This window comes from Frankia torreyi (assembly GCF_000948395.1).
GTDB lineage: Bacteria > Actinomycetota > Actinomycetes > Frankiales > Frankiaceae > Frankia > Frankia torreyi.
The window spans coordinates 1-40742 of sequence record NZ_JYFN01000062.1 but is presented as its reverse complement, the minus strand read 5'-3'; the positions used below and the strand labels follow the sequence as shown (position 1 = coordinate 40742).

Annotated in this window: 43 protein-coding genes, 2 tRNA genes and 4 pseudogenes; 42 read left to right on the top strand and 7 right to left on the bottom strand. The window is 69.8% G+C overall.

Going from position 1 to position 40742, the window contains the following annotated elements; translation table 11 throughout:
* Positions 1-387 precede the first annotated feature (387 nt).
* The 5 genes and pseudogenes from FF36_RS40155 to FF36_RS39065 form a co-directional block, all read left to right on the top strand.
* A pseudogene (locus FF36_RS40155) lies at positions 388-447 on the top strand (hypothetical protein); the annotation flags it as partial.
* 1 nt (position 448) lies between these two features.
* Positions 449-1227 (top strand): IS5 family transposase (locus FF36_RS26120; protein ID WP_242422869.1); only part of this gene is annotated, 779 nt, incomplete at its 5' end.
* Between the two features lie 620 nt (positions 1228-1847).
* Entirely contained in the window at positions 1848-2669 is an 822-nt protein-coding gene (locus tag FF36_RS26115; RefSeq protein WP_044887838.1) for a hypothetical protein, read from the top strand.
* 2325 nt (positions 2670-4994) lie between these two features.
* Positions 4995-5372, top strand: a complete 378-nt coding sequence (locus FF36_RS26110; RefSeq protein WP_044887837.1) for a hypothetical protein — start codon at positions 4995-4997, stop codon at positions 5370-5372.
* Positions 5369-6721 (top strand): annotated as a pseudogene (locus tag FF36_RS39065) (recombinase family protein); the annotation flags it as partial. The gene FF36_RS26110 and the pseudogene FF36_RS39065, both read left to right, overlap by 4 nt.
* A gap of 572 nt (positions 6722-7293) precedes the next feature.
* Here FF36_RS39065 and FF36_RS26095 read toward each other — a convergent pair.
* Both FF36_RS26095 and FF36_RS26090 read right to left on the bottom strand, forming a co-directional pair.
* Positions 7294-7366: transfer RNA gene (locus FF36_RS26095), tRNA-Arg, on the bottom strand.
* A gap of 150 nt (positions 7367-7516) precedes the next feature.
* Entirely contained in the window at positions 7517-7741 is a 225-nt protein-coding gene (locus FF36_RS26090; protein WP_044887834.1) for a DUF3039 domain-containing protein, read from the bottom strand.
* 201 nt (positions 7742-7942) lie between these two features.
* Between FF36_RS26090 and FF36_RS26085 the strand changes: the two genes are divergently transcribed.
* Positions 7943-8632 carry a metal-dependent transcriptional regulator gene (locus tag FF36_RS26085; RefSeq protein WP_044887833.1) on the top strand — a complete coding sequence of 230 codons (690 nt, stop codon included), beginning with the start codon at positions 7943-7945 and terminating at the stop codon, positions 8630-8632.
* A 59-nt stretch (positions 8633-8691) separates the two neighbouring features.
* On the opposite strand, the gene FF36_RS26080 is transcribed toward FF36_RS26085, so the two are convergent.
* A complete protein-coding gene (locus tag FF36_RS26080) occupies positions 8692-9786 on the bottom strand; it encodes a C40 family peptidase (protein WP_242419645.1) in 1095 nt (364 codons plus the stop codon).
* Between the two features lie 592 nt (positions 9787-10378).
* Between FF36_RS26080 and FF36_RS26075 the strand changes: the two genes are divergently transcribed.
* The 5 genes from FF36_RS26075 (at position 10379) to FF36_RS39055 (ending at position 16035) form a co-directional block, all read left to right on the top strand.
* Positions 10379-11665 carry an ammonium transporter gene (locus FF36_RS26075; RefSeq protein WP_044887831.1) on the top strand — a complete coding sequence of 429 codons (1287 nt, stop codon included), beginning with the start codon at positions 10379-10381 and terminating at the stop codon, positions 11663-11665.
* Positions 11662-12003 carry a P-II family nitrogen regulator gene (locus FF36_RS26070; RefSeq protein WP_044887830.1) on the top strand — a complete coding sequence of 114 codons (342 nt, stop codon included), beginning with the start codon at positions 11662-11664 and terminating at the stop codon, positions 12001-12003. Before FF36_RS26075 ends, FF36_RS26070 begins: the two co-directional genes overlap by 4 nt.
* Positions 12004-12244: 241 nt before the next feature.
* Positions 12245-14635 carry a [protein-PII] uridylyltransferase gene (locus FF36_RS26065; protein ID WP_044887829.1) on the top strand — a complete coding sequence of 797 codons (2391 nt, stop codon included), beginning with the start codon at positions 12245-12247 and terminating at the stop codon, positions 14633-14635.
* Between the two features lie 75 nt (positions 14636-14710).
* Positions 14711-14801 (top strand) — tRNA-Ser (locus FF36_RS26060).
* A 595-nt stretch (positions 14802-15396) separates the two neighbouring features.
* Entirely contained in the window at positions 15397-16035 is a 639-nt protein-coding gene (locus tag FF36_RS39055) for a hypothetical protein (RefSeq protein WP_242419646.1), read from the top strand.
* Here the strand turns inward: FF36_RS39055 and FF36_RS39050 are convergent.
* Positions 16033-16251: pseudogene (locus tag FF36_RS39050) on the bottom strand (tyrosine-type recombinase/integrase); the annotation flags it as partial. The gene FF36_RS39055 and the pseudogene FF36_RS39050 overlap by 3 nt on opposite strands.
* Before the next feature lie 118 nt (positions 16252-16369).
* A complete protein-coding gene (locus FF36_RS26050) occupies positions 16370-17056 on the bottom strand; it encodes a hypothetical protein (protein WP_044887827.1) in 687 nt (228 codons plus the stop codon).
* A 125-nt stretch (positions 17057-17181) separates the two neighbouring features.
* On the opposite strand from FF36_RS26050, the gene FF36_RS26045 reads away from it, so the two are divergent.
* From FF36_RS26045 to FF36_RS25965, 18 genes are all read left to right on the top strand, one after another.
* Positions 17182-17388, top strand: a complete 207-nt coding sequence (locus FF36_RS26045; protein WP_044887826.1) for a helix-turn-helix transcriptional regulator — start codon at positions 17182-17184, stop codon at positions 17386-17388.
* A 23-nt stretch (positions 17389-17411) separates the two neighbouring features.
* A partial coding sequence (locus FF36_RS26040) for a hypothetical protein (protein WP_242422868.1) occupies positions 17412-17612 on the top strand: 201 nt, incomplete at its 5' end.
* A gap of 90 nt (positions 17613-17702) precedes the next feature.
* Positions 17703-17933, top strand: coding sequence for a hypothetical protein (locus FF36_RS35105; protein ID WP_128423394.1), 231 nt, complete (start codon positions 17703-17705; stop codon positions 17931-17933).
* Positions 17930-18160, top strand: coding sequence for a hypothetical protein (locus FF36_RS35610; RefSeq protein ID WP_044887825.1), 231 nt, complete (start codon positions 17930-17932; stop codon positions 18158-18160). The genes FF36_RS35105 and FF36_RS35610 overlap by 4 nt, the downstream gene beginning before the upstream one ends.
* Positions 18157-19419: a bifunctional DNA primase/polymerase gene (locus FF36_RS26030; protein WP_157871739.1), complete on the top strand. Its 1263-nt coding sequence runs from the start codon at positions 18157-18159 to the stop codon at positions 19417-19419. The genes FF36_RS35610 and FF36_RS26030 overlap by 4 nt, the downstream gene beginning before the upstream one ends.
* Positions 19416-21476 carry a DUF927 domain-containing protein gene (locus FF36_RS26025; protein WP_044887824.1) on the top strand — a complete coding sequence of 687 codons (2061 nt, stop codon included), beginning with the start codon at positions 19416-19418 and terminating at the stop codon, positions 21474-21476. Before FF36_RS26030 ends, FF36_RS26025 begins: the two co-directional genes overlap by 4 nt.
* 401 nt (positions 21477-21877) lie before the next feature.
* On the top strand, positions 21878-22297 hold the full coding sequence (locus tag FF36_RS34520) for a DUF6009 family protein (protein ID WP_199865503.1): 420 nt from the start codon (positions 21878-21880) through the stop codon (positions 22295-22297).
* A complete protein-coding gene (locus FF36_RS26015; protein WP_044887823.1) occupies positions 22294-22497 on the top strand; it encodes a hypothetical protein in 204 nt (67 codons plus the stop codon). Before FF36_RS34520 ends, FF36_RS26015 begins: the two co-directional genes overlap by 4 nt.
* Before the next feature lie 80 nt (positions 22498-22577).
* Positions 22578-22949, top strand: a complete 372-nt coding sequence (locus FF36_RS26010) for a hypothetical protein (protein ID WP_044887822.1) — start codon at positions 22578-22580, stop codon at positions 22947-22949.
* A gap of 76 nt (positions 22950-23025) precedes the next feature.
* Positions 23026-23637 carry a hypothetical protein gene (locus FF36_RS35605; protein ID WP_044887821.1) on the top strand — a complete coding sequence of 204 codons (612 nt, stop codon included), beginning with the start codon at positions 23026-23028 and terminating at the stop codon, positions 23635-23637.
* A 50-nt stretch (positions 23638-23687) separates the two neighbouring features.
* Positions 23688-24278 carry a hypothetical protein gene (locus FF36_RS26000; protein ID WP_128423393.1) on the top strand — a complete coding sequence of 197 codons (591 nt, stop codon included), beginning with the start codon at positions 23688-23690 and terminating at the stop codon, positions 24276-24278.
* A gap of 57 nt (positions 24279-24335) precedes the next feature.
* Positions 24336-24713, top strand: coding sequence for a hypothetical protein (locus FF36_RS25995; protein WP_044887819.1), 378 nt, complete (start codon positions 24336-24338; stop codon positions 24711-24713).
* A gap of 64 nt (positions 24714-24777) precedes the next feature.
* Positions 24778-25176: a hypothetical protein gene (locus FF36_RS25990; RefSeq protein WP_044887818.1), complete on the top strand. Its 399-nt coding sequence runs from the start codon at positions 24778-24780 to the stop codon at positions 25174-25176.
* A 148-nt stretch (positions 25177-25324) separates the two neighbouring features.
* A complete protein-coding gene (locus FF36_RS25985) occupies positions 25325-25996 on the top strand; it encodes a hypothetical protein (protein ID WP_206778481.1) in 672 nt (223 codons plus the stop codon).
* 11 nt (positions 25997-26007) lie between these two features.
* Positions 26008-26217 (top strand): MerR family transcriptional regulator, encoded by a 210-nt coding sequence (locus FF36_RS25980; RefSeq protein WP_044887816.1) that lies wholly within the window; start codon positions 26008-26010, stop codon positions 26215-26217.
* A gap of 192 nt (positions 26218-26409) precedes the next feature.
* Complete coding sequence (locus FF36_RS25975) at positions 26410-27015, top strand: recombinase family protein (protein WP_044887815.1); 606 nt, start codon at positions 26410-26412, stop codon at positions 27013-27015.
* A 254-nt stretch (positions 27016-27269) separates the two neighbouring features.
* The gene (locus FF36_RS25970; RefSeq protein ID WP_044887814.1) at positions 27270-27749 is read left to right on the top strand and encodes a hypothetical protein; all 480 of its coding nucleotides are present in this window, start codon (positions 27270-27272) and stop codon (positions 27747-27749) included.
* A gap of 3 nt (positions 27750-27752) precedes the next feature.
* Positions 27753-31901, top strand: coding sequence for a phage tail tape measure protein (locus FF36_RS25965; RefSeq protein WP_044887813.1), 4149 nt, complete (start codon positions 27753-27755; stop codon positions 31899-31901).
* A 12-nt stretch (positions 31902-31913) separates the two neighbouring features.
* Here the strand turns inward: FF36_RS25965 and FF36_RS25960 are convergent, their stop codons facing one another.
* Positions 31914-32147: a helix-turn-helix transcriptional regulator gene (locus tag FF36_RS25960; protein ID WP_052681444.1), complete on the bottom strand. Its 234-nt coding sequence runs from the start codon at positions 32145-32147 to the stop codon at positions 31914-31916.
* Between the two features lie 169 nt (positions 32148-32316).
* Here FF36_RS25960 and FF36_RS25955 point away from each other — a divergent pair, with 169 nt between their 5' ends.
* Positions 32317-32637: a hypothetical protein gene (locus FF36_RS25955; protein ID WP_044887812.1), complete on the top strand. Its 321-nt coding sequence runs from the start codon at positions 32317-32319 to the stop codon at positions 32635-32637.
* Positions 32638-32718: 81 nt separating this feature from the next.
* Here the strand turns inward: FF36_RS25955 and FF36_RS25950 are convergent, their stop codons facing one another.
* Positions 32719-33483, bottom strand: a complete 765-nt coding sequence (locus tag FF36_RS25950; protein WP_044887811.1) for a GntR family transcriptional regulator — start codon at positions 33481-33483, stop codon at positions 32719-32721.
* 154 nt (positions 33484-33637) lie between these two features.
* Between FF36_RS25950 and FF36_RS25945 the strand changes: the two genes are divergently transcribed.
* The 12 genes and pseudogenes from FF36_RS25945 to FF36_RS25890 all read left to right on the top strand — a co-directional run.
* Positions 33638-33853: a helix-turn-helix domain-containing protein gene (locus FF36_RS25945; RefSeq protein ID WP_044887810.1), complete on the top strand. Its 216-nt coding sequence runs from the start codon at positions 33638-33640 to the stop codon at positions 33851-33853.
* 93 nt (positions 33854-33946) lie between these two features.
* Positions 33947-34300, top strand: coding sequence for a hypothetical protein (locus tag FF36_RS25940; protein WP_044887809.1), 354 nt, complete (start codon positions 33947-33949; stop codon positions 34298-34300).
* Positions 34297-34866, top strand: coding sequence for a hypothetical protein (locus FF36_RS25935; RefSeq protein ID WP_044887808.1), 570 nt, complete (start codon positions 34297-34299; stop codon positions 34864-34866). Before FF36_RS25940 ends, FF36_RS25935 begins: the two co-directional genes overlap by 4 nt.
* Complete coding sequence (locus tag FF36_RS25930) at positions 34863-35054, top strand: hypothetical protein (protein WP_044887807.1); 192 nt, start codon at positions 34863-34865, stop codon at positions 35052-35054. The genes FF36_RS25935 and FF36_RS25930 overlap by 4 nt, the downstream gene beginning before the upstream one ends.
* On the top strand, positions 35051-35383 hold the full coding sequence (locus FF36_RS25925) for a hypothetical protein (protein ID WP_044887806.1): 333 nt from the start codon (positions 35051-35053) through the stop codon (positions 35381-35383). The genes FF36_RS25930 and FF36_RS25925 overlap by 4 nt, the downstream gene beginning before the upstream one ends.
* A gap of 237 nt (positions 35384-35620) precedes the next feature.
* Positions 35621-36133, top strand: a complete 513-nt coding sequence (locus FF36_RS25920; protein WP_044887805.1) for a Pycsar system effector family protein — start codon at positions 35621-35623, stop codon at positions 36131-36133.
* Complete coding sequence (locus tag FF36_RS36160) at positions 36130-37212, top strand: hypothetical protein (RefSeq protein WP_044887804.1); 1083 nt, start codon at positions 36130-36132, stop codon at positions 37210-37212. The genes FF36_RS25920 and FF36_RS36160 overlap by 4 nt, the downstream gene beginning before the upstream one ends.
* On the top strand, positions 37209-37463 hold the full coding sequence (locus tag FF36_RS25910) for a hypothetical protein (RefSeq protein ID WP_044887803.1): 255 nt from the start codon (positions 37209-37211) through the stop codon (positions 37461-37463). Before FF36_RS36160 ends, FF36_RS25910 begins: the two co-directional genes overlap by 4 nt.
* A complete protein-coding gene (locus tag FF36_RS25905; protein ID WP_044887802.1) occupies positions 37460-39592 on the top strand; it encodes a P-loop NTPase family protein in 2133 nt (710 codons plus the stop codon). The genes FF36_RS25910 and FF36_RS25905 overlap by 4 nt, the downstream gene beginning before the upstream one ends.
* 175 nt (positions 39593-39767) lie before the next feature.
* Positions 39768-39974, top strand: coding sequence for a hypothetical protein (locus FF36_RS25900; protein ID WP_044887801.1), 207 nt, complete (start codon positions 39768-39770; stop codon positions 39972-39974).
* Positions 39974-40177, top strand: a complete 204-nt coding sequence (locus tag FF36_RS25895; RefSeq protein ID WP_044887800.1) for a hypothetical protein — start codon at positions 39974-39976, stop codon at positions 40175-40177. The genes FF36_RS25900 and FF36_RS25895 overlap by 1 nt, the downstream gene beginning before the upstream one ends.
* Before the next feature lie 303 nt (positions 40178-40480).
* Positions 40481-40742, top strand: a pseudogene (locus FF36_RS25890) (helix-turn-helix domain-containing protein); the annotation flags it as partial.

The window sequence follows — 40742 nt, the reverse complement described above, 5'->3', positions numbered from 1 at the left end:
GGGACTCGAACCGGGGCAGCAACGGTTCCACCAGCTCCCACAGATCATCCGGGACCAGCCGCTGAGCGAGGCTGTTCTCCATCACATCCATGATCGGGTATATACCCGGCGCAGCCCCACACGAGACAACCTCTTAGAGGATGTTTGGTTCTGTTCCGGGGTTTCCCGCCGTTTCATACCCCGGCTGGCAGCCACACTCCGTCATGATTTCAGGAAATCTGCGTCGAGTGTACTCCACTCTACCCGATAAGACAGCTATGAGGGCGTCGCGTTCGCGATAGAAGATCCTGTGTTATCCCGCAGTCTCCTGTTCCGTGGCCTTCGCCGGTGACACTTCGGGCGTGGATTCCGAGGATAGCCATCGGCAGGATGCGGTACGCCGCAGACATGACCAAGCAGCGGCACTACCCCAGCGACCTGTCCGACGCCCGGTGGCGGCTGGTCGAANCCACGCTGACCGCCTGGCGCGCCGAACGCCATAAGAAAGGCCTGACCATCGGCCGCCCCCCGGCGCACGATCTACGCAGCATCCTCAATGCCATCCTGTACGTCGACCGGACTGGTATCCCCTGGCGCTACCTCCCACACGACTACCCGCCCTGGGAGACCGTCTACGGCTACTTCGCTCACTGGCACGACGACGGCGTCCTCGACCAGCTCGCCACCCTGACCCGCCAGCATGCCCGCACCGCCGCGGGCCACGATCCCGAACCCACCGCCTGCGTGATCGACTCCCAGAGCGTCAAGACCGCCCCCACCGTTCCGGCTGCCACGCAGGGCACCGACGCCGGCAAGAAGATCGTAGGACGGAAACGGACCATTATCGTCGACACCCTCGGGCTGCTGCTCACCGTGCTGGTCACCGCCGCCAGTGTGCCCGACGGGCCCGCCTGCCTGCCTTTGCTGACCACTGTCGCCACCGCTCACCCGACCATCCGCAAAGGCTGGGCCGACAGCGCCTACCGCACCACCGTCATCGACCACGCCGCCCGGCTGGGCATCGATATCGAAACCGTCCGCCGCGACCCCGCAACCAAGGGATTCTTTCCTCTTCCCCGCCGTTGGATTGTGGAGCGGACCTTCGGCTGGCTCATGTCCTACCGCCGCCTCGCCCGCGACTACGAGACCCGACCCACCCGTTCCGAAGCCATGATCCACCTTGCGATGATCGATCTCATGGCCCGACGCGCCACCGGCGAATCAACCCCAACCTGGCGAGAAGCATGAATCCGAATCAANCGAAACCTGCGGGATTGAACGCCCACTTAGGGAACCTGTCTCCCGCTGCTCGTGCAGTGATCAGCCTCAGTGGCCGCTGCCCATCATGAACCGACCCCTACAGGCATACCCCCTGCCCATCGGTGGACCCGTCGGCTAGCCATTTCGGTACCCCATTTGAGGTGCTACCCCACCCGGGTGCGCTGGTGCAGGTCACCGGCCTGCTGGCACTACCCAAAAACAGCCCGACTGAGTCCCCCGCGAAGTCGGGGAGATAATCGGGACGGGGAATGGCGGGCCTCGCTGGAAGTTTGACTGAACGGCGCCGGATCAGTGCTGCATTCTTCGGGAATTTAATGGTGTTTTCTTAGGGTTACTTGTGGGGGTTTGGCTTTTGTCTTTCTTTCTTCTGCACCGGCGGCAGGGTTTTCTTTGGCTTTCCCGTCACTGTCACCACTCTCCGAGAAATGGCCTCCGACCTGCGGAAACACAGCTGGAAAGGATCGCCAGAAAGGCAGAATTCGGCGCCCGGAAGTATTGATTTCCGGGCGCGCGGGAGGGACTATTAGATATCGGCGCGTTGCGCCCGGCGCGCGGCGCTAAATCCCTCTCTCGCATGGAGCCTTTTCATGTCGCATGCCTTCATTTCCCCTGTCTTTTCGCGGGACATTCCTTCGACCGTGGCCGGTGAGGCGGTCACGGCGGAGGACATGGCGCGGGTGACCGAAGCGGACTGGTCCGCGATCGTCGAGTCCGCACGCCGGTACTGCTGGAAACTCGACGCGTCCCGGTCGCGCAAGCGTGCCGACGGTTCGGCCACGATCGCGCGCGACGGGTACGGGAGCTACGGCCACGACGACGTGTCGGACGACGTCGCCCAGGACGCGGTACTGATCTACGCCCGGCGGCTCGGTGCGATCATCCGTAGCTGTGTGGTCGCGTCGGTCGACGTGGCGACCCGTGAGCCTGACCGGTGGCAGTACCGGCCGCAGGATGGAGAGATGTTCCTCGCGGACCGTGCCCTGATCCGCAAGTGGGCTGTAAAGGACGCGGCACGGCGCAACGGCTACGGAACCCCCAAGCCCACGTCTGAGGCCACGACACCGGAAGCGGCCGAGCAGCGCGCCCGGTATCTGGCCTCCGCCACCTACTTCGCGAGCATGGCAGATGTGATCTTCGCGTCAGCGTGGGGCGATGGCAGCGACTTCCCCACGCTTCGCAAGATCATGGACGTGGCGAACGGTGCCGATGACCTCGGCCGCGCCGGTGTGTTCTCGACCGTGGCTCAGCAGACGTACGGCGGCAAGTACGGATCCGGCCGTCCGCAACGCAGGATTCGAGACGCTGCCCGCGCGGAAGCCCGCGAACTGTCGGCACGCTGCGACGCCATCCGCGATGACTTCGCCCACCGCGACCGACCGACGAAGTGCACTCCCGAGCCCGAAGACTGACACCGTCCCTCACCCTCACGGAGCCTCCGAGCGCAAACGCTCGGAGGCTCCGCCCATTTCACCAGCGATCCCGCCGCTTCACTGGTCGTGCTGGGCCGCGCCGGTGGCGCTGGGCTCCGCCGGTCGCGCTGGGCTCCGCCGGTCGCGCTGGGCTCCGCCGGNGCGCTGGGCTCCGCCGGTCGCGCTGGGCTCCGCCGGTCGCGCTGGGCTCCGCCGGGGTTCCGTCAGGTCGAGCCGGTTGCGCCCGCGCCGGCTTGTCGGCTCCGCGGGCCGCGCCGGTTCGCTTCGACCCGCCCGCCCTCCTACCCGCCCACCTTCCTACCCGCCTGCCTTCCTTGCTCTCCGGCCGATTCTGGGCGCCGGGTGCGTGCCGTCCGGTTCCGCCGGGCTTCGCTGGTCTGGCCGGCTCCCGCCGACGCGCCGCGCCGGTCCGGTTCCGCCGGCTCGGCCGGCCCCCGCTGGCCGAGCTCGGCTCCTGGCAGGGCCATCTGGTTCCGCCGCGCCGCGCGGGTCTGCTGGTTCCGCCTGGCGTGCCGCTGGGTCGCGCCGCGCCGGTCGGGCGTGGGCCGTGGTCGGGTTGGTGTCCGGTCGGAGGGCGGATGGGTCGGGTTGCTGACCGGTCCGGGTCCGGACCCGGACCTTGGGTCGACGGATCGGTGCGGGCCGGGTTGTGCCCCGCTGGACGGTCGGGGCGGCGCTGGCGCCGTTCTTTGGGTAAGGGCACTCGCCGATCGCTTCGGCGGATGGGCAACCCCTCGGATGGGCCGCCGTGTGGCCGGCGCGGTGCCCGGTGGCGCGGTCCTGGGGGTATCGCGGGCTGCCTTTTGAGGATGCGGCGTTTCCACTGCTGGGAAAGGGACGTCCCGTCTGCTGGGCGCGCCTCTGCCAGTTCGGGTGTGCCTTGTTTTCGCTGCCAGCGATCAATATTCCGGTTGGACTATTGATCGCTGGCATGTCGCGGCCGGCGCTTGTGCGGTGAGTACGAAGTCTTTTCCAAGATTTTTCGGGAGGTGTCAGTCAGGGTCTGCCTCGCGGGCCGCTGGCACCGTGCCAGCGGCGGCTGTGCACTGTTGGTGGTGTCACAGCGTCGCAGGTCAGAGCGTCGCTGGGCCGGTCGGAGTCTGCCGCTGGTGGGTGGGCGTGGCTGCATGGGGCCGCTGTGCCACTGGCTGCCCAGCGATCTTTGTTGGGCATGGCGTGGAAGATCGTGCTGTCTGTTCGCTGTGCTCGATGTGGTGTCCTTGGATCCGCCCGAAATTCGGTGGCATCGGAAAGGACACCCGGCAATGTCCGATGAGACGCGCCCCTTTTTCCACGAACGGCTGACGCCACAGTGCGGCGCCGCGCTGGTGACCCTTGCAGTGCCTCCAGGCTGATCGTCGCCTCCGCGGCGCTCCGGGCTCTGGGCTGGCACACGCGCCTCGCTCGTCGTGCGGATCGCGTGCCGGCCGGGCGGGACCCTGCCGACTTGGCGGCCGGTCCCGACGGTCGCTCCGCGCGGTGCGGGGTGATCGGCGCCGGCCGGTCGGTCATCCCCGCGCGGGCCCAGAGCCGCGCGGCGGCGGTCTGGCGTGTGAGCGATCTTCGGAGCGGGCTGGTTACCGCGCCTGGCGATCATCATTCGATTGGACTAGTTCATGCGCACTATTTTCCGCCGTGAATGCACGTCAGAGCACATTTCGATCTCGAAACCTGGTCCCCCGATGGGCGTGCCCCATTTTTACTACCCGGACTGCGGAAATGGTGGCGCCCGCACTCTGCCGCCCCCGGGCGCTGCGCTGTCGATCGAACAACGCTTGCACAACTCTGAAGATCTGCTGGCAAAAACGGGTCCAAAAACCGGATTCCTCTATAGCGGCGTTCCGTGCCGCGCGGAAGGAGGCCCGCCTCGTGACCGACCCGGCCCACGCTCACCCCGACCATGCCGACTCGCCCCACCCGTCGCGCCCCGCGCGCCCAACATCCCCTGCGGCACCGCAGCCAGGCGGCCTGCGCGCCGTCCCTTCGCCGCCGACGCCGGCCGATCCGCCGCCGGTCGGCAGGGGCTCGGGGGGCGAGTCCGGGTCCGGACCCGGCTCTTTTCCCGGTCGGTTCTCCGCCTCCACCGTAGACGGGAATCCTGACTCGGCCGGGGCGGTGCTGTGCCCGCGATCCATTCCCGGATCGGAGCATTTCCCGTGTTTGTTGGGTTCCATTGCGGCCCGTCCGGGTGTTACCTTTGTTGTCGATGAGCCGGATACTGCCCCGTGCCCTGCTGGGAGCGGCTGCCCGATCTTGGCCTCCGCTGCCTCTGCCACGTCCTTTCTCTCGACGTCTGGAGGCTCTGTGACGGCTGCTGGCACCCCCGCTCCCCTCGACAACCCGGACGACGACGGCGGCGGCGGGCCGCCGATCGCCCAGCGCGACACTGCCCACCCTGGCCAGATCGGACAGTCCTCCCCGCCGGGCGGGGCCCCGGACGGAGAAGACCCTCACGGGTCGGTGGGGGAGCGGCCCGAGGCACAGGACGCGCGGGTTGTCGGGCTGCGACCCCCGTCGGAGGGCAGGCCGGGCCGGCGGTGGGTGTTCCACGGCGAGGTCGAGACGATCAGTGGTCCGGAGGCCGACCGGATCCGGGCCGAGTTGGCGGACGTGATCCGGGATCTTCTGCTCTGGGCCGCCGGCGAGGCCACCGGCAACGAATCGGATGAGGAGGCAGCATGAACGATTCTGGCCGACCGTCTCGGACGGCCGGACCGGGCCGCCCTGGACCCGGGCCGGCGACCCGGGCGACGGATCCAGCGAACCCGGCGCTGCGCGGGTTGTCGGATCTGGCGGTGTCGCCGTTCGCGATGCCGCTGGCACGGCTGGAGCGGGAGGTCCGGGTCGCGTTCGCTGGGCGGACCTCGACCGAGGAGCAGCAGGACCCCCGCCAGTCGTTGATCCGCCAGCTGGACCGGGCGAAGTCCGCGCTGCCGGAGTCGTGGGTGATCGTCGCCCACTTCTACGACGTGGAGTCGGGCCGCAAGGACCTCGATCAGCGCGGCCACGGCGCGGACGTGTCCCGGTTCGACATCCCGATCCCCCGCGACGGCGGGATCGACGACCTGCTGGCCGAGGCGGAGCATCCGAACTGCCGGTTCGATGCGGTGATCTGCGAGTCGATGTCGCGGATCGCCCGGCGGATGTTCGAGAACCTCTCGATCGAACGTCAGCTCGAACAGGCCGGCGTGGCGCTGCTGGCGTGGAACGAACCAATCAAGGTCGACGGGCCGCGGGCCTCCGCGATCCTGCAACGGAGGATCAACCAGTCCGTCGCCGAGTACGAGGTCTGGAACACCCTCGAAAGCAGCTGGGGTGGGCTGTGCACCCACGTCCGCGACGGCTGGAACATCGGCAAACCGCCCTACGGCTACCGGGCCAAGAGCTACCGGCACCCGAATTCGGTGAAGGCCGACCGGGGGGCGACCAAGACCCGCCTCGAACCCGACGGGGCGCGGGGGGAGACAGTCACGCAGATCGCGCACTGGCGCTACTACCGCGGGCTTGGCTATGGGGCGATCGCCGAGCAGCTCAACGCCAATCTGGAGCGCTATCCCCCGCCCGAGCCGGTCGGTGGGGCCTATCGGGCGCGAGGGGCATGGGCGAAGTCCACGGTGGCCGATCTGCTGCGTAACCCCAAGTACACCGGCTATCAGGTGTTCAACCGGCGGGCGAGTCGGTCCCGGCAGGGGGCGGTCAACGGGCCGGAGAAGTGGGTGTGGTCATCCGAACCCGTCCACGAACCCTTGATCCCGAAGTGGATGTTCGACGAGTTCAACGCCAACCGGCAGACCCGACGTGGCTCCCGCGAGCGCAACGATCTCAACCGCCACCCCGCGACCAAACGGACCTACGTGTTCCGGGGCATGATCCACTGCACGTGCGGGCGGCGGATGTTCGGGACCGTCCGCGAACCCAGCACATCCGTCTGGTACATGTGCTGGCCCCGGGCGAACAACCGAGGCCGTGACGACAAGTTCGCCGGACACCCCAAGAGCGTCCGCATCCGCGAAGACATCCTCGAAGCCGCAGTCGTTGACTTCTACACCGAGCGCGTCTTCGGGCGGAACCGAGTCGCCCTCCTGACTGCCGAACTCGCGACCTACGACGACCGAGCCGCGAGGGATCGAGCAGCCGAACGAGACAGACTCCACAAGAAGATCGACGATCTCAGTCGCAGGCAGGACAACCTGCTCCGGCAAGCGCAGGACGGCGACCCCGACGACCCGTTCACCCAGGGACTACGCAGCAGCTACAACCAGCTCGACACGGAACGCAAGACCACCCTCGGGAAGATCAAAGATCTCGACACGGCGGACGACGCCGAACCCGACCGGCCAGGCCCGGACAGCCTCACCCTCCTCGACGCCCTACCTGAGCTACATCTCAAGCTCCGCCAGGCGCCGGAAGCGTTGCAGCGACGCCTCTACGAGATCACTCAGCTCACCGTCCACCTCGATCACGAAAGGCAGGAGGTACACATGATGATCAAGATTCCGGTGATGGACCTCGACAAGGTTGCCGATCTGGCAGAAGTGACCGCCGACACCCCCGGAGCGCATACAGCACCCACTGAGCATCCACGCCGCGTGGATGCTGTACGTGCCCCAGGTAGGAATCGGACCTACGGCCTACCGCTTAGGAGGCGGTCGCTCTATCCACTGAGCTACTGGGGCGGACGGGGCATCGGATCGACGCCATGGGCGATCGTACGGCCGCCGACGGGAGGCCGACGACAGGGTGACGCATCACGACCGCGGTCTTCCCCGCGAGATCGGAAGTCCGTCCCGATTCTTCCGCTTCGTCCGCGTCGCGCGGCGCGCCCGTCAACCGAGCTGCTGGGCCATCTCGACGAGCTCCTTGCACTTCGGGCAGATCGGGAACCGCGAGGGATCCCGGACGGGTTCGAACTTGTAGCCGCAGAGTGCGGTGACCCGACCGCCTTCGATGGACGCGCGGACGATCTCCTCCCGGCGGGCGTAGTGGGAGTGGTCGTCGCCCTCGTCCGCGCGGGTGTCCGACGTCTCAGGTGCGATCTGAGTCGTGCTCATGACGTCGATTCTAGTGCGGTCACCGCCGACGTCCCGGGCGGGTGAGCCCCCGTCCGGCGGCGGCCGGCCGACAGCCGCCGGACCGGCGCGTCGGCGGGTCGGGTCCGCACGGGAAACTGTCCGGGGGACACGGCATATACGGGACGCATGGCCCTTGCACCCTGAGGACGGGGCGTACCCTGGAAGGGACGAAGGAGACCGGTGACTGGACTGATCGACAGTACCGAGATGTACCTCCGCACCCTGTATGAACTAAGGGAAGAGGGCATCCCCCCGCTACGCGCGCGCCTGGTGGAGCGGTTGCACGTGAGCGCGCCTGCCGCCAGCGAGTCGACCGCTCGTCTGGCCAACGAGGGACTGGTCTCCCTCGCCGACGACCGGACCGTCCAGTTCACCGAGAAGGGTCTGCTGCGGGCCACGGCCGTCATGCGCAAGCACCGGCTGGCCGAGCTGCTGCTCACCAAGGTCATCGGGCTCGACTGGGCCTTGGTGCACAACGAGGCGTGCCGCTGGGAGCATGTGATCTCCGACGAGGTCGAGGCCCGGCTCACCGTCCTGCTCGGCGATCCGAAGCGTTGCCCGTTCGGTAACGAGATTCCGCCCGCCCAGCGCAGCGACACGCCACGGCCCGCCTCCGCGCCCGTCAGCCTGTTGGCTTCCGCCGACCGGGCCGCCGCGGACGGCAGCCGGCCGGTGACGGTGAGCTGGATCTCCGAACGGCTGCAGACCGATGAGGGCGCCATGCGTCGGCTGCAGGACGCCGCGATCGTGCCCGGTGCCCAGATCATGCCGGGCTCCCGCGGCGACCTGATCCACGTCGTCTCCCCGAACGGCCAGAGCGACACGGAGATCAGTCGCAGCACGGCGGCCCTCGTCTACGTGGACCGCTGACCTCGCCGCGCCCTCCCGACGTCGCACCTGCCGGCCACCCATCCCCCGGGTGGCCGGCGTCAGGCTCCCGGCCGGATGCCTCCCTGGAAGCTCGTCCACCAGACGTTCTCCACCCGAACCACCTCGCCGGTACGGGGAGCGTGGATCATCTTTCCGTTCCCCACATAGATCCCGACGTGGCCGAGATCCGGATGGAAGAACACGAGGTCCCCGGCCTTCAGGGCGGCGCGGCTCACCCGACGCCCCTCGTCCCACTGCGATCCGGTGTAGTGGCTGAGAGCGACGCCCGCCTTCCCCCAGACCCACTGGGTCAGCCCGGAGCAGTCGAAGGTTGCCGGCCCCTCCGCCCCCCACACGTAGGGCTTCCCGAGCTGCGCGTAGGCCTCCCGCACCGCGGTCGCCGCCCCACCGCCGCCACGCACCGGCGCGGCCGCCGCAGCGGTGAGCGGAGCCGCGGCGAAGGCTCGGCCCGCCGCTGCGGCCACCCCGGACTCCTGCCCGTAGCGGACCCGCTCTGCCGCCGCCTGGCGGGCCGCCTGCGCCGCCGCGGCGGCCGCCGCCGCCTGCCAGGCCCGCGCAGCGGCCGCCTGCCGAGCCTTGGCCTGCCGTTCCAGCTCGGCGTAGCGCGACTCCAGCCGCTGCAACAGCCCGTGCTGCTCGTCGGCCGCAGCCTCGATGGTCCGCTTGCGCTCGGCGAGATCCGCGATGATCTTCTTCTTGTCGGCGAGGGCCGCATCGGCACCTCGCCGGGCCTCGGTGAGATCCCGGCGAGCCAGCCGCAGGCCGGTGTCCGCAACCCGCTGCCGACGAGCCAGGGCGTCGACGGCGCCCGCCCGGTCCAGGGCACGGCGGGGATCGCCGGTCAGCAGCAGGGACACCTGGGCGAAGCCCCCCGCCCGGTCCGCCGACACGGCGAGGCCCCGATGCTGATCCGCAGCCCCGCGCACCGCCCGGTCGGCCCGGTCGACCCTGGTGGCGGCGTCCTTGGCGGCCCGCTCGGCCTCGGCGAGCCGGATCCGTCCGGCGTTGAAGGCCTCGGCGGCACTCGCCGCCTGCTGAGCCGATTCGTCAAGCTTTGAGCGTGTACGTCCGATTTCGGCTTGAATGTCGGCGAGGCTCTGCGACGTCGGTCGAGCGGCCGACGATGCAGGCACCGCCCAGGCAGAGCCCGCGGGGCCGCCGATCGTCGCGGAGCCGGCAAACAGAATGCCGGCCAGGCCAAGGACAAAGAGGCCTGCGACTTTCGAGCCTGCCACGTTGTCGCGGGCTACTTTGCCCGCTGCGACTTTCGGGCTGCCGCGGCGCGTGCTTGGCGGGCCCGGTCGTTGTCTGGGGATGGGCAGGACCGGCTCGGCGTATCCGCCGAGATCAGTGACGCCAATCGGGTCGATCGGGACGCGCCGGCCGGCGGCGCTGGGGTGGCGGGTCTCGGGGTCCGGTTCGCCGACGCTATGCCAGCCCTCCGTAGGGACACTGCTCACACCGCCGGACGGTAACTGTACGCAGTTATACAGTCACGGAAGCACGCCGATCCGGTCGGAGAGTCTCCGCACGCCCACTGCTAGGCGACCAAAACGGGCCACAGGCCGCCCAATTTAGCGATTTCACACACCAGAAACAGCTAAGACACAGGTCGGGAACAGATCCTATCGACTCTTCGGACCCGAGGATCCGGGACGAACGCAGCGTGGCCGGGGACCGGGTGAGCGCAGTCCGCGCACCGCGCGGGGGGATGACAGGAGAGACATGGTCAAAATGGATACGGGCGATACCGCATGGATGCTCATCAGTTCCGCGATCGTGCTGTTTATGACGCCCGGACTGGCGTTCTTCTACGGCGGCATGGTCCGGGCAAAGAACGTCCTCGGCATGATCATGCAGAACTTCTTCTGCATCGGCATCGTCACGCTCGTGTGGTCGGTGGTGGGCTTCAGCGTCGCCTTCGGTGCGGGCAACGGCTTCTGGGGCGGATTCCACTTCTTCGCGCTGCAGCACCTGTCCGAGGGCGACAATAATATCCCGTATGTCGTGTTCGTGGCCTTCCAGCTCATGTTCGCGATCATCACTCCCGCGCTCATCACCGGTTCCGTCGCCGACCGCATGAAGTTCAGCGCCTTCGCGGTCTTCGTGCCGCTGTGGTCGGTGCTGGTCTACTCGCCGATCGCCCACTGGGTGTGGTCGACCAGCGGCTGGCTGTACAAGCGCGGTGCGATGGACTTCGCGGGTGGCACGGTCGTCCACGCCAACGCCGGTATCGCCGCCATCGTGCTGGCCCTGGTGCTGGGCAAGCGGGCCGGCTGGCCGACCGGGGACTTCCGCCCCCACAACGTGCCGTTCGTCCTGCTCGGCACCGGCATCCTGTGGGTCGGCTGGTTCGGGTTCAACGCCGGTTCGGCGCTGGGCTCGAACAAGCTCGCCGGGTTCGCCCTGCTCAACACCCAGATCGCGACCGGCGTGGCGATCCTCGGCTGGCTCGCGATCGAGAAGATCCGGGACGGCAAGGCCACCACGCTGGGTGCCGCGTCCGGCGCGGTCGCCGGCCTGGTCGCCATCACCCCGGCCTGTGGTTTCGTCTCCCCGATGGGTTCCATCGCGGTCGGCGGCCTCGCCGGCGTCGTCTGCGCGCTGGCCACCTCGATCAAGGGCAAGGTCGGCATCGACGACTCGCTCGACGTCGGTGCGGTCCACCTCGTCGGCGGTGTGCTCGGCGCTCTGCTCACCGGTTTCTTCGCCACCGTGGACACCAACTCGGCGGGCCACGACGGCATTTTCTACGGCGGTCCGTGGAGCGTGCTCGGCGAGCAGGCTTTGGCCGTCGGCGCGACGCTGGGATACTCGGCCGTCGTGACGGCGATCATCGCCCTTGCGATCAAGTACACGATCGGGCTGAAGCTGAGCGACGAGGACCAGATCACCGGCATGGACGAGGCGCTGCACGGTGAGACGGCATACCGGTTCACCTCCATCGGTGGCGGCGGTTCGCTTTCCACCAGCGTCACCCCCGTCAAGGTGCCTGAGGAGGCCCAGGCATGACCAAGCTCGTCACCGCCGTCATCAAGCCCTTCAAAGTCGACGATGTGAAGGCGGCGCTGGAGAACCTGGGCGTGCACGGCTTGACGATCTCCGAGGTCCAGGGCTACGGCCGACAGAAGGGCCACACGGAGGTCTACCGCGGCGCGGAGTACAAGATCGATTTTGTTCCGAAGATCAAGATCGAGGTCGTCGTGACCGACGAGGCCGCCGACGACCTGGTCGCGGCAATCGCGACGGCCGCGCAGACCGGCAAGATCGGCGATGGCAAGATCTGGGTCGTCCCGGTCGACTCCGTGGTCCGGGTGCGCACCGGCGAGCGAGGCACCGACGCGCTGTAGCACCACGTGGCGGCTCCAGGGCGCCACGCCATGCTCCCCACGCACCACCCACCCGGCAACCGCACCACGCAGGTAGCACCAGAGGTCGCGGACGCTCCGGGCCCCAGCCCGGGCGTTCCCTCCTCGCTCGACCACATGAGGCGGCACCGCGCGATCATCGACGCGGTGCCGCGCCATGTGGCGGCCCGGCCCGCGCGGGCCGAGTCCGTTGGAGCGGCCGGTGCCGGAGGAGGACAGAGCCATGAAGGACCGTCTGGAGATCCTCAGGGGACGCGCCGAGCGGCTGCCCACGGCCACCGGGCCGACGCTGCGCCGCCTTCTCACCGACCTGGCCGACGCGGCCCTGACCGACCTGTTGGGCGATCCCGGCCCCGGGGTCGCCCTCGTCGCCGTCGGCGGCTACGGCCGGGCGGAGCCGGCGTTCGGCAGCGACCTCGACCTGGTCCTCCTCCACGACGGCGCCCATCAGAACATCGCCGCCCTCGCCGACGCCGTCTGGTATCCACTGTGGGACGCGGGCGTCGGCCTCGACCACAGCGTGCGCACCGTCGACGAGGCGATCACGGTGGCGGACGACGATCTGAAGGCCGCGCTCGGCCTGCTCGACGCCCGCCATGTCGCGGGCGACGCGGCGCTGACCACCGATCTCGCCCGCCGCGCCCGTTCCCGCTGGCGCACCCGCGCCCCGAAGCGGCTGCCCGATCTCGCCGCCGCCGTGGCCGAGCGCGCCGCCCGCCTCGGCGAGGTGGCCTTCCTGCTCGAACCGGACCTCAAGGAGTCCCGCGGCGGGCTGCGCGACGTGCATGCCCTGCACGCCCTCGCCGCGGCCTGGGTCGCGGAGGTCCCCTCCGACCGGGTGCTTGCCGCCGCCGAGGTGCTGCTCGACGCCCGCGGCGAGATCCGCCGGCTCAGCGCCGGCCGCCCGCAGGACCGGCTGCTGCTCCAGGACGGCACGGCGGTCGCCACCGCGCTCGGCTACCCCGACTCGATGGCCCTCGCCCACGCCGTCGCCGACGCCGGCCGGACGATCTCCTGGGCCTGGGACGCGACCTGGTACCGCACCGCCGCCGGGCTGCGCAACACCTCCCGCTGGCGCGGCCGGCGTCCCGTCCGCCGCCCCCTGGACGAGGGGGTGATCGACCAGGGCGGCGAGATCCAGCTCGCCCTCGACGTCGAACCGGCGAAGGACCCGGTCCTCGTGCTGCGCGTCGCCGCGGCCGCCGCCCGCACCGGGCTGCCGCTGGGCCGCTACGCCGTCGACCGGCTCGCCGCAGAGGCGCCGGCGATGCCGCAGCCGTGGCCGCCCGCCGCACGCGACGCGCTGGTCGCCCTGCTCGCCACGGGCGACGCCGCCGTCGGCGTGCTCGAATCCCTCGACCAGGTGGGTCTGCTGGTCCGGCTGCTGCCCGAGTGGGCCGCCGTGCGCAGCCGCCCGCAGCGCAACCCCTACCACCGCTACACCGTCGACCGGCACCTGATGGAGACCGCCGCCCGCGCCGCCGCGTTCACCCGCGACGTGGACCGTCCCGACCTGCTGCTGCTCGGCGCGCTGCTGCACGACATCGGCAAGGGCTTCCCCGGCGACCACACCGACGCCGGCATCGAGCAGATCCGGCTGATCGGCCCCCGGCTCGGCCTGCCCACCGAGGACGTCGACGTGCTCGTGGCGATGATCCGCCACCACCTGCTGCTCGGCGAGACGGCCACCCGACGCGACATCGACGATCTCGCGACCATCCAGGCCGTCGCCACCGCCGCCGGCAGCGACCGGATCCTCACCCTGCTGCACCGCCTGACCGAGGCCGACTCTCGGGCCACCGGGCCGACCGCGTGGAACGCCTGGAAGGCACGCCTCATCAACGACCTGGTCGAACGCTCCCGGGCGCTGCTCGGCGGCGAGCGGGTGCCCTGCCCGCCGCGGCTGGACGACCGCCAGCGCGGCCTGCTCGCCCTGCCCGCGGAGCACTCCGTCCAGGTCAACCCGCTGCCCGACGAGGGGATGTTCGAGATCGTCGTGGTCAGCGCCGACCAGGTCGGGCTGCTGGCCGTCACCGCCGGTGTCCTCGCGCTCAACCGGCTCGACATCCGGCGGGCGTCCGCCCGCAGCGCCGGCGGGCGCGCGCTGCTGCAGGCCGCGGTCGCCGCCCCGCACGGCCGGGTGCCGGAGGAGGCGAAGCTGCTCGCGGACCTGCGGGCCGCCCTCGCCGGCACCCTCGACATCGCCGAGCGGCTCGCGGCCCGGGAACACGACTACTCCGGCGCGAAGCAGTGGACCACCCCCGGCCCACCACAGGTCATCTTCGACGACGGCCTGGGCTCGACCACCGTCCTCGAGGTACGCGCCCCCGACCGGGCGGGCGTGCTGTTCCGGATCGTGCGGGCGCTGTCCGGGCTACGGCTCGACGTCGCCACCGCCATCGTCGCCACGCTCGGGCTCGACGTGGTCGACGCCTTCTACGTCCAGGAGGCCGACGGCCGGCCGGTGGCGGATGACGCCCGCCGCCGCGAGATCGCCCGCGCGGTGCTCGCCGCGCTGGGGGCGGAGGATCTCCCCGACCAGCCGACGCCGGCCGAGCGCGCCGACTCCGTGGGCTCCGTCAGCTCCGTGGACTCCGCCGGCCAACGGCTGTGATCCATCCCGCCCGCCCGCGCCGCACCCGGGCCGTTGGCACCCTCAGGGGAGACGCTATGATGAGCGAGCACGTTGGGAGGCTTCGCCTAGTCCGGTCTATGGCGCCGCACTGCTAATGCGGTTGGGGGCTTCAACCCCCTCCCGGGTTCAAATCCCGGAGCCTCCGCCCCTCGTTCACGTGGCCTGCCGCGTCGAACACCCTTGGTACCAGCGGAAACGCCCGTCTCCCCCGCAGTGGCGGTGCCCGCAACGGTGCTGGTGCCCGCAGGGTGCCCACGCCGCACCGTGCGAGGCACCGCCGCAGCCACCGTCTCCGCCGCCTTCTGACCCGTCGAACGCAGCAGGTGAACGTACAGAGCCGCGGTGATTGACGGCGTGGAGTGCCCCAGCCGCTTCGAGACGAGCGCGATGTCGACGCCCTCGGCGAGCTGAATCGACGCCGAGGCGTGGCGCAGATCGTGAAGGCGCCGCCGGGACAGAAGGCCGCGTCCCAACTCCGCGCCGATCCCTACGTCGACGGGCAGCGGCTCGGCGAGGGTCAACCGGGCCCGTTTCCCGCGCAGCCCTTCGACCTCGACGACGGTGACCTCGCCGACCCGTTCACGGTCCACGTAGAGCGTCCACGTCCCCACCGGATCCCGGTACCGCTCCCCCACCACCACCCGGGTCTCACCGACCGCCGCGTCCTCCCGGATCGCCGCGCACAACCCGGCCCGCCGGGCGATCTGCTGCATCCGCCGGGTCACGTACTGCGGGTCGAGATGCCGGCCGGACGGATGCGTGAAGATCAAATCCTTGAGCTGGACCGGCTTGCCGTGCTCGTCGGGCAAGATGCCGTTGTCCCATCCGGCGCCGACCTCTTCCCGCTCATCGTCCTGGGCCAGCTTGTGCGCGAGCAGCGAGCCGAGCGTCGTAGCGTCGAGGTCAACTTTCCGCCGTCCGCTGCGGGTTTTCGGCGGCCAGACGCCGTACTCGGTGTCGTTCTTCACGATCTGCTTCGTGATCGTCAGCACGGAACGTTCTTCGTCGAGGCCCGACCAGGTCGCCCCGCACGCTTCACCGCGGCGAAGGCCGTGCAGCCCGATCAGTTCGTACATGGCTGCGAGCCGGTCGGCGGCCGCCTCGTCGAGGAACGCGCCGACCTCGTCGGCTTCCCACGGTTCGACTTCCTGCCGGCTCGTTTCGGGGAGTTCCACTCCGACGGCAGGGTTGAACTCGATCATGCGCTGGTCGAGGGCGTCACCGAGCGCCGTCTTCAACAGCTCGTGCACGTCGCCGACAGTTGCCGGGCCGATGGGCCGCCCCCGCTCCGCGGCGTTCACCACGGCCCGTTTCAGCGCGGTGTCGATGTGCTCGGATCGCAGGGCGACGAGGGGCATCTCACCGAGCGTCGGCACTAGGTGCAGCCTGATCATCTGCTCATAGCGGTTGCGGGTGGTGGGCCGTAGCCGGTTCTTCCGCCCGAGCCAGTCCGTGAGGTACGTGCCGAGTGTCAGGCCGCCGACGGACCGCTGACCGGCACGGACCCGAGCGACGGCCTTCTCCGCGGCGTCTTCGGCGAGCTTCTTCGTGGTGAACCCGGAGTCGGAGATCTCTGTCTTTCCGACGAGGGGCACGAGCGCCTTCGGAACACGAAACCTGAAGCTCCATGAGCCGTGGCCGCGCTGCTCCAGGCCCGGGCAGGCGCCGCGCGGAAACTTCCGGCCGGTGGCATCCCGGCAGCCACACCGACGCTCAGTCTTGATCTTCACCGTCGCCTATCCTCGTACCGCGCTTCCGGATTTCCTTGGCTATCTGGTCGACAAGCCGCCTGGTTGCCTGCCCGCGCATGGCACGCAGTCGCTCCAGGTCAGCCCCCACGTCTTCGCGTTCCGACACGACCCGGTCCCGTTCTTCGGGCAGCGACCGGCCCCATAGGTCTAGCGCGATCTCAGCCACGACCACAGCCGGAACCTTAAGCCGGCGCGCCGCCTTCGCTTCGGCTTCGGTAGGGACAATTCCGAATACCAGGCGAGAGCCCTGGTTGTCCTTCACCAGGTAGCCCGTGATGGGGCCGCCGCTTATCCGAACGTTGTAAGGACCCGGTGAAGCGGCGAGTACATCGAGGACGCTCCGCCCCAGCATGGAGAGGGTCGGGGAAAGCGCCGCCATCTCGCCGGGGTCGATCAGATCGCTGATTCTGATCGGCCTCCCCAGCGCATCCGTGAGCACGAGCGGCAGCAAGATGAACTCGGCGGCGGTGAGGTCACGCTGCCCGCTCTCGAGGGCTCCGACGCTAGATCGAACCCAGGGTAGTCCGTGTCTTCGAGCGGCAGCGGCGATGTCGTCTTGCCGCACACCAGCGGTTGATCGGCGCATCTCACCGACGTGTTTGCCGACGATGGCCGCGATCGTCGGAGTCTCTGAGTCCGTGTCGCCCATGGCGCGAGACCTTACCGCGAATGTGCGTCAGGGTGCTGGCGCTTGACATTCGCGCCCACCGTCTGGCACGGTCAGGCACCAGTGGCCCGTCTCTGCGCCAGGGTGCTGGCGCCTGTGAGGTGATCGTGGACAAAGACGAACTGCTCGACAAGCCGGCGGTCAGCGCCTACCTCGGTGTTCCAGTCGGAACCCTCGAACGGTGGCGACACCACGGCGTCGGCCCGCGGGGATTTCGCATCGAGGGCGGCCGGGTCCGCTACCGGCGTTCCGAGGTTGAGAGGTGGCTGTCCGAGCAGGAAGCCGCCGAGCTTGACCGGCGGGTGTCCGCGTGAGCGCCATCCGGCCGGGCCGGGGNGAGTGGACGCTCAGCGACCTGGACAAGTTGCCGCTGACCACCGACCTACCGACCGCCGCGTCGATCTTGTCGATGGGAACAACGAAGGCTCGATCGCTTGCCCGCGCCGGTCAGTTTCCGGTCCGGGTGATCAAGCACGGTGACCGCTTCCTCGTGCCCGTCGCCGCACTACGCCGCCTGCTCGTCGAGGCCGACGGATGAGCCGCCGCGACCGGCCCCAGAACGCAGAAGCGGCCGGGGTCGCCACCCCGGCCGCCGCCAACATTCAAGCCCTCACCAAGGACCTCTCCTTTGAAGATACCGTCTACGCCCCCCGTCGCGCCGCCTGACCGGGCCGACGGCCGCCCGCGCGCCGTCGTCGTGCCCCTCGATGTTCTGCGCCGCCTCCCCGCCGCACGCCGCACTGTCCGCGCCACCGCCCCCCGCAGCTGGGCGCGGTGGGAACTGGAGACCCTGGCCCTCACCTCCGCCGGCCTCGACCCGGGCGACGCGGCACGGATCGCCTTGCAGGCCGCAGCATGACCGGCCGGCAGCAGACCCGACCCACCCGCGTCGAGGTCACCGAAGCCGGCGTCGAGGTCTACGCCCCGTATGACCGGGACCTCATCGAAAACCTCCGCGCCCTCCCCGGCGCCACGTACGTGGTCGCGCATTGGGAAGTGCCCGAAGAACACCTCGCGGACGTCGTCGAGTTCGTCGAGGAAATTTTCGGCCCGACCAGCGTCGTCGGACAGCGGGGACCGTGGTGACCGCCTCCGACTTGCTCGGCGCCGCCGAGGAAGCAGACGCCGCCGGCCTCTGCGTCCTGCCCGTCAAGGCGAACGGCACCAAGGCGCCGGACGTCGCCACCTGGACGCGGTACATCACCGCCCGGTCCACCCCCGACGAACACCGCCGCTGGTTCCGCGGGGAGCAGCCCGGCGGGATCGGCGTCGTCTACGGCCCGGTCTCCGGAAACGTCGAGATGATCGAATTCGAGGGCCGCGCCATCACCGAAGGCATCCTCGCCGAAGTCGACGCCGTCGCCGACGCCTCCGGTCTCGGCGAGGTCTGGCAGGCGATTCGCCGCGGGTGGGTCACCGAGTCACCTTCAGGCGGCCTGCACTTCCGCGCCCGCATCGACGGTGCCCCCGTCCCCGGGAACACCAAGCTCGCCAGGCGGCTCGCTCGCGCCGACGAGCTGACCGCCAACGAGCGGCACCGGCTCGCCGCCAACCCGGCCGCCGAAATCGTCCGGGTACTCATCGAGACCCGCGGGCACGGCGGCTACGGCGTGATCGAACCGTCCGGCGGCCTCGTCCACGCCACCGGCAGGCCATACCGCCGCCTGACCGGCAGCCCGGCCACCATCCCCACCATCCCCGCCGAGCAGATGCAGGCCATTCGGAACCTCTGCCGGATGTCCGACCGGATCCCCAAGCCCGAAACGCCCAAGACAGCACCCCGCGCCCTGCGGCCACTGCCTGAAGGGGAACTTCGCCCCGGCGACGACTTCGAGCGGGTCGGATGGGATCAGATCCTGGGCCGCGCCGGATGGGTACACGTCGCCCAGCACGGCCGGACGGGGTATTGGCGCCGTCCCGGCAAAGACCGGGGCTCGTCCGCCACCACCGGACGGGACCCCAGCCGCGACCGGCTGTTCGTCTTCTCGACATCGACCGAGTTTGAAGCTGAGGTCCCGTACACCAAGTTCGGTGCGTACGCCGTGCTGTTCCACAGCGGAGATCACACCGCCGCCGCCCGCGACCTCGCCACCCAGGGCTACGGCGCCCGCAGGGACGCGGCACCCGACCCCGGTCGGCTCGCCGAATTCGTCGCCAACGGCGGACCGGCCAGCAAGGTCGGAGGCCGTCTCGTCTGGGCCGCCCGGCAGGTCGCAGGCGAACCCGGCCGGGCCCGGCTTGTCATCCCCCTGATCCGCGCGGCGCACAACCGCGGACTGTCCCTCGACGCCGCCGCACGCGCCGCCGCACGCGGCCTCACCCCCAACGATAGGAGCGGCCAGTGACGACCGGCGACGGCGCCACCGACATCCAGATCCTGGACGCCCTGAACAACTCCGCGCCGCCGCTGCCCTCACCCGGCCCGGTCAACGCCGACGCCCTGGCCGCCGACCTCACCGCAGTCGAAGACCTGATCGACAGAGCCGACAGGGTCCGCAGCACGGTCTACAACCTCGGCCTGACTGGCGTCGACTTCGCAACCGTCGGCCGGGTCCGCGACCGGCTCACCGGCCCCGACACGAAAACCCGCCTGATCACAAAAGGTGAATTCGACAAGGAACACCAGCGGGGCGCGCGGGAACGAGTCCGCCTCGAGCAGGAACGCGCCGACCTTGAAAAGCAGGACCGCGACGAAGAGCGGGCCCTACGCCGTGGAGAGATGGCCTGGGCAACGGGCCTCGGTCTCCCCGACGGGTTCACCGTGCCCGCAAGCTACGACGTCAGCCACGACGGGGTCCTCTTCGTCCCCGCCGAGGGGACGCCGCAGCGGGCTGCCTACGCCCCGCTGGTGCCACTCCGGATCCTCGTTGACCCGGACGGCGCGCAGGGCGTCGAACTGGCCTGGCGGACCGGTGGGCGGTGGATTCGGAGAACCGTCCCGAAGTCGACGATGAAGTCCGGCCGTCGCATGGTGCAAGCCCTCGGTGACGCTGGTCTTCCCGTCATCGAGGCGGACGCGAAGGCCGCGGAACGCTGGCTCGCCGCCGTTGAGGCTGCAAACGAGGAGGTCATCCCCCGGGAGCCACTGGCCCGATGGTTGGGCTGGCAGCCCGACGGCAGCTTCCTACCGGCCGCGGACAGCCCGCTTCCGCTGGAACCGAAGTACCCGGAGCAGGTTCCTTACATCGCAGCGCATCATCCCGCGGGCAGCCTCGAAGACTGGCGGCGGACGATCAAACTGATTGAGCCGTTCCCAGCGGTGCGGGTGGTCCTGGCGGCCGGGTTCGCCGCCGCCATGCTTCGCGTTCTGCGCCTGGACAGCTTCGTCCTCGACGTCGCCGGGACCAGCAGTCGCGGGAAGACGACCGCGGCCCGTGTCGGCCTGTCGCCGTGGGCAGATCCGGGCGAAAAGTCGGATGGGATGCATTCGTGGCGGACGAAGCTATTGGCGGCCGAGTTTCGTCTGAATGCCGTCCGCGGCATGCCAGTGCCATTTGACGAATCGCAGCTCGTCGAAGACCCCTCGATCGTCGACACCATCTTGTACTCGGTGCCCCGGAATCATGGGCAGCACCGTGGCGGCGGCTGGCCGTCGGGCCTCCCCTGGGAAACGATCATCATTTCGACGGGGGAACGGCCAGCCCTCTCCTTCACCTCATCCCAAGGCGCGGCGGCCCGCGTCCTCTCCCTGCGGGCCGCCCCCATGGGCGACAACAGCCCGGAGAACGGCAGGCTCGCCCAAGAGATCGTTGCCGGTGTCACCAGCAACTACGGCACCGCCGGCCCGGCCTTCGTCGAGCGGCTACGCGCCGAACTCGCCGCCGATGACGCTGCCGACCGGATCTGCGCCCGGCATCAGGAACTCGCCGAGCAGCTCGCCGGCACCACAGGCATGTCCGGACGGCGCGCACCGATGGTCGCCGCCCTGGCGCTGGCCGACCGGTGCATCTGCGGCTGGGGCATCGTTCCCCTCGAACCGCTACCCATGGACACCTGGCGCGACCTTCTTGTCACCGACGACGCCGAGGACAACCGCGGCGAGATGGCGTTGGACCTTGTCCGGGAAATCGTCGCAGCCCACCCGGTGGGCCTGTGGCGCCCCGGGGTCATGTACTCGGAACCGAACGGCGGGTGGATCGGCCGTGTCCTAACCGTCGGCGACCAGGACGCTGTCGGTCTGCTGCCCGCCCGGCTCCGCGCGGAACTTGACCGCCACGGCGTCGTCCTCGACGCCGTCGTCCCCGCCTGGCGTGACGCCGGACATCTGGTCGAGGAGGCCAGCTACCGACCCCCATACCTCCCGAAAAAAAAGATCGCCGGTTCGGCGGTCCGGCTTTACATCTTCAGGCCGTCCGTCCTCGCCGCGCCGTCCCTCGACAGCAAGGAAGGCGACGACGAGTGACGATCACCGTTTCTCAGCGCCTTCCCTTTTCCGGCGCCGCTGTATATGCCTCCCTCTCTTCCCGCCCGGTGCGTACCCCCGCCTACAACCGTCCTGACCTGCGGAAACGGGGGGTACGCGGGCTCTCACCGAAGTGCGTACCCCCTGGCTTCAGACACCCGGGGGGTACGCGCCCAGCCAAGGCGGTGCGTACCCCCACCACAGGAACATCAACATTGGTGTTGACCTGCAACTACTCGGATCGTCGGCCGCCGCCCACCGGGGGTACGCACCCGCCGGAACAACAGAGAGGTATACGCGGGCCGCTCCGAAGAAACATCGGCATGCCCGTCACGGTCTGCGATCACACCTCGAACCGGAACACCCGAACGGCGCCGTCCGCCACGGAAAGGACCAGCCACATGGCCACCGCCGAACAGGCGATCGTCTGGACCGAAGACATCACCCGACTCCCCTACGTCCGGGAAGTCGAATACGCCTTCGCCAACACCCGGCAGCGCCCCATCCGCTGGCCCGGCCCCAGCAGGGTGGTCGGCTACAGCACCCTGCACAAAACCGCCCGATCACAGACCCCCGGGCACTTCCTCCGCCGCGTCTTCCTGGTCCAGCCCCACGACCGCAGCGAACAACCCGACGGCGTCTACAGGACCGGCTGCCCATCCGAAGGCGTCGACCCGCTCACGGTGCAGCCCGGTGTGCCCGGGCGCCGTACCCGGCGGGCGTGGGGCTGCGACAACGCCCCCGACCAGCCCCATCACGCCGCCGGCCGCTGCCCGCTCTGCGGCCGGCAGTGGGACCACCTAAACGAGGAAACCCAATGAGCACCGATCTTGACGCGCCCCGCGCATCGTGGCGCGGCCCCCGAAGCCCGGCCCACTGGACCTGCCCGCGGTGCCGCAACACCGCCGTAGCCGACCGCGAGCATCCCGGCGCACTGATCATCGAGCACCGCCCCGGCTGCCGGACCCCCAGCGGCGTCGAAGACGTCCACAGCACCGCGACCGGCGAAACCAGCCGATGACCGGCAGCAGCAGCGTCCGCGGACCACCAGGGCCCCGGCAGCAGACCCCAAACATCAACCACAACGAGAGGAAAGATCACATGGGACAGGCCAGACGGCGACGTGACGCAGACCGCCAGGCCGGCCAGATCGGTAGCCCGATCCCGGCCGCCGGGTTGCAGGGCGACCACCGCGGCACCTGCATCGCCTGCCTTCGTCCGACCGACACCGGTCTCGCATTCCAGGGTGAAGCCGAATGGATCTTTGCCGGACTGCTCGGTCTCGGCGTGCCCGAAGACCAGGTGCACCCGGCGTTGGCCGACCTGGACCCCGCGGGTTGGGGCAACGGCCTGGTGCCGGTCGGGAAGACGGCGGTCACCGTGCGGGCGTGCGCCGAGTGCGCGAGCAAGCCCGGGTTCCCTGTCGCGCTCCTGCTGCCTGGTCACCCGGTGCCGGCGGTGCAGCCCGCATAACCGGACCCATCCGGGTGGGCGCCGTGGTGACTGCCACGGCGCCGCCTTCCCGAAACCCCAACAAGGAGATCATCGCATGACCGAGCAGACCAGCCCGGCTGACGCCGCCCCGTACGCCATCCACCTCGACATCTTCCCCACCGGTGCCGCGTTCGCCTGCGGCCTCTGCCACGCCAGCTTCCGCGCCCACGTCGTCCCATTGCGCTACCCGACCGGTGACCTCACGGCAGGACAGTGGATCTGCCGGCCGTGCCTCGCCGCCGGCTCCGCTCGGCTCGCGTCGGTCGCCGAATCGTTGGACCTGATCGCCGTTGCCGCCGCCGGCAGCGACCAGGTCCTCGCCATCGCCCAGCAGGCCGTGTCCAGCATCCGCAGGGCCACCGAAGCCCACGCCATCGACACCATGGCCCACGAGCTCTATGGCCCCGGCAGCCACCAGCCCACCATCGTCGATCTCGGTTCCAGCCCCATCACCGACGAGTCCGACCTGTACGTCGGCGCTCATCTCGCCGATGGCAAACCACAGGTCACCCTCGTCGACCGCGGCGGCTGGTCGTACTTCGACGGCGACGCGGACGCCGCCATCGAAGCCGCAGACCGCATCCGGGATCTCGCCGAGGTGGCGCGGATGGCCGCCGGGTTCGGACCGGACGCCGGACCGACCGACCCGGACGACGAGGCCGGCTGATGCGCCGCCGCCACCGCGAACCCCCCGCCCACCACCGAGAGGACCCCACGATGACCATCACCAGCACCGTTCCGCTCGCCGCCAGCCTCGACGGCCTGCCCGACTCGATCCGCGACCAGGTCGGCAAGCTTCTCGACGGCCACCACGCCCGCACCGCCCGCTACCGCGACACCCTGCTCAAGCCCGGCGGCCCTGACTTGGAGGTCACCACCTACGGGGACGGCTCCCGCAGCCACGGCCCCGCCGCCACCGAAGCCCTCGCCGCAGCCAACCGCTGGTGGCAGGAGACGGTCACGTTCACCGAGCAGCTTCTCGACCTCGACCGCGACCAGGCCGACGCCCTGGCCCCCATCGCGGGCGACGAGCTGTCCGCCGTTCTCCGCGGCCGGCTGATCATCCTCGCTGAACTCGCCGCGGGCACCATCGGCCGCAGCAACGTCACCGGCCCCCAGATCGAAGACGACGGCGTGGTCCTCGTCGCGGGGGTGCGTGTCCCGCTGACCGGGGTGGTTGCTGCAGGGCCGCCGCCGCAGGCCCCGGAAATCCACGTGTCGATTTCCACGGGTGCCGCGGTCGCCGATGTCGTCGCGCGGATTCGCGCGATCGCCGACCAGATCGAGACGACGGGCTCGTACACCTGACCCGGCGGCCTGCCGGCACCCCCGAAACCCTTTCACCAGCACATAAGGAGAGCTCCGATGCCCGCAACACCCCCACGGCCCAACCCCACCGCGACGGTCCGGAAGGCTGTTCCCGCGGCCACGGCCACGGCGAGCAAGCCGGCGGTGAGCAGCGTCTACGCGCAGGCCGCCCGCCGGCAGCGTGTCGCCAAGATCCGAGCCCGGATCGCTGCTGGCGCCGCGCAGAGCCGGAAGTTCGCTGCCGATGCTGCCCGTGCGAAGGCCACTGCGGCCCGGACCGCGGCGACCAGCCCGAAGACCGCGGCGAAGCCGAAGACCGCGGCGGCGCCGAAGGCGACCGGCACGGGCAAGGGCCAGGCGGCCGCGGCCCGGAAGGTGGCGACGAAGCCGCCGGTGCCGCCGGCGAAAACCCTGCCGCGACGCACCAACCGCTGACCGAGGAAGCGACGCGGCCCCGGCATCCCCGGGGCCGCCCCACCCGAACCCGAAGGAGAACCTGATGAACGACGACCGACATGGCGTGATCGACGCCGCCACCCGCCAGCACCTCGGCAAACCCCTGGCTGACTGCACGATGAGCGACCTTGATGCGCTCGTCGCGACCCTCAGCGGCGGCGCGGAACGCCTCCGAACCGACCTCGCCGAGCACTGCCAGAAGACCGGCACGGTCCCGCCGACCATCACCGACATCGCCACGGTCGACGCCTTGACCGGCGACCAGGTCGACGTGTCCATCGGCGTCCAGCCCGGCGGCATGCCGCTGGTCCTGCTCCGGACCACCGACAGCACGGACGGCACGGCCAGCGTAGTGACCGCCGTCCTCACTGGGGAGGAAGCCGCCCGGGTCGCCGCAGCCCTCGCGGACGCCGCCAACCGGGCCACCGGCGTACTCAACTGACGGCGTGCGGGTCGCGGCCGGGTGTGAGCCTGCCCGGCCGCGACCCGCCCGCCGGGCACAGAAGGTCACAGAAAAGCGGCTAGAAGCCGGATTTTCGGCCCAGCCCATGAGAATCATCACCCAAAGTTACGGAAGGGAGGTCGTGGTCGTGGTCGACGAGGACGGCCCGCGTGCAGGGTTCTGCAACGCGAAGGTCACCCGGCAGGGTGTTCCCGGCTGGTGCCGGAAACGTTCCGGTGCTGGGACATCCCACCTCGGTTCGGGACACTGCCGCTTCCATGCTGGTGAGACCCCGTCCGGCCGGTATGCCGCCGCTCGCGAGCGGTTCGAGGACGACGCGACCCGGATGGTGCGTTCCCGTCGGGTCCGGTTCGGTGAGGTGATCCCCACTAATCCGATGTTCGCCCTGGCCGACGAGGTGGGCCGGTCCGTGGCGTTCGTGATGCTCGTCGAGGACGAGATCCGGCGGAACGGCGGTGCCGTGGACGGTGATGATGTTCAGCTCGTCGACACCGTGGGGACGGCGGATGGTGGGACTCGCACCGAGATCGGCGTCTTGATCCGGTTGTGGCGTGAGGAACGGGCCCACCTGGCGAAGGTCGCGAAAACCACGATCGACGCGGGTGTGATCGAAAGCCAGGAGCGGTTCGTCAACGCCTACCAGGAGAAGTTCATCGGCACGCTCGAAGGCGTCGTCGGTGACCTTGGGCTCGACGTCAACGACCCACAAGTGGTGGGGGTCATCTCCCGGCGCCTCGGGATGCTTGCCGCCCCGTCCAGCCCGGTGGGTATCGGCGGTTCGTTGGCGATGCCGGAATGAGAGAGGTTGAGATGGCGGATGTTGATGTCGTCGAGGCGGTGCCGGGCGACCTGGTGCCGCGGGCTGCGATCCCGGACCGCTGGCCGGTGATCACGGCGAGGATGGCGCGCCGGCTCACCTCCGAGCGGCGGATCCCGAGCTGGACCGTCGGCCGGCGGGTGTTCGTCAGTGCGGGCGATGTGGAGTCGTGGCTTGCTGCCTGCCGCCGGCCAGCGGCATAGCTGGCCGACCCGGGGCAGCGACAGTCACCGGCAGTCACCCCCGGTCCGCCACGGTCGGGTGTTCGTAAGGGGACCGTTCTACGAACACCCGGCCGTGACCGCCCGTGGATCACGCCACCAGCACGATCGGTGTCTCATAAGACCCGTCCGCAAACTGTCGCATTGAAGGGGGGCTATACGTACACTCGGGTCATGACCGACCCCGCCGGCATCCTCGTCGGCTACGCCCGCTGCTCCACCGACGCCCAGGACCTCACCGCCCAACGCGACCGGCTCGCCGAACTCGGAGTCGCCGAGGAACGGATCTACACCGACCACGGCCTGACCGGCACCAACCGCGACCGGCCCGGACTCGACCAGGCCCTCGCCGCCGTCCGCGCCGGTGACACCCTCGTCGTCCCGAAGCTGGACCGGCTCGCCCGGTCGATCGTCGACGCCCATGCGATCGCCAGCGAACTGGAGGCTAAGGGCGTCCGCCTCTCGCTCGGCGGCACGATCCACGACCCGTCCGACCCGATGAGCAAGATGTTCTTCTCGATGCTGGCCACGTTCGCCGAGTTCGAGGTCGACCTGCTGCGCATGCGCACCCGCGAGGGCATGAAGGTCGCTAAGGCGAACGGGAAGCTACGCGGTAAGCAGCCGAAGTTGTCGGCCGCGAACCAGCGGCGGTTGTGCCAGATGCACGGGACGGGCGAGCACACGATCGCTGACCTGGCCGAGACGTTCAACGTGTCGCGGGCGACCGTCTATCGGGTCCTCGCTGCGGCCGAAGCGGCGCGGCCCGGTGGCGGCGCCTGATCTTCCTGGCACCGCCAGAGCGGCCCGCCCTCGACGTGAAGGGGGCGGGCCGAAGCGGTGATGCTTCCCGGATCGGGGAGCGTGGAATGCGGCCGGAAACCGGGCGCATCTACGGCGCGGCAAACCGTCCGAATAGGACACCGACGATACGATTGCTATGGCTCCGGGAGCGTAGCTCCCGCAGGCCGCCGGGCTGGTGAATCCGCCGACGGGCACGCCAATTCCCATTGGCCTGCCCGGAAGCGGTTCACCCGATGCCCATCAACACCCCCCACACGGTCGCAGGCAGCCTGCGGAACATCGCCGCGACCATCGCCCAACCCGTCTGGCACGGACGCCATCCCGGGCCGCTCACCGCCGCCCACGCTGGGAAACTCCGCCGGCTGGCCGGCCGGGTCGAACATGCCATCCGCGACGATGATCCCCGCCTCGACGCGTTCACCCCCCACACGATCGCCGACCCCGCCGGGGGGCATTTCCTCACCAGCCCGCCGGAGGTTGACCGGTTCCTCGCCGAGGTTCCGGAGCATTGGTCCCCGGGCCGTTTCCTGAGCGGGCTAGCCGAGGTGTACCGGACTGCGCCGCCGCCGGCTGAGGACACGATCGCCCAGGTTGTTCGGGCGTTGACGGTGGCCGCCGAGCAGACCGCCGCCGGCCGGATTTCAGAGCATGCCGTCAACGCCGATGGGCAGTTGGTCGTCCGCTATGTTCGCCGGCCCGTTCGGGGGCTGTGACCTATGGCCGTGGTGGGCACCGCTGAGATTCTGATCATCCCGGTCGTCAAAGGTTTCGCCAACATCGGCGCCCAGATCGGAAAACAGCTCGACGGGGTGGGCCTGGCCGCCGCCGGCATGTCCGGGCAGATGGCCGGCGCGGAGAAGACCGCGGCCGGTGCTGCCAGCGAGCTGGGCGCGGCCGGGCTTGCTGCCGCGGGCACCGGCGGGAAACTCGCCTCGGCCGGGGCGGACGCCGGGAAGCTTGAAGGCGGCCTAGGCCGGACACGGCTCGCAGCAACCGCAGCACGGGACGGGTTGAAAGACGCCGAGTCGTCGGCGGCCGCGTTCGGAACCCGCCTGTCCACTGTGGGCGCGACGGCGAGCGGCGCGTTCGGTGGGATGCTCGGCAGCGTCAAAGGCTTCGCGTTGGAAGCAGCGAAGCTCGGAACGCTGTTCGGGGTCGCCGGTGTCGCCGGGGCGATCTACGAGGGTTCGAAGCGGGCAAACGAGTTCGACGCTGCGATCACCCGGCTGAACAGCCAGGCCGGGGTGTCGAAGGAGAAGCTTGGGACGCTGAGCGCCGGTGTGCTCGACCTCGCCGGCAAGGTCGGCGCCGACCCTGATTCCCTCGCAGAGTCGCTGTTCCATGTGGAGAGCAACTTTTCGTCGCTGGGGATCACCTCGACGAAGGCCCTGTCCCTTGTCGAAACCGCCGCGAAGGGCGCCCGGGTCGGCAACGCAGACCTTGTCGATGTGACCAACGCGCTCACGTCGGCGGTCGCCGCGAACATCCCCGGCGTGCAGAACCTCGACGAAGCCATGGGCTATTTGAACGCCACCGTCGGCGCGGGTGACATGTCCATGCAGAACCTCGCAGATGCTATGGGCACTGGCGCTGTGGCGGTCGTGAAGGGCTACGGGCTCAGCATCAAAGATGTCGGCGCCGCCTTGGCCGTCCTGGGTGACAACAACATTCGCGGGGCGCAGGCCGGCACGCAGCTTCGGATGACCGTGCAGTCCCTCGCCGTCCCCGCGAAGGCAGGTAAGGCCGCGCTGGAACAGTTGGGCCTGTCTCAAGACACGCTGGCGAAGGACATGCAACGCGGCGGCCTGAACGCCGCCATCACCGACCTTCACAACCGGTTGAAAGCGGCGGGGATCGGCGCGAACGAAGCCGGGAACGTTCTCACCCAGGCGTTCGGTAAGAAAGCCGGAACCGGCGTGAACATCCTCGTCGACCAGTTTGACCGGCTGCAATCCAAGTATCCGGAGCTGGAGAAAGGCGCCCACGAGTTCGGTGGGGCGTGGGACACGACCGCGACGACAACGAAGCAGAAGATCGCCGACATGAAGGGGGCGTTCGACAGCTTCCTGATCAAAGTGGGGCAGTCGACGCGGGGCATCCAAGGCTCAGCCGCGGACCTTGGGACCAGGGCGTTCGGTGCGATCTCGAAGGGCATCGACAGCGTCGGGATCGCGAACAAGGCCCGCACGTCAGGTGACACGTCCGGCGAGTCGCAGAACATGCGGAAACTCACCGGGGTCATCACCGATGTGTTCCGCGCCGGTGACGCTGCGAAGAAAATTTTCGTGGAGATCGAACCGGCGTTGAAGAACATCGCCAAGGCCGCGGGTGAGGTGGTCGGCGCTGGTATCCATGTGATCGCCGACGTCCTCAAGGAGATCTCGGATCACGGCAGCCTGGCCCGCGATCTGGTCTACGGGATCGCAGGGGCCTTTGTCGCCTACAAGGCGGCGGTGTTGGCAGCGGCAGCAGCACAGAAGATCACGGCTGCCGCCGCCTGGCTTCTCAACGCGGCGTTGGACGCGAACCCGGTGATGCTGATCGTCCTGGCGATCGCCGGTCTCGTCGCCGGTCTGATCCTGGCGTACCGGCATGTCGGCTGGTTCCACGATGCGGTCAACGCGGTCGGCCGGGCGTTGAAAGACGCCGCCCTGTGGGTCGCGCACATGTCCGAAAAAATCTGGCATGGGCTGGTCGACGCCTTCCACGCCGTCGTCGACGCGGCGAAGAAGGTGGGCGGGGCGTTCTCGGATGCGTTCCACGGGGCGGAGCATCTGGCAGGGTCGGTGGGCCATGCGTTCGCGCATGCTTTCGACGCTGTGGAGGATGCGACGAAGGCTGTGGGCCGCTGGTTCCAGCGGATGTGGGACGACTCGGTGCGGATCGTGAAGGGCATGGCCCGCGCGGTCGGCGACGCCTTCCACGATGTGTACGACGCGATCAGCCGGGTGGTGAGCGATGTTCTCGACTTTGTGGGCCGGCATTGGCGGCTGCTGCTGGTTCTGCTGACCGGTCCGTTCGGCCTCATCGTTGTGATCATCGTGAACAACAAGGATCGGATCGTCGCTGCGTTCAAAGACATGTGGGAGGCCGTTTCAGGGTTCGTGTCCCGGCTGTGGCATGACGTCTCCGACTTTTTCAGCCGCATGTGGCATGACGTGACGGATATCGCGTCGAGGGTGTGGCATGACGTTTCCGATTTCTTCTCCCGGATCTGGTCGGATGTGTCCGGGTTCGCATCGAGAATCTGGCACGATGTGGCCGGGTTCTTCTCGCGTCTCTGGTCCGACGTTAGCGGCTTCGCGTCCCGGCTGTGGCATGACGTGGCCGGGTTTTTCACCAGCCTGTGGCATGACGTGACGGGGATCGCGACGAGGCTGTGGCACGACGTCGCCGGGTTCTTCACGAATCTTTGGCATGATGTCGCCGGGTTCGCGTCGAACCTGTGGCATGACGTGGCCGGTTTCTTCACGAACCTGTGGCATGACGTGACGGGGATCGCGGGCCGGATCTGGCATGAGGTGTCCAGCCCGTTCACCAGCCTGTGGCATGAGATGACGACGACGGCATCGAACCTGTGGAAGGACGTGACCGGCTGGTTCGACCGGATCAAAAACGATATCACCAACTCGGTGAAAACCGCCACCGGATGGATCAAGGGCGCGTGGGACGGTTTGAAGGAGATCTTCAAAGCCCCCATCAACTTCCTGATCAACCCGGTCTACAACAGCGGCATCCGGAAAGTGTGGAACGCCTTTGCGGGGATCGTCCACGAACAGCCCCTCGACGAGGTCCATGGCTTCGCCGCTGGCGGGCCGATCACCGGCGGTCGGCCGGGCCGCGACTCGGTGCTGGCGATGCTGATGCCCGGGGAGCATGTGTGGACCGCCGCCGAGGTTGCCGCCGCCGGCGGCCAGCAGGCCATGTTCGCCCTACGCCGGCTGTTCGGCGGCGGCACGCAGGCCCGCGGGATCGGCATGAAGGACGGGGGCGACACCAGCATCCTCGGCACCATCGGCAATGCGATCCTCCACCCGATCGACACGTTGGAGTCCCTCGGCTCCGGCACGCTGGACGTCCTCGGAACCGCGGTGCACTGGGTGCGTGGTGCCCTCGCCGACGCCGCCAGCGCCGCGTTCATCCCGATCCGCGCCGCCGTCAACGCCACCCTGGGCACCGGCGAGGACTGGAAGGGTGCCGCCGGCCGGCTCGCCGAACGACCCATGGACGCCATCGTCAACCTGCTCCGCGGCCAAGACGGCAAAGACAAGGCCGCTGCCGCCACAGCACCGGTCGCCGCAGCCCCCACCGGTGACATCCAGGCGTACGCCATGCAACTCCTCACCCAGCACGGCTGGGCGAACCAGTGGAACGCCTTCAACGCTTTGGAGATGGGTGAGGCCGGCTGGAACCCGGCCGCGCTGAACCGGTCGTCCGGCGCCTACGGGCTGGCGCAGGCACTACCCGCCTCCAAATACGACTCGTACGGCAACCGCAACGACTACCACGTGCAGCTCCGCTGGATGCTTGACTACATCGGCCAGCGGTACGGCAGCCCGGCGAACGCCTACTCGACGTGGCTGTCCCGCGACCCGCACTGGTACGACCAAGGCGGCCCCCTCAAGCCGGGTTTGACGTTGGCGGCGAACGGGACGGGCCGCGACGAATGGGTGGTACCGAAGTCCGCGGTGTCCGTCGCGAGCCGCAGCGGCGGGTACACGTTCGCACCCGGGGCGATCGTGCAGAACATCGACGCGCGGGGTGCGTCGAATCCGGCCGAGTTCGAGCGGATCGTTCACCGCGCCAACGCTGATCTCGTCGCCACGTTGGATCAGATGTTGCAGCAGGGCGTGGGGGCGGTCTGAGCGGGGACCGGGTCAGCCTGTGGTCTGCCGCCATCCGGGCCGGTGCCGGTCCAACCATGCCTCGACGTCGGCGCGCAGCCACAGGCGTTCCTTCTCACCCGCATACCAGGGGGAGGGGAAGTCCCGGTCGCGGCTGATCGTGTGCGCCCGGGATCGGGCGACGCCGAGCAGCTCGCGTAGTTCACCGAATCCGATCAGGTCGGCGGGGGTCGCCGGCCGTGTCTCCGGTCCGTTGCTGCTGGCCATGGATTCGGATGCTGGGCGCGGATCCGGATCCGTGGTCCGCGCTCTTCCTCCGGATCCGGTGACGCGCTAGCGTGTCCGGACCGTCGCGTGCCGTCCCGGATGCGTGACATGGAACGGCCCCGCCCGGTCTGCCAACCGGAACGGGGCCTGGCCGGATGGGAGCCGACCGATGTCCGAAGTATCCCCGTTGTCTGAGCAGTCCGCGACGAGCGACGAGCAGGGCCAGGCCACGCCAGCCGAGGGTGAGCTTTTCGAGCCGTCACCGCAGCGGGGGCGGGTGCCGGCGATGCCGGGCGTCAGCGTCCATTTCTCGCGGCTCACCGGCCGCTATACGGCGATCGTCGACTTGGACACCACCGCGGCGCAGATGACCACCGCGCTGGCCCGGTACCTTCCGGCGGATGTCCGGCTGGTCGAAACCCTCTCGCATGTGGGCGCGACGCTGATCGTGTTTCAGGGTGAACCGGATCCGCCCGGCGGCGGGATCTGAACTCCCTGGCACGAGCAGCGGCCCGCCCCTCGCGTCGAGGGCGGGCCGCCGCGCAGTCGGAGCGGACCCCTACGGGTTCGGCTACGCCTCCGCGGCCCGGACCAGCGGCCGGGCGACCATGAACTTTTCCGAGGACATGCGGGTGTCGTTGACCTCGACGACACGGCCGGACTCGTCATCCGTCACCCGGATGATCCGCAGCAGTGGCACGCTGATCGGCACGCCGAGGATCGACGCCTCGTCGGCAGTCGGCATCCGTGCCGCGTAGTAGTCCACCCAGGACAGCCGTAGGCCCATGTCCTGTTCCATACGGTCGTAGATGCCGCCGGGGCCGGTGTTGATGGCTTCCAGCGGGGTTCCGGCTGCCAGGTCGGCCGGTAGGTACGACGTGGAGATGTGCAAGATCTGGCCGCCGGCCGGGCCCATGCGCCGGTCCCGGATCACCACTTGGGTGTCTGCGGGCACTCCGAGCATGTCGGCGATGTCCCGCGGCGCGGTTCCGCGTGAGAGCACGGGCGGGGCGAGCGCGACCCAGTCGGCGGCGGCCGGGTCGAAGTAGTACCCGCGTTCGTCGCGGTGGACGCCGCGGTTGCGGAGGATGCGCCGCGAGTCCGCGGTGGGGCGGCGGCGGACGAAGGCCCCGCGGCCCATTTGCTTCTCGATCAGCCCTTCGCTGCGCACCACTTCGAGCGCCTGGCGGACGGTTGACCTGGTTGTCGACCACTGCGTGACCAGTCGGCTTTCCGAGTCGATGCGGGCGCCGTCCGCAAGCTCGCCGCCGACGATCTTCTGTCGTAGATCGTCGGCGATGCGCAGGTACAGCGGCCGCCCGAACTCCTCGCTCATGACACGAAGCTACCCGGTGATCACTCAACCTGTCTTGACAGGTCTAGCCGGTTACACAGGTGAGCATTCCTGATCCCACACGTTGACCTGTCTAGACGGGTCAACTACTGTCCTGCCTGTCGAACCGAACGCACACGACAGGAGCCGACAAACCGTGAACACCGAACAGGCGCAGAGCACCGAGGCCGACTCGCTGCTGACGCCCGGCGAGTTCGCCGACGCGCTGCGCGTCGACGTCGCCACCGTCGCCCGCTGGGCCCGGAACGGGGACGTCGACTCGATCGAGCTGCCCGGCGGCAGCCGCCGCTACCGGCGGTCGACGCTCGCCGCGATCCTCGCCGGCCGCAGCACGACCCCCGACGCCGCGTAACCAGCCCCAGCACNAAAACGNCCCCCGCCGGTGTGCAACCACCAGACGAGGGCCTCGACCAGACATCACCTGCACACACAGGAGAGACCAGCCGTGCCCAACATTTTCACCCAGCACCCCGACCTCGTCGAACTCGACCGGCAGCAGCCGGCCGCGAAGCTCGCGCCGATGGACCTCCTCATGGCCGAAATGGCCGCGATGACCGCCACCGCCCAGGACGAAACCCTGCCGTTCTCGACGCGACTCGACGCCGAACTCGCCTACGCCGGAGCCACCGCGGCGATCGACGCCTTCACCGCCGCACTCCGCAGCAGCGGCAACACCCGCTCGACCCTGGACCGGCACCGCCGCCAGATCAGCCCCGGCATGGCCGGCGGTTTCGACCTGGCCGCCGTTCTCATCGTCGACATGCTCGACGCGGAACTCGCCTCCCGAGGCGTCCGATGAGCGCCGCCGCCGTTCACCTCACCCAAGCCCACAGCCGGGGCGACCGCGACGAGTGGGCGATCACCGTCGAGCAGGGCGCCGACGTCGACGACCTCCGCGCCGCCATCGCCGCCATCCCCGCCGGCACGATCATCGGCAGCGCGCAGGTTGACCCCGCCGCCGGCCGGGTCAGCTTCGGCATGGCCGGCCCGCGTGCACCCCGGGTCCGCAGGCCGATCCGTAGGCCGCTGCTCCCCACCTGCCAGTTGGACCCCACCGCCGAGGACATGGCCGCCGCCCGCCTCCACGTCGCCGGCACCAGCGCCATGGGTGTGCTTGCGACGGTCGGCGCCCGATCCGCCGGCCATGTCGGGCTGATCATCGCCGCGGTCCGCAGTGGTAATGCCCATTTCGTTGCCGATGAGCTGCGGTTCCTGCGGGCGCTGGACCTGGCCGCCCAGGAACGCCTCAACATCCTCGACGCCGCCGACGGCGACAGCCGGTCCCGGCCGAAGCCTGTCGAGCGGCCCGCCGCCCTTGCCCTACCCGCCGCCGAGCAGACAGCCGCGAAGGAGATCAGCCGATGAGCGCCGACCAGGTCGACAGCATCACCGAAGCGGCCCGGCTCGCCCGCCAGGCCCTCGACGGCGTTCCCTTCGCCTGGAACCCGAAAGGTGCCGGGGAGGTGCAGAGCGCCGCTCTCGCGTCCATCGCACTGTCCCTGTCGATCCTCGCCGCCCATGTCACCGCCGCCGCCGAGCAGGTGACCCGATGAGCACCGAAGAGCCGCTGTTCACCGCCGCCCAGCTCGAGCCGACCGCCGAGGAACTGGCCAAGGCACGCGCCCGGGTCGCCGGCAGGGACAGGGCGGGCACCCATCTGATCGCCTCGTCGGCTCTGTGCGTCCACATGCCCGCCCTGATCGGCGCCCTGACCATGCCGTACAGCGTCGAGTTCGCCGCCCGCAGCATCCGAGCCCTGATCGCTGCCGCCCGCGCCGTCGAGGAACGCCTCGACGAGTTGGACGCCGAGTTGGATGCCCGGCTCGCCGAGTTGGACGCCCAGAACAGCACCGCTACCGGCCGGCCGAGTGACGTCCGATGAGCGCGGACCAGGGCCGGCCGTGGCCGACCCTCCCCGACCCGGACGGTGACCCCCGCCGCTGGATTGTGATCGTCGACGGTCGGAAGAGCGGGGGCCGCTGATGTCCCGTTTCGCCCGGGTCCGCTGGCTGCGCTGCGACCGCTGCGGCGCCTCCTACACGTCCGAACGGGGCCACCCCAACTGCCCGCGGCCCATCCGGTTCGTCGTTCGCCGCACCATCCGAAAGGAAGGAACCCGATGAGCCGCGTGACCCGCACGACGGTGGAAACCCGGATGCGGACCCGCACCGACCTGATCACCTCGATGCGGGCCGAAGCCGCCCGCTCGGATGGGCAGGTCGGGATCGTCATGGCCGGTGCGACCGCCGCCGCCGGGTTCCTGGTGACGTCCTGGTCGCCGGGCAGCCTGCCGGTCACGGTCGCGGTGCTGTGGTGGATCGGGATGGCCGCCACCGGCGCCGGCATCGCCGCGCTGGGCGGCAGCTTGTGCCCGTCGATTCCGCGGGAGACCGGCGTGCCGGCGGCGGCGTTCCACTGCTGGCATGCCGTCCGCGCCGCCCGCGCCGGGGTGCTGACCGCGGTGCTGGACCGCACGCCGGTCGACATCGACGCCGCCGACCGGCAGACCGAGGGCCTGGCCGCGGTCGTCGCCATCAAGTGGGCCCGTAACCGCACCGGTCTGCGTCTGCTCGGCGTGGCCCTGGTCGCGTTCGCGGCGGCCGGGATCACCGGTCAGGTGGTGGCGGCATGAAATACAAGATCGAAACGGAGGAGTACACCGACAGCCACACCGTCGATGGGGTGAGCGCACCGGTCACCCGCAGCCGCCAGGTCGCCGTGCCCGTTCTCCCGCGGGACCTTGACGTGCTGGCCGCCCGCGCCGTCGTCGCCCTGGTCCTCGTGCTCACCACGGTCTCGATCACCTGGTCGACGGTGTCCATCGCCCATCTGCTCCGGGGGACGTGGACCGCGTATCTCGCCGGTGGGGTGTTCGACCTGGCGTGGTGCGCGGCGTTGGGGATGGCGTTCATGGTCCGGTTCCGCCCGGACCGCCGGGCGATCGTCGACCGGGTCGGCTGGGCGCTGCTCGCGGTGACCGTGACCGCGATCGGTATGGAGGGCTACCGGTCCGGTGGGCTGGCTGTCGCCGCGATCGGCGCGTCGGTCAGCGTCGCCGCCAAGGCCCTGTGGTGGACGTTGGGCAGGGTGACCCGGCCGGAACTGTCCCCGGACGATGCGCAGTGGGTCGCCGCGCAGATCTCCACGGCCAGCGCGCAACTCGCCGTCGCCTCGGTCCGCCGCCAGGTCGCCCGCGCCCAGGACCGGGCGGCCGCCGAGCTGCTGGCGATGGAAGCGTCACGGCGGCCGCCGCACGGCACCGTCGACGTGCACGCCACCCCGAACATCCCCGCCGCCCCGGCTGCCATCCCCGCCCCCGAGGTGCTGCCCGCCCCGGCGGTGGCCGTCGCCCCGGACACGACGCCCAGCATCGCCGAGAAGACCCCTGTGGCCGCCCTGGAAGCACCCGACCAGGCACCCGGGAGAACAGCACCGGACCAGGCGAAACGGCTATCCCCGGGGCACCCCGGGGCGCGCCCCAACCGGGGTGTTGCGATCCCCCCCGCCGCCCGGGGCACGGCCGCCCCGGCACGGTCGGACAGCGAACTGCTCGACGCCCTCGACGCGCTCGGTGAGGCGGCCGCCGGCCTGTCGATTCGCGGCGCCGCAACCCATCTGGGTGTCGGTCAGGTCCGCGCCAAAAGGTTGCTGTCCGAGCACGCCGCACGCCGCCAGCCGCTGTCACTGGTGAAGGACGAGGCGGCGGGATGAGCGGCGACGTCCGCGGCGACCTTCGACGGCTCCGCTGGTATGTCGCGATCGGCCTGGGTCTGCTCGCCGCCGTCGTCCTGGCCCTGCGCGTGGTGGGCCTGGTCGTCGCGGTCGTCGTCACCACCGCCGAACGGGTTGATGTCGCCGCCGCTACCGCGGCCGGTATCCGCCCCCTCGGCGCCTCCACCTGGCTTCTTCCCGCTGACATGCCGGTCCCCGGCTGGACCCCGAGAGGAGACGACGACCGATGAGCACCGAGTACGCCGAGCCGGGACGCGGGGGCACGGTCGTGGCCGGCCCGTGGACACCGACCGTCGAACCCGCCGACACCGTCGAGGTTGCGGAACCGGCCCCGGTGGCGGCAGGCGAAGTCCTCCCCGCCGCCCGGCCGGCGCCGCTGCCCGCCCGCACCCGCATCGCCGACCCGATCCGCCTGCCCGCCTGGGTAACCAGCCGCACCGTCGCACGGGCCACCGCCCGGCACAGCGCCCGGGTCGCCGGACGGGTCGCGGTCCGCTCGACGTGGCGGGCCCCCGAAGCAGTCGCCCGCGGAAGCTGGCGCGCCGGCCGGTTCTGGTGGTCCTGGGTCAACGCCGAAGACCTCGCCGTCGAACTCCGCGACGCCGACAGCGGCAAGCTCGGCAAGGACGTGTTCGTCGTCCGTGACCATCGGAAGGTCCGCTGGTACATCACCGGCAGCGCCCTCGGTGGCACCGGCATCGCCGAAGCCATCGGCGCGGTCATGGCCGGCGAGTGGGTGCCGGCACTGTCCGGGGTGGTGGCGATCAGCGCCGCCGGGATCGCCGGCCGCCGCCGCCGGGCAGCCGGCGCGCCGCTGGTGGCCGGCATCGAACGGGAGACCAAAGCCGACCTGGCACCCGCCCATCTGAACGATGCGTTCCGCGCCGCCGGTCTGCTCCGTGGCGCGGACAGCAGCCTCGTGCTCCGCGCGCCGATCGTCCGCGACCGGCTGGACCGCGGATGGGAAACCCTCATCGACCTGCCCCGTGGCGGCGGGAAGACCGCCGCCGACGCGATCGGGAAGTTGCCGACGATCGCCGCGGAACTCAGCGTCGACGAAATCCAACTGGTGATGCGCAGGGTCCGCGCCCACGAGGGAGGCCACGGCCGGCGGCTGTCGCTGTGGATCGCCGACGACGACCCGTACATCGGCAAGCCCACCCCGTCGCTGCTGATCGACGTCGAACGGTTCGACTTCTGGAAGGCCGTGCCGTTCGGGCAGGACGCCCGCGGCAACCGCATCGACATCCTGCTGCTCTGGCAGTCGGCGTTCTTCGGCGGTCTGCCCCGGCGGGGGAAGACGTTCTCCATGCGGCTGCTCGTCGCCGCCGCCGTCCTCGACCCGTGGACTCAGCTTTGGCTGGCTGACGGGAAGGGCGGCGCCGACTTCCGCGCCGTCGCCCAGGTCGCCCACCGGTACGTCTCCGGCGCCGACCCGGATGATCTCGAAGCGTTCGAGGCGATGCTCGACGCGCTGATCAGCGAGATGTCCCGCCGGTTCGCGCTGCTCGCGAGCCTGCCGTCATCGGTGTGCCCGGAAGGGAAACTCACCCCGCAGATCATGCGTCGATACAACCTGCCACTGATCCCGTTCGTGATCGACGAACTTCAGGAGTACTTCGAGGCCGTCGAGGAAGAGAAGGACCGGCAGCGGATCATCGGGAAGCTCGCGCGGGTCGCCCGCCGCGGCCCGGCCGCCGGGATCATGCCCGTCTACGCGAGCCAGCGGCCCGACGCCAAGTCGGTGCCGACGAAGCTCCGCGAGATCGTCACCTACCGGTACTCCACACAGGTCACAGACAAAACCAGCTCGGACATGGTCCTCGGCGACGGGAAAGCGAAAGCCGGCGCGGACGCCTCGATCCTGTCCGAGGAACACAAGGGCGTCGGGGTGCTGGTCACCGGGCCGGCGTCGTTCGTCACCGTCAAAGCCGACCTGTTGGACAACCCTGAGTTCGAAGTGATCTGCCAGCGTGGCCGTGCCCTGCGCCTGGCCGAAGGCACCCTGACCGGGCAGGCATGCGGGGACATCGGCGCCGCCGCCACCCAGACCGGCTACACCATCCCGCAGATCATCGGCGACGTCATGGAGGCGTTCGGACAACGGTCCCGGATGTGGACCGAAGACCTCCTGCCCGCGCTGGTGAACATCGACGAGGACACCTACGGCGAGTGGGACAGCACCAAGCTCGCCGCGGAACTCGACGACGCCGGCGTCGTCCGCACGATGAAGCAAGTGAAGATCAACGGTGAGAACCGGGCCGGCTGGCTACTCCGCGACATCGAAGGCGCCATCCCCCCCGAAGTCCTCGCCGCCCGCCCGGTAGAGGGGGCCCCATCTACCCCGCCGGCCGGCTGACCCCCCGCTACCCACACCGACCCGCAGGCCCAGACGTAGAGGGCCCCCACTACCCCGGTAGCGGGCCCGGTAGAGCCCTCTGACCTGCGAAGTAGAGCCGGTAGAGGGGTCCAGACCCCACAGCGCACCACCCCCGCCAGGGCCGTCCTGGCGGCATCCCGAGAGGAGACACCCGATGGGCAAGAAGAAGATCAGCGGCAGTCCGACGGACGCCGTCGAGGCGGTGCAGGCGTTGGGCGGCCTGATCTCTCCGGACATGGCCACCTGCGTCATCTGCGGGCCGTCGTGCCGCTGCGCCGAGGTCGAGTTCGGCTCCGACGAGTACTTCGCCCGCCTCGACCGGGTTCACGGCCGGACCGACACCGCTAGCGGTGGCCGCTGATGGCCGGCGACCTCACCCGGGACCAGGTCGACGCGGTCATCACCTCAATCCTGGAGGGCCTCGACCGCAACGGCTACCGGGAAGCCGTACTCGCCGACGTCGACCCGGCCAAGCTGCCCGCCGTCCTCGCCGCCGAAGCCCGCGGCCGGCAGGACATGAAGGCCCGCGGCTACGAGTACCGCGGACGGCGGGGCCGGCGATGACCGCCGTCTGCCCGCGGTGCCGCGGACCCCGGATGGTCGGACATGGCCGCGGCCGCGGGCCGTGCCCTGCCTGCAACGCCACCGCTGGTGGTGTCGGCGACCAGGTGGCCGGCGTCGCGCAACGGGCACTCGACGGGCTGATCGGCCGCCGCCGCGACGTCGACGGCCGGCAGACCACCACCAGGGCGCACCGGTTGGCGACCGAGACGACGACGACTAGTAGACCGTCGCTGTTTAGTTCTGGGGTGTGGCAGGCTGGTGTTGGCAGATCTTCCTCGTCCCCTCTGCCGGTCAGGACAAGTCATGCCGTCACAGAAGAAGCGGCCGGTCACCTTGACCGCGGCCGATCGTGAAGCGTTGGTTCGGGTCACCACCACGGGTGTGCATCCGGCCTCGATGATCAGGCGGGCGCAGGTGCTGCTCGCGTTGGACACCTCGACCGGCGAGGTTGATCCTGTCGAGGTGATCGCGGCACGGCTGGGTGTCTCGGGTGAGACGCTGCGGCTGGTCGCCAAGCGGTTCGCCGAGACCAGCGGCGACATCTGGGCCACGGTCGGGCGCAGGC

Bases quoted from the DNA above. Each gene is read 5' to 3' on its own strand.
- FF36_RS25980 (WP_044887816.1), top strand. From the start codon at position 26,008: ATGGCGGATGTTGATGTCGTCGAGGCGGTGCCGGGCGACCTGGTGCCG.
- FF36_RS25895 (WP_044887800.1), top strand. From the start codon at position 39,974: ATGGCCGGCGACCTCACCCGGGACCAGGTCGACGCGGTCATCACCTCA.
- FF36_RS39055 (WP_242419646.1), top strand. From the start codon at position 15,397: ATGCCGGCCGGACGGATGCGTGAAGATCAAATCCTTGAGCTGGACCGG.
- FF36_RS25910 (WP_044887803.1), top strand. From the start codon at position 37,209: ATGAGCGGCGACGTCCGCGGCGACCTTCGACGGCTCCGCTGGTATGTC.
- FF36_RS25920 (WP_044887805.1), top strand. From the start codon at position 35,621: ATGAGCCGCGTGACCCGCACGACGGTGGAAACCCGGATGCGGACCCGC.
- FF36_RS25965 (WP_044887813.1), top strand. From the start codon at position 27,753: ATGGCCGTGGTGGGCACCGCTGAGATTCTGATCATCCCGGTCGTCAAA.
- FF36_RS25905 (WP_044887802.1), top strand. From the start codon at position 37,460: ATGAGCACCGAGTACGCCGAGCCGGGACGCGGGGGCACGGTCGTGGCC.
- FF36_RS26050 (WP_044887827.1), bottom strand. From the start codon at position 17,056: ATGGGCGACACGGACTCAGAGACTCCGACGATCGCGGCCATCGTCGGC.
- FF36_RS26075 (WP_044887831.1), top strand. From the start codon at position 10,379: ATGGTCAAAATGGATACGGGCGATACCGCATGGATGCTCATCAGTTCC.
- FF36_RS25975 (WP_044887815.1), top strand. From the start codon at position 26,410: ATGACCGACCCCGCCGGCATCCTCGTCGGCTACGCCCGCTGCTCCACC.
- FF36_RS26015 (WP_044887823.1), top strand. From the start codon at position 22,294: ATGAGCACCGATCTTGACGCGCCCCGCGCATCGTGGCGCGGCCCCCGA.
- FF36_RS25925 (WP_044887806.1), top strand. From the start codon at position 35,051: ATGAGCACCGAAGAGCCGCTGTTCACCGCCGCCCAGCTCGAGCCGACC.
- FF36_RS35610 (WP_044887825.1), top strand. From the start codon at position 17,930: ATGACCGGCCGGCAGCAGACCCGACCCACCCGCGTCGAGGTCACCGAA.
- FF36_RS25960 (WP_052681444.1), bottom strand. From the start codon at position 32,147: ATGGCCAGCAGCAACGGACCGGAGACACGGCCGGCGACCCCCGCCGAC.
- FF36_RS25955 (WP_044887812.1), top strand. From the start codon at position 32,317: ATGTCCGAAGTATCCCCGTTGTCTGAGCAGTCCGCGACGAGCGACGAG.
- FF36_RS36160 (WP_044887804.1), top strand. From the start codon at position 36,130: ATGAAATACAAGATCGAAACGGAGGAGTACACCGACAGCCACACCGTC.
- FF36_RS26090 (WP_044887834.1), bottom strand. From the start codon at position 7,741: ATGAGCACGACTCAGATCGCACCTGAGACGTCGGACACCCGCGCGGAC.
- FF36_RS35605 (WP_044887821.1), top strand. From the start codon at position 23,026: ATGACCGAGCAGACCAGCCCGGCTGACGCCGCCCCGTACGCCATCCAC.
- FF36_RS25950 (WP_044887811.1), bottom strand. From the start codon at position 33,483: ATGAGCGAGGAGTTCGGGCGGCCGCTGTACCTGCGCATCGCCGACGAT.
- FF36_RS26010 (WP_044887822.1), top strand. From the start codon at position 22,578: ATGGGACAGGCCAGACGGCGACGTGACGCAGACCGCCAGGCCGGCCAG.
- FF36_RS25990 (WP_044887818.1), top strand. From the start codon at position 24,778: ATGAACGACGACCGACATGGCGTGATCGACGCCGCCACCCGCCAGCAC.
- FF36_RS25930 (WP_044887807.1), top strand. From the start codon at position 34,863: ATGAGCGCCGACCAGGTCGACAGCATCACCGAAGCGGCCCGGCTCGCC.
- FF36_RS25900 (WP_044887801.1), top strand. From the start codon at position 39,768: ATGGGCAAGAAGAAGATCAGCGGCAGTCCGACGGACGCCGTCGAGGCG.
- FF36_RS26070 (WP_044887830.1), top strand. From the start codon at position 11,662: ATGACCAAGCTCGTCACCGCCGTCATCAAGCCCTTCAAAGTCGACGAT.
- FF36_RS25995 (WP_044887819.1), top strand. From the start codon at position 24,336: ATGCCCGCAACACCCCCACGGCCCAACCCCACCGCGACGGTCCGGAAG.
- FF36_RS34520 (WP_199865503.1), top strand. From the start codon at position 21,878: ATGGCCACCGCCGAACAGGCGATCGTCTGGACCGAAGACATCACCCGA.
- FF36_RS26000 (WP_128423393.1), top strand. From the start codon at position 23,688: ATGACCATCACCAGCACCGTTCCGCTCGCCGCCAGCCTCGACGGCCTG.
- FF36_RS26065 (WP_044887829.1), top strand. From the start codon at position 12,245: ATGAAGGACCGTCTGGAGATCCTCAGGGGACGCGCCGAGCGGCTGCCC.
- FF36_RS25935 (WP_044887808.1), top strand. From the start codon at position 34,297: ATGAGCGCCGCCGCCGTTCACCTCACCCAAGCCCACAGCCGGGGCGAC.
- FF36_RS25970 (WP_044887814.1), top strand. From the start codon at position 27,270: ATGCCCATCAACACCCCCCACACGGTCGCAGGCAGCCTGCGGAACATC.
- FF36_RS26115 (WP_044887838.1), top strand. From the start codon at position 1,848: ATGTCGCATGCCTTCATTTCCCCTGTCTTTTCGCGGGACATTCCTTCG.